Source organism: Neobacillus niacini (assembly GCF_048572935.1).
Taxonomy (GTDB): Bacteria; Bacillota; Bacilli; order Bacillales; family Cytobacillaceae; genus Neobacillus; species Neobacillus niacini.
Window position 1 is genome coordinate 4466928 of sequence record NZ_CP183883.1, and the last position, 57671, is coordinate 4524598.

At 37.0% G+C, this 57671-nt stretch carries 59 protein-coding genes (2 of these 59 cut by a window edge); 12 read left to right on the plus strand and 47 right to left on the minus strand.

Features of this window, described 5'->3' with window-relative positions; genetic code table 11:
• On the minus strand, nt 1-410 hold the 5' portion of the coding sequence (coaW, locus tag ACN6MT_RS22090) for a type II pantothenate kinase (protein WP_419888068.1). The gene continues 397 nt to the left of window position 1, outside the view; only the first 410 of its 807 coding nucleotides appear in the window; it begins with the start codon at nt 408-410; its stop codon lies beyond the left edge, outside the window.
• Between the two features lie 162 nt (nt 411-572).
• Here coaW and ACN6MT_RS22095 point away from each other — a divergent pair, with 162 nt between their 5' ends.
• Nucleotides 573-989, plus strand: a complete 417-nt coding sequence (locus tag ACN6MT_RS22095) for a hypothetical protein (protein ID WP_419888069.1) — start codon at nt 573-575, stop codon at nt 987-989.
• A gap of 23 nt (nt 990-1012) precedes the next feature.
• On the opposite strand, the gene ACN6MT_RS22100 is transcribed toward ACN6MT_RS22095, so the two are convergent.
• Nucleotides 1013-1498, minus strand: coding sequence for a hypothetical protein (locus ACN6MT_RS22100; protein WP_419888070.1), 486 nt, complete (start codon nt 1496-1498; stop codon nt 1013-1015).
• Between the two features lie 654 nt (nt 1499-2152).
• Between ACN6MT_RS22100 and ACN6MT_RS22105 the strand changes: the two genes are divergently transcribed.
• Entirely contained in the window at nt 2153-2470 is a 318-nt protein-coding gene (locus ACN6MT_RS22105; RefSeq protein WP_419888071.1) for an antibiotic biosynthesis monooxygenase, read from the plus strand.
• 410 nt (nt 2471-2880) lie between these two features.
• Here the strand turns inward: ACN6MT_RS22105 and ACN6MT_RS22110 are convergent, their stop codons facing one another.
• From ACN6MT_RS22110 to ACN6MT_RS22135, 6 genes are all read right to left on the minus strand, one after another.
• A complete protein-coding gene (locus tag ACN6MT_RS22110; protein ID WP_419888072.1) occupies nt 2881-6018 on the minus strand; it encodes an AAA family ATPase in 3138 nt (1045 codons plus the stop codon).
• Complete coding sequence (locus ACN6MT_RS22115) at nt 6015-7160, minus strand: exonuclease SbcCD subunit D (RefSeq protein WP_419888073.1); 1146 nt, start codon at nt 7158-7160, stop codon at nt 6015-6017. Before ACN6MT_RS22115 ends, ACN6MT_RS22110 begins: the two co-directional genes overlap by 4 nt.
• Before the next feature lie 246 nt (nt 7161-7406).
• The gene (locus ACN6MT_RS22120; protein ID WP_007083969.1) at nt 7407-7607 is read right to left on the minus strand and encodes a cold-shock protein; all 201 of its coding nucleotides are present in this window, start codon (nt 7605-7607) and stop codon (nt 7407-7409) included.
• A gap of 250 nt (nt 7608-7857) precedes the next feature.
• The gene (locus ACN6MT_RS22125; protein ID WP_419888074.1) at nt 7858-9672 is read right to left on the minus strand and encodes a TIGR04190 family B12-binding domain/radical SAM domain protein; all 1815 of its coding nucleotides are present in this window, start codon (nt 9670-9672) and stop codon (nt 7858-7860) included.
• Nucleotides 9673-9819: 147 nt separating this feature from the next.
• Nucleotides 9820-10176, minus strand: a complete 357-nt coding sequence (locus tag ACN6MT_RS22130) for an ArsR/SmtB family transcription factor (RefSeq protein ID WP_063253720.1) — start codon at nt 10174-10176, stop codon at nt 9820-9822.
• 22 nt (nt 10177-10198) lie between these two features.
• Nucleotides 10199-11947 (minus strand): SulP family inorganic anion transporter, encoded by a 1749-nt coding sequence (locus tag ACN6MT_RS22135; protein ID WP_082799546.1) that lies wholly within the window; start codon nt 11945-11947, stop codon nt 10199-10201.
• Between the two features lie 330 nt (nt 11948-12277).
• On the opposite strand from ACN6MT_RS22135, the gene ACN6MT_RS22140 reads away from it, so the two are divergent.
• Nucleotides 12278-13072 (plus strand): TIGR00266 family protein, encoded by a 795-nt coding sequence (locus tag ACN6MT_RS22140; RefSeq protein ID WP_419888075.1) that lies wholly within the window; start codon nt 12278-12280, stop codon nt 13070-13072.
• Nucleotides 13073-13124: 52 nt separating this feature from the next.
• Here ACN6MT_RS22140 and ACN6MT_RS22145 read toward each other — a convergent pair whose 3' ends face one another.
• The 6 genes from ACN6MT_RS22145 to ACN6MT_RS22170 form a co-directional block, all read right to left on the minus strand.
• Nucleotides 13125-14675 carry an ATP-binding protein gene (locus tag ACN6MT_RS22145; RefSeq protein ID WP_419888076.1) on the minus strand — a complete coding sequence of 517 codons (1551 nt, stop codon included), beginning with the start codon at nt 14673-14675 and terminating at the stop codon, nt 13125-13127.
• A 207-nt stretch (nt 14676-14882) separates the two neighbouring features.
• The gene (locus tag ACN6MT_RS22150; RefSeq protein ID WP_419888077.1) at nt 14883-15374 is read right to left on the minus strand and encodes a DinB family protein; all 492 of its coding nucleotides are present in this window, start codon (nt 15372-15374) and stop codon (nt 14883-14885) included.
• Between the two features lie 61 nt (nt 15375-15435).
• Nucleotides 15436-16896: a DUF4153 domain-containing protein gene (locus ACN6MT_RS22155; protein WP_419888078.1), complete on the minus strand. Its 1461-nt coding sequence runs from the start codon at nt 16894-16896 to the stop codon at nt 15436-15438.
• A 70-nt stretch (nt 16897-16966) separates the two neighbouring features.
• Nucleotides 16967-17605, minus strand: coding sequence for an HAAS signaling domain-containing protein (locus tag ACN6MT_RS22160; protein ID WP_419888079.1), 639 nt, complete (start codon nt 17603-17605; stop codon nt 16967-16969).
• Complete coding sequence (locus ACN6MT_RS22165; protein WP_419888080.1) at nt 17586-17933, minus strand: PadR family transcriptional regulator; 348 nt, start codon at nt 17931-17933, stop codon at nt 17586-17588. Before ACN6MT_RS22165 ends, ACN6MT_RS22160 begins: the two co-directional genes overlap by 20 nt.
• Before the next feature lie 108 nt (nt 17934-18041).
• A complete protein-coding gene (locus ACN6MT_RS22170) occupies nt 18042-18209 on the minus strand; it encodes a hypothetical protein (RefSeq protein ID WP_419888081.1) in 168 nt (55 codons plus the stop codon).
• A 119-nt stretch (nt 18210-18328) separates the two neighbouring features.
• Between ACN6MT_RS22170 and ACN6MT_RS22175 the strand changes: the two genes are divergently transcribed.
• From ACN6MT_RS22175 to ACN6MT_RS22185, 3 genes are all read left to right on the plus strand, one after another.
• On the plus strand, nt 18329-18535 hold the full coding sequence (locus ACN6MT_RS22175; protein ID WP_034673885.1) for a methionine aminopeptidase: 207 nt from the start codon (nt 18329-18331) through the stop codon (nt 18533-18535).
• A 169-nt stretch (nt 18536-18704) separates the two neighbouring features.
• Nucleotides 18705-19718: an aspartate--ammonia ligase gene (gene asnA / locus ACN6MT_RS22180; RefSeq protein WP_419888082.1), complete on the plus strand. Its 1014-nt coding sequence runs from the start codon at nt 18705-18707 to the stop codon at nt 19716-19718.
• A gap of 82 nt (nt 19719-19800) precedes the next feature.
• The gene (locus tag ACN6MT_RS22185) at nt 19801-20154 is read left to right on the plus strand and encodes a hypothetical protein (RefSeq protein WP_063253717.1); all 354 of its coding nucleotides are present in this window, start codon (nt 19801-19803) and stop codon (nt 20152-20154) included.
• A 58-nt stretch (nt 20155-20212) separates the two neighbouring features.
• On the opposite strand, the gene aspA is transcribed toward ACN6MT_RS22185, so the two are convergent.
• From aspA to ACN6MT_RS22270, 17 genes are all read right to left on the minus strand, one after another.
• Nucleotides 20213-21637 (minus strand): aspartate ammonia-lyase, encoded by a 1425-nt coding sequence (gene aspA, locus ACN6MT_RS22190; RefSeq protein WP_063253716.1) that lies wholly within the window; start codon nt 21635-21637, stop codon nt 20213-20215.
• 152 nt (nt 21638-21789) lie between these two features.
• On the minus strand, nt 21790-22401 hold the full coding sequence (locus tag ACN6MT_RS22195) for a nucleotidyltransferase family protein (RefSeq protein WP_419888083.1): 612 nt from the start codon (nt 22399-22401) through the stop codon (nt 21790-21792).
• Nucleotides 22394-23446: an XdhC family protein gene (locus ACN6MT_RS22200; RefSeq protein ID WP_419888084.1), complete on the minus strand. Its 1053-nt coding sequence runs from the start codon at nt 23444-23446 to the stop codon at nt 22394-22396. Before ACN6MT_RS22200 ends, ACN6MT_RS22195 begins: the two co-directional genes overlap by 8 nt.
• A gap of 252 nt (nt 23447-23698) precedes the next feature.
• On the minus strand, nt 23699-24583 hold the full coding sequence (locus ACN6MT_RS22205) for a YitT family protein (protein ID WP_419888085.1): 885 nt from the start codon (nt 24581-24583) through the stop codon (nt 23699-23701).
• 177 nt (nt 24584-24760) lie between these two features.
• The gene (locus tag ACN6MT_RS22210; protein WP_419888086.1) at nt 24761-25708 is read right to left on the minus strand and encodes a biotin-dependent carboxyltransferase family protein; all 948 of its coding nucleotides are present in this window, start codon (nt 25706-25708) and stop codon (nt 24761-24763) included.
• On the minus strand, nt 25705-26469 hold the full coding sequence (locus ACN6MT_RS22215) for a LamB/YcsF family protein (RefSeq protein WP_419888087.1): 765 nt from the start codon (nt 26467-26469) through the stop codon (nt 25705-25707). Before ACN6MT_RS22215 ends, ACN6MT_RS22210 begins: the two co-directional genes overlap by 4 nt.
• Complete coding sequence (gene pxpB, locus ACN6MT_RS22220; protein WP_419888088.1) at nt 26466-27200, minus strand: 5-oxoprolinase subunit PxpB; 735 nt, start codon at nt 27198-27200, stop codon at nt 26466-26468. Before pxpB ends, ACN6MT_RS22215 begins: the two co-directional genes overlap by 4 nt.
• Before the next feature lie 112 nt (nt 27201-27312).
• Nucleotides 27313-28647, minus strand: coding sequence for a Na+/H+ antiporter NhaC family protein (locus tag ACN6MT_RS22225; RefSeq protein WP_419888089.1), 1335 nt, complete (start codon nt 28645-28647; stop codon nt 27313-27315).
• A 144-nt stretch (nt 28648-28791) separates the two neighbouring features.
• Complete coding sequence (locus tag ACN6MT_RS22230) at nt 28792-29406, minus strand: TVP38/TMEM64 family protein (protein WP_419888090.1); 615 nt, start codon at nt 29404-29406, stop codon at nt 28792-28794.
• A 165-nt stretch (nt 29407-29571) separates the two neighbouring features.
• Complete coding sequence (pepF, locus tag ACN6MT_RS22235) at nt 29572-31359, minus strand: oligoendopeptidase F (RefSeq protein ID WP_419888091.1); 1788 nt, start codon at nt 31357-31359, stop codon at nt 29572-29574.
• A gap of 130 nt (nt 31360-31489) precedes the next feature.
• The gene (locus tag ACN6MT_RS22240; protein ID WP_419888092.1) at nt 31490-31774 is read right to left on the minus strand and encodes a hypothetical protein; all 285 of its coding nucleotides are present in this window, start codon (nt 31772-31774) and stop codon (nt 31490-31492) included.
• 156 nt (nt 31775-31930) lie between these two features.
• On the minus strand, nt 31931-33862 hold the full coding sequence (locus ACN6MT_RS22245; RefSeq protein WP_419888093.1) for an LTA synthase family protein: 1932 nt from the start codon (nt 33860-33862) through the stop codon (nt 31931-31933).
• 201 nt (nt 33863-34063) lie between these two features.
• Complete coding sequence (locus tag ACN6MT_RS22250; protein WP_419888094.1) at nt 34064-35944, minus strand: AlwI family type II restriction endonuclease; 1881 nt, start codon at nt 35942-35944, stop codon at nt 34064-34066.
• A gap of 83 nt (nt 35945-36027) precedes the next feature.
• Complete coding sequence (locus ACN6MT_RS22255) at nt 36028-36933, minus strand: DNA adenine methylase (RefSeq protein WP_419888095.1); 906 nt, start codon at nt 36931-36933, stop codon at nt 36028-36030.
• An 8-nt stretch (nt 36934-36941) separates the two neighbouring features.
• Nucleotides 36942-38021: a DNA adenine methylase gene (locus ACN6MT_RS22260; protein WP_419888096.1), complete on the minus strand. Its 1080-nt coding sequence runs from the start codon at nt 38019-38021 to the stop codon at nt 36942-36944.
• 86 nt (nt 38022-38107) lie between these two features.
• Entirely contained in the window at nt 38108-38737 is a 630-nt protein-coding gene (locus tag ACN6MT_RS22265; protein WP_034674318.1) for a LysE family transporter, read from the minus strand.
• A gap of 49 nt (nt 38738-38786) precedes the next feature.
• Nucleotides 38787-39011 (minus strand): hypothetical protein, encoded by a 225-nt coding sequence (locus tag ACN6MT_RS22270; protein WP_419888097.1) that lies wholly within the window; start codon nt 39009-39011, stop codon nt 38787-38789.
• A 227-nt stretch (nt 39012-39238) separates the two neighbouring features.
• On the opposite strand from ACN6MT_RS22270, the gene ACN6MT_RS22275 reads away from it, so the two are divergent.
• Complete coding sequence (locus ACN6MT_RS22275) at nt 39239-39751, plus strand: DUF3231 family protein (RefSeq protein ID WP_034674288.1); 513 nt, start codon at nt 39239-39241, stop codon at nt 39749-39751.
• Nucleotides 39752-39799: 48 nt separating this feature from the next.
• On the opposite strand, the gene ACN6MT_RS22280 is transcribed toward ACN6MT_RS22275, so the two are convergent.
• The 9 genes from ACN6MT_RS22280 to ACN6MT_RS22320 all read right to left on the minus strand — a co-directional run bounded on the left by ACN6MT_RS22280 (nt 39800) and on the right by ACN6MT_RS22320 (nt 47898).
• Nucleotides 39800-40657, minus strand: a complete 858-nt coding sequence (locus tag ACN6MT_RS22280; RefSeq protein ID WP_419888098.1) for a manganese catalase family protein — start codon at nt 40655-40657, stop codon at nt 39800-39802.
• A 56-nt stretch (nt 40658-40713) separates the two neighbouring features.
• Nucleotides 40714-40893 carry a hypothetical protein gene (locus tag ACN6MT_RS22285; protein ID WP_419888099.1) on the minus strand — a complete coding sequence of 60 codons (180 nt, stop codon included), beginning with the start codon at nt 40891-40893 and terminating at the stop codon, nt 40714-40716.
• A gap of 675 nt (nt 40894-41568) precedes the next feature.
• Nucleotides 41569-42780 (minus strand): GNAT family N-acetyltransferase, encoded by a 1212-nt coding sequence (locus ACN6MT_RS22290; RefSeq protein WP_419888100.1) that lies wholly within the window; start codon nt 42778-42780, stop codon nt 41569-41571.
• A 117-nt stretch (nt 42781-42897) separates the two neighbouring features.
• Nucleotides 42898-43707: an ABC transporter ATP-binding protein gene (locus tag ACN6MT_RS22295; protein WP_419888101.1), complete on the minus strand. Its 810-nt coding sequence runs from the start codon at nt 43705-43707 to the stop codon at nt 42898-42900.
• 12 nt (nt 43708-43719) lie between these two features.
• Nucleotides 43720-44487 (minus strand): ABC transporter permease, encoded by a 768-nt coding sequence (locus ACN6MT_RS22300; RefSeq protein ID WP_419888102.1) that lies wholly within the window; start codon nt 44485-44487, stop codon nt 43720-43722.
• Between the two features lie 35 nt (nt 44488-44522).
• Nucleotides 44523-45569: an ABC transporter substrate-binding protein gene (locus tag ACN6MT_RS22305; protein ID WP_419888103.1), complete on the minus strand. Its 1047-nt coding sequence runs from the start codon at nt 45567-45569 to the stop codon at nt 44523-44525.
• A 17-nt stretch (nt 45570-45586) separates the two neighbouring features.
• The gene (locus tag ACN6MT_RS22310) at nt 45587-45910 is read right to left on the minus strand and encodes a 4Fe-4S binding protein (protein ID WP_419888104.1); all 324 of its coding nucleotides are present in this window, start codon (nt 45908-45910) and stop codon (nt 45587-45589) included.
• A gap of 12 nt (nt 45911-45922) precedes the next feature.
• A complete protein-coding gene (locus tag ACN6MT_RS22315) occupies nt 45923-47548 on the minus strand; it encodes an FAD-binding protein (RefSeq protein WP_419888105.1) in 1626 nt (541 codons plus the stop codon).
• A gap of 134 nt (nt 47549-47682) precedes the next feature.
• The gene (locus ACN6MT_RS22320) at nt 47683-47898 is read right to left on the minus strand and encodes a Fur-regulated basic protein FbpA (RefSeq protein WP_419888106.1); all 216 of its coding nucleotides are present in this window, start codon (nt 47896-47898) and stop codon (nt 47683-47685) included.
• Between the two features lie 377 nt (nt 47899-48275).
• On the opposite strand from ACN6MT_RS22320, the gene ACN6MT_RS22325 reads away from it, so the two are divergent.
• Entirely contained in the window at nt 48276-49061 is a 786-nt protein-coding gene (locus tag ACN6MT_RS22325; protein ID WP_419888107.1) for an alpha/beta hydrolase, read from the plus strand.
• A 21-nt stretch (nt 49062-49082) separates the two neighbouring features.
• Here ACN6MT_RS22325 and ACN6MT_RS22330 read toward each other — a convergent pair whose 3' ends face one another.
• Nucleotides 49083-50045, minus strand: a complete 963-nt coding sequence (locus tag ACN6MT_RS22330; protein WP_419888108.1) for a 2-hydroxyacid dehydrogenase — start codon at nt 50043-50045, stop codon at nt 49083-49085.
• A 199-nt stretch (nt 50046-50244) separates the two neighbouring features.
• Between ACN6MT_RS22330 and ACN6MT_RS22335 the strand changes: the two genes are divergently transcribed.
• The 4 genes from ACN6MT_RS22335 to ACN6MT_RS22350 all read left to right on the plus strand — a co-directional run bounded on the left by ACN6MT_RS22335 (nt 50245) and on the right by ACN6MT_RS22350 (nt 53007).
• The gene (locus ACN6MT_RS22335; RefSeq protein WP_419888109.1) at nt 50245-50805 is read left to right on the plus strand and encodes a tyrosine-type recombinase/integrase; all 561 of its coding nucleotides are present in this window, start codon (nt 50245-50247) and stop codon (nt 50803-50805) included.
• Between the two features lie 47 nt (nt 50806-50852).
• Nucleotides 50853-51353 (plus strand): cation:proton antiporter regulatory subunit, encoded by a 501-nt coding sequence (locus tag ACN6MT_RS22340; RefSeq protein ID WP_034674274.1) that lies wholly within the window; start codon nt 50853-50855, stop codon nt 51351-51353.
• Nucleotides 51354-51357: 4 nt separating this feature from the next.
• Complete coding sequence (locus tag ACN6MT_RS22345; protein ID WP_419888110.1) at nt 51358-52620, plus strand: cation:proton antiporter; 1263 nt, start codon at nt 51358-51360, stop codon at nt 52618-52620.
• Nucleotides 52621-52713: 93 nt separating this feature from the next.
• Nucleotides 52714-53007 carry a hypothetical protein gene (locus tag ACN6MT_RS22350; protein ID WP_419888111.1) on the plus strand — a complete coding sequence of 98 codons (294 nt, stop codon included), beginning with the start codon at nt 52714-52716 and terminating at the stop codon, nt 53005-53007.
• 16 nt (nt 53008-53023) lie between these two features.
• Here ACN6MT_RS22350 and ACN6MT_RS22355 read toward each other — a convergent pair whose 3' ends face one another.
• The 6 genes from ACN6MT_RS22355 to ACN6MT_RS22380 all read right to left on the minus strand — a co-directional run.
• The gene (locus tag ACN6MT_RS22355; RefSeq protein ID WP_419888112.1) at nt 53024-53839 is read right to left on the minus strand and encodes an alpha/beta hydrolase; all 816 of its coding nucleotides are present in this window, start codon (nt 53837-53839) and stop codon (nt 53024-53026) included.
• Between the two features lie 156 nt (nt 53840-53995).
• Complete coding sequence (gene kynA, locus ACN6MT_RS22360) at nt 53996-54844, minus strand: tryptophan 2,3-dioxygenase (RefSeq protein ID WP_063253518.1); 849 nt, start codon at nt 54842-54844, stop codon at nt 53996-53998.
• A 98-nt stretch (nt 54845-54942) separates the two neighbouring features.
• Nucleotides 54943-56214 carry a kynureninase gene (gene kynU, locus ACN6MT_RS22365; RefSeq protein ID WP_419888113.1) on the minus strand — a complete coding sequence of 424 codons (1272 nt, stop codon included), beginning with the start codon at nt 56212-56214 and terminating at the stop codon, nt 54943-54945.
• Nucleotides 56215-56327: 113 nt separating this feature from the next.
• Nucleotides 56328-57110, minus strand: a complete 783-nt coding sequence (locus ACN6MT_RS22370) for a hypothetical protein (RefSeq protein ID WP_419888114.1) — start codon at nt 57108-57110, stop codon at nt 56328-56330.
• Nucleotides 57111-57354: 244 nt separating this feature from the next.
• Nucleotides 57355-57600, minus strand: coding sequence for a hypothetical protein (locus tag ACN6MT_RS22375; RefSeq protein WP_063253521.1), 246 nt, complete (start codon nt 57598-57600; stop codon nt 57355-57357).
• A 56-nt stretch (nt 57601-57656) separates the two neighbouring features.
• Nucleotides 57657-57671: the 3' portion of a hypothetical protein gene (locus ACN6MT_RS22380; protein ID WP_419888115.1), read on the minus strand. It continues 522 nt past the right edge of the window; the window shows 15 of its 537 coding nt (coding positions 523-537); its start codon lies beyond the right edge, outside the window; its stop codon occupies nt 57657-57659.

The following is a 57671-nucleotide window of genomic DNA, read 5'->3' on the forward strand; positions in this document are numbered from 1 at the left end:
GTAAGTAGTGATCCAAGACCTGTAAACGTACCGCCACCAATTCCACTGCCAAGGATTCGCTCTACCTTATCGCCTTTCACTACATGCCAAGAGGTTCCGGTTCCAATATTTACAATTAAATAGTTTTCTCCAAGACTCTTATTTTCAGCCGCTAGTAAAAAACGAGTACCCTCACAGGTTGCTTGGAACTCGGGAATGATTATACTCTTTGGAAAATACTTTTTCTGTATGACACTGGATTTACCGCCAGTTAATGCAACGTGTAAAGATGGCACAGATAGTTTCAACCATGAAATCGCTGCATCCTTTTCTTTAATGTGAAATTTTTTAAAATGCATTCTCTCATTTTCCTGATAAACTATTTTGATTAATGAACCGCCAGCATCAATTCCTGCCGTATTTCGATGCATTCCCTTCCACCTCTTTAATAACGACTAGTATACTTACTAATTTGACAATCATCGTTAATTTCCTGCTTTTCATTTCACCAATCCTCCACATTCATGCCGTTCCAAGAGTCAAGTAATATGCTATGTTGGAAAAAAGTACTTTTACAACAAAGGAAGATTCAAATGAAGAAAATATCTTGGCCAATTTTATTAGGACTTACCCTGTTAGTGGGATGTCAGAATGCCGAAACGAAGGAAGAAACAAAGCCATCGACCGTACAAATGGAGGAAAAAGCACAAACAGAATCAGAAATGAACACACCTTTCCCTTATCCCAATTTATTGGCTGATAGCGAAGAATCCTTTTCACTTTTAGTTATTGGGGATCAGAATACCCCCATTGAAAACAACCAAAAGATTACCCAAAAAGTAAAAGACATTTTAAGCTTACCTGAACTTGAAATGGTCCAGAATGCCTATCCGGAACTGAATATTAAAACAGAGCCAGCCTATATTCTCTTTGACCAGGCTGGAGTAATACACCAATCAAAGGATATAAATGAGCTGAAAACTTATCTAGAACAAAATAATCCAAAATAAAAACCAGAATTTTTCTGGTTTTTTTAGTGCTTTAATTCAACCATTCTATAATAGACAATCAGAATGGATTGAGTGATGAGGTAAAAACAAATTGAATATATGATTTGGTATCCATTCTTATAATGAAAGATCCCAATCTTATGAGTCACCCATTCAAAGCAAAAGGAAAGTATTGTTGCAACGGTTATAAAAAGAACTATATATTTATCTTTTATACAGAACTTTTTATAAATATAAAGAAAAATATAACCATAAGGTGGATATAGTAGATATAAAACTAGATCCATACCTGTATATTTCGGACCATCCATAATATCATAATAATCAAATGGAGCTATCCCGAACGAGTTATCAATAATGCTAGGAACAGTCAAACTGTATAAAAAGATTAACACTGTAAATTGTTTAGAAAAAATCTTTGGAAGATAGAAAAAAATGCCCCAAGTGACGATAATAAAAACCAGTAGACAATAATCATTAAAACCAAATCCAGACTCAGTCCACGACATTGTATTCACCCCTCGAACGGGATTCGAGACCTCTATACCATTTCAAGCTTAATAACAGAACCAACAAAAATAATGAAAAGTATAAAAAGGTATAAAAAGTATTCCAATGTTTAAAGGTGTACATACCGTTGTATACGTTTATTAAATCACTAAATACGATAATCAAGCTAAATAGAGAAAACAATTGTATTTTTTTGTTCAAATGGCTTCTATAAATTAGTAAGGTGAAGCAGCACATTAATAATGGAATAAAAACATTCTTAAAAATAAGAGCGGCAATATATAATTCTGTATCCGTCGTCGTTTTTATCCACTTAAACGCGTCGAACAATCCAATATAGGTATTAGTATTAATAAGACAGCTTAGTAAAAAAAGAAGGGTGACCTCATTAACAGAGGCTTGCTGGTGGATTCTATTAAATAAAAACAGACCTATAAGGATCCAGCTAATGAAAAAATAAAAGGTTACAATCATGAGTATGTCTCTCCTAATGTACCGCAGCCTCTTTTATCTACATAATTAGCTTTAACCTTAAGGGCTAAATCATTCATTATACCTTCATAATTTGATCAGTTTATTAATATTTAGGAAAACATTGAAGTCAATTAATATTTATCGTTATCCTGTAACTATAAAATTTAGGAGGCTATTTCATGTCTGCATTAGTATTTATGGCTTTGTATCGTCCGAAGCCCGGACAGGAGAATGAATTAAAAGATATCCTTAAAGTACATATCCCCGTCCTTCGGGAAGAAGGCTTGATAACCGAACGTGAATTATTAACGTTGCAAGCTGAGGACGGAACCATTATTGAAATTGCTGAATGGAAGTCTAGTGAGGCAATTGATCAAGCACATCAATCAGAAAAAGTAATGGCAATATGGAACAAAATTGGTGCTGTCGCTGAACTTACAAATCTATCATCCCTTGCAGAAGCACAATATCCTTTTCCAAACTTCAAAGCTATTTAGGTTGGGTTTTTGAGATATCTTTTTTTAATAATACGTCTTGTCATTCATCGAGTGACCAGCAAAAGTAAAATAAACGGAGATTTTCCGGTTAAATGCAGAATGGAGCTCGTTTCAGGGAATATAAGCGGAATTTTTCCGCTTATGCAAAGCAAAGTCTCTCATTTTCGAATTTTTTGAGCCAATAGGCGGAATCTCTCCGTCTATATTGGCCCTTTTTAATAATAATTTAGAAATAAGCGGAATTATTCCGTCTATTTAGCAACTCAGGAGCTGCATCGCCCATCAATAAATAAAGAAATAGACGTATGCCAATTCATACGTCCTTTCTTAACTATGAAGCACCCGAAAAACGTAACCCTTCTTTCCTAATGAACCTTCCGTTTTTCTAGTGTCCATACACTTTCTCTTTTTTAATTTGTAAATACAAATTCCGTCCGGCTTCCGGTTTGTCCTGCAATAACTTCTAATCTAATATCGATTCTTTCTTTCAGTTCCGGAACATGCGATATGATTCCAACTAAACGTCCGCTGCTTTGGATATCCATTAGCGCTTCAATGGCTTGATCAAGGGATTCAGGGTCAAGTGTGCCAAAACCTTCGTCAATAAACATCGTTTCGAGTGAAACACCGCCTGCATAGTTTTGCACCACATCCGCAAGCCCAAGCGCCAACGATAGAGAGGCTTTAAAGCTTTCCCCACCCGATAAAGTCTTTACATGACGCTCTTGCCCAGTATATTGGTCAAAGACAAGAAGCTCTAAACCACTTTGAACATTCCCTTTTGAACGATCCGTTTTCCTTAGAAGCTCGAACCTTCCCGCGGTCATTTTTCTTAATCGGACATTAGCTTCCCGTAAAATATCATCTAAGAATGCCGCAAGTACATAACGTTCAAATGTAATACGATACGTATTTTGGCCTTTAGCAATTTCGTGCAGATGTCCAATCAGCTGATACCGTTCCTCTAATACCTTCATTTCCTCATTAATTTTTTCAACTTTGTGAAAGATATCAAGGTTGTCCCGCCTCTTAACAAATAGATCTGTCCGTTGATTGTTTAGCTCTACAATTTCAAGTGCAAGCTTCTCTAATAATGCCTTTAACCCCTCAACATTAGGCGTCTTAACATCTTGTAAAAGCACAGTTAATTCAGTTAAACGGTCTGAAACAGAGCGTAACTCTTCACGATAACTGCGAATTTCACCTTCGAGAATCTGGATTTCCTTCTCAGTTTTCTTAGATGAATGATAGAGACTGTAATTTTCAAATCCTTGTTCTGCAAGTTTCGTAACAAAGATTTCTCTCTCAGCTTTAAGCTCATTTTCTTTACTAGAATGGTGTTTGACTGCGTCTCGCAATCTGGCAGTTTCAGCGGATTGTTTCTCTTTTACTGTTTGTAATTGCTTTTGAGCCTCTTCTAGTCTTTTCACTAACATTTCATGCCTATTTTTTGAAGTTATTAACGCCTCTTCGTATGCTGCCTGTGTTCGAAGGTTCTCTGGGATCACCTTCATCATCCTGGTTAGGTTCGTGTTCTTCTCCGTAAACTGTACAGTCATTTCGGTTACATGAACTGAAAGCTGTTGTATAGCACTTTTTAAACCTGATTTTTCAGAATCGCTTTTCTCTATGTGCTTGTTAATCTGATCAAGCATTTTGATTTGTTCATTCAGCACTTTTTGAGCATTCTGTAGATTTTTCTTGGCAACAAGAATCTCTGATTTTATTGCATGCAAATCGGTCTCATTAAAGTCAACCCGATTGGAACGAATTTCTTTTAAAAGCTCCTCACAATTTTCCCGTTGTGTCTTTTCAATCGATTGACTTTCAAAAAAGAGTGACTCTGCTGCAGCTTTTTCTTTTTCCAATAGAACCGCATGTTGTTTAGCGGCTTTAAGATCTTCTTCATTTGGGATTAGTGCCTCGTCCGCTGAAGCTGGTGCGGGATGGTGCTCCGAACCACATACTGGACATGCTTCACCATTTGAAAGTCGTGCTGCTAACAGTGACGCTTGTCCATGCAGCCATTTATTCTCCAATTCTTCCACCAGTGCCTTGGCATCCAAATACCTAGCACTTAAATTTTCATATTTTCCAGCTTTCACTTTTAGATCCTTTAATGCATATTGATGACGTCCAAGGTAGCTTTCGTATTTTTCCATACGTTCTAACTCAGTTTGCATTTTTTCTAGCTGACGTTCATTTTCTAAAAACTTAAGCTGGCCCTTTTCAATTTCTGCCTTTTTGTCAAGAAGTTTTTTCACCTTGTCATCCAGACCCTGAAGATTATTTTCAGCTTCTACTTGTTTTTTCTTTGCAGCTTCTAAAGAAGCTTCAACTGCCGTTGACTCCTTTACCAAAGCAGCAAAAGAATAAACATCGTCCTTCATATTGAGTAGTTGGTTAATCATTTCAAGTGCTTTTTGGCGCTCCCCTTCACGCTCGTATTCAGCTTGATACTGTTGTTCAAACTGTTTGGAGAGAACCTCAAGTTTCTCGATTTCACTTTGTATTGAAGTAACATTTCCCTTTAATTGGTCCAACTCTCGCTTTAACCGGTGGCATAGTTCCTCTTGTTGGGCCAATAGTGCTGCTTTATGCGCAAGCTGCACTTGTTTTTCTTTTTCTACAAAAGTATCTACTTGTGATTCAAGTTTACTTTTTTCCTCTTTTAAGGCTTCTCTTGTTTGGATTTGTTTTAGGATGGATTCTGCTTCAAATAGTTTGCCTTTTAAGATATCTTGTTCCTGTTCCTTTTCTTTCAAGGAGATGGTTAATTTTTCAAGCAGTTTTTCCATATCATTGATTTCTTCCTGTAAAAGAGGCATGAGGATTATATCATTTACACTGTCTGCTTCTAAATATCCTCTTAGCTCGTCATTGGTTACAGCTTGAATCCGGCGAAGATTTTCATTTCTCGTTTGAACCTGCATTTCAACCGAATTTTTTAACTCTGTAGATTCAGACTTCAGCTTTTCTTCGACCATCTTATAAATCTGTGTATGGAACAAGCGCTGTAAAATTACTTCTTTATCCTTACTATCAGATGTTAACAGTTTTCGAAATTCCCCTTGAGGAATCATTAAAATCTGACGGAACTGATTGCTGTCAATCAGCATAATTTCTTTAATTTTTTCTTCCACATCATTGATTTTTGTAGCGAGTAATTTCTTTTCTCCGTTCTCATCCCAGCTATATAATTCAGCCTTTGCTGGTAACGTTGTGTACCCTTCGCCCTTTTCTTTTTTCTTAGGCTGCTGCGGGAGTCGGGTGATTGAATAAACTTTGTTCCGGATAGCGAAATCGAGTGAGACCTCTGTGACCAAATCTGCTCGTGCAAATTGACTTCTTAGTTCGGGGCCGTTACGGTCCTCGCCACTTGCTTTTCCATATATCGCATAACTAATAGCGTCAAATATTGTAGTCTTACCCGCCCCTGTTTTACCAGAGATGACAAACATTGTGCGATTTCCCAGTTGCGTGAAATCAATAGTCTCTATATCCGCATATGGACCAAAAGCCTGCATGGTTAGTTTTAATGGTCTCACTTAACTGCCTCCTCTCGTAACACTTTTTCAATCACGTCTGTCATTACTTCCTTTTTATCGGAGGAAAATTCAGCTGTTGTCATTTCCGTATAAAATTGCTCAAATAAGTCTAGCTCAGATTTTTTCTCATTTCGTGTGATATTGATAGACTGTTTTTTCTTCATGTCCGTTATATCTATTTTCCGTTCCAGGTGTAAGACGTTCGGATACACTTGGCGTAATTTATTGATTGGGTCAAGCAATGCACCTTCATCTAACAAGGTGATTTTCAAATAATCATGCAAACGTTGTTTTTCATAATAGAAAGGATCTAATAACTCATCTAGATGTCCTTCTAGTTCACGCATGTCATGTGTAGGATTCAGTGACCGATAACGGTGCGAAAAATTCCCTTTTCCATCCATTTCGATTATAGAAATCGATTTATTTTGTTTGGCTTCTGAAAAGGAGTACTTTAAAAGGGAGCCTGAATATTTAACTTTGTCGTGTTTGATGGCATCAGGGCTGTGAAGATGTCCAAGGGCTGTATAGGAAAATGGTTCAAAAACTTCAGCTCCTACACAACCTGAACCTCCAACAGATAAAACTCGTTCGGAGTCAGATGTCTGCCCCCCTAGCACAAATGCATGTCCTACCAGGACGTTGGGTTCATTAGGATTTAGATTCTGCTCCATTTTTCCAATCAATGCCTTCATCGCGTCCTGATGGGAATGAATGGAATCATCCCCGAGCAGCTGCCGTACCACTCCAGGTTCTGCAAAAGGAACTAAATAAAAATTAACGCCGTTAACCTGTACCGGCTTAAAACTATTTGTTAGCTTACCGGATAGATAGAATTGGCTGTGCTTATACCATGAGCTGCCAAATGACAATCTTTCAGCACTGTCATGGTTTCCAGCAATCGCAACAACTGGGGTCTTCAGCTCAACATTGATTTTAAATAAGATTTCATCTAATAAATCAACGGCGTCGGTTGGCGGTACTGAACGGTCATATAAATCACCGGCAATGACGACGGCATCTGGCTTTTCATCGGCAACAATTTCAACAAATTGATTTAATGCTTCCCGCTGGTTTTCTGTCATGTATACACCATGCACTAACTTTCCTAAGTGCCAGTCAGCTGTATGGATAAATTTCATGTAATCACCCCATCTTTATTCACTCATAAATACTATTATAGCAAAATACCATCTTTTGTGAGATTGGAAAACGTAGAAATAACAGGTAATACTGGGTGGAGGATTTTAATTTTAGCTGTGTTAGACTAGGCTGTTGATTTCCGCTACAGGTTCTTTAATCAGTAGATTCCTTTAACACAGCCTAATTTATAACGCAAAAAACAGCCCGACTCTTTGGTCGGGCTGTTAAATCATTGGCTTCATAAATTACTTTTTAGTTACGTTAGCAGCTTGTGGTCCACGAGCACCTTCAACAACTTCGAAAGATACTTCTTGACCTTCTTCTAGAGTTTTGAAACCTTCTGTTTGGATAGCAGAATAGTGAACGAATACGTCGTTACCGTCTTCAGCTTCGATGAATCCGAAACCTTTTTCAGAGTTAAACCATTTTACTTTACCGTTTTTCATGTGAAAAAATCCTCCTATTGGCTTAGATCAAGCCATGTGTAAAATTCACCAAATTACAACGTGATAGCTTTACTTCCACTTTCTTATCCAAACTTCAGTTAAAACTTGAACAAGCTTTGTAACATAAATCTAATCTCGTGCAACGGCTGACTAAAATTTAACATTTTTTAGCTGTTCAGTCAATAAAGTATTATAGACAAAAGCCTACAAAATTCGGGGTTAGTAAGGCATTTACAACCAAATTCTCAGCTTACTTTTCGTGATGATTACCGCTCGAATTCGTGACCATAACTTGATTTCTATCAATCTTGCCAATTTTACATTTAATGTCTTTGGCGATGTCTTTAATGAGTAATTCTAAGCCAATGTAAGTTAGCGATGGGAAATTTGCAAACAGCTTTTTAACCTCCCATTTCAGTTCATTTTCACCGCAAATACTGTGACGGTTGATTTTTTCTACTTCATCCTTAATAATGGCAAGTTGTTTTTGTTTTTCAGCATTAGGTAACTGCTCAATCGCGTCAAGTCTGTTAAGAAACTCTACAGACTTTTCAATTTTCAGCCTCATTTCATCATGAACATCCTTTGAAATAATATGATTCTTGCATTTAAATTCATTTAACTTAAGGGCAGAATCATAGGTTGCTTTTACGATTTCCTCTCTCGTCATACTATTTGTTTCATAGCTAAGCATATTTTTCCAGGATGGCTGCTGCATAGCTGCACGGAAATCTTCAAGTTTATGGCAAAATTTCTTATAACCATATTTCTCTGGATTTTCAAAGGCAGGACTGCCCGGATCTAGGAATGGTGAAAGTGGCGCGACAAAATAGGATATTCGAGAATCCTCGCCGCATACTTTGTGAATATTTTCACAAAATTCGACATTTCTCATCGCACTTTCATAACTTTGATTAGGGATCCCTGTCATGAAAAACAAGTCAATTTTCGCACAGCCATGCTTTAATGCATATTGGAGCATTTCTATCACCTTAGCATTTGTACATGGCAGTTTTCCATTATATCTGCGAATGTCCTCATCCGCAGATTCAAGTGTAAGCTCAATACTATACTTAGGTATGGCCTTATTTAATCTTTCGAAAAATTTCTCATCCGCGTAATTAAACAATTCAAACACAATCTCATTCTTCAGCTTCATGTTTGCTAAACCATCGAGGAATTCATCAACGTACTCCTTACCACCCTGCCTTATATCGTTCAATAGAAAAATAGGTGCACGTGTAAACCTTTGAATCAAGGCAATATCTTCAAGCATTCTCTTTGGCGAACGCATTACCAGCTTTTTTCGATTACAGTTTAACTCATATGCGTCCTTAGCCCCCCCGCAGATTAAACAGTTATAGGTACATCCCTTTGAGGTTAAGATGGCTGTATTCGGATACTGAATCCACCCTTTATAAGGCAGTGGATCTAGTAGATTAAAGTACTTAAAGACAGAACCTATGATGTAGCGGTATCCGGGTAAATTAAACTCATCAAGACTGTCCGGTACATAGGTAAGCTCATTATAATAATATTGATTTTTCCGCTTCCAGGTTAGATTAGGTATACCTGCAAGTCCCGATATATCCTTTTTCTCGAGCTTATTGAGTAGCATGAGTATTATTTTTTCAGTGGTGTCACCACGAACCACAAAATCAATACAAGGATATTCAATTAATTCCTTATGGAAATAGGTGCTAGATAATCCCCCGAACATAACAGGTGTATCTGGGTGATATTTCTTAATGATTTTAGCTAATTCCACACTTCCATGTGCATGCGGAAGCCAATGTAGATCAATTCCAAATGCTTTTGCTTTAATATTTCGTATTTTCTTTTCAACATTAAAATTAGGATTTAACAACATCCGATTTGCAATATTGACGATCTTCACCTTCAATCCAAATCTTTCTAAATAATCACCAATACTAGTCAACCCAATTGGATACATTTCAAATACAGGTGATGATGGAACGACATCGCTGATTGGACCGGTAAATAGCATTTTTTTTCTGAAGTCATAAACGGTTGGCGGATGCAACAGTACCAAGTCGTAAATCATTTGATCACTTCCTAAATTTTCTTAAATTTGATTACACCTTTATCGTAATATAAGAAACAAGGAAAATGTTGGGTTAATTATTACAATTAATTGATAATTACGAAAACATCATTAATCTAGAGTTAAACGTAAAAAAGCCGAAGAATATTATTTCTTCGGCATAGTCATTACTTCTTCATCTTCGTCTCTAAACTTATCTAAAATCGTAATCGTGTCAACTAAATGATTATTAAAAATCTGACGAGCCACTGCTAGTAATTCAACGATCATGGGGTCTTTAAGCGTATAAATGACTTTATTCCCTTCCTTTGTGCCAGTGACAATGTTTTTGGCTCTTAAAACTGTTAACTGCTGAGAAACAGCAGAGCCTTCACTGCCAACCAAGGTTTGAATTTCATTCACATTTTTATCCCCTTCAGCTAACAGTTCTAATATGCGGATTCTCAAAGGATGTGCAAGGGCTTTGAAAAATTCCGCCTTAAATTGCTGCATTTCAAGATTCAATCGATTCACTTCCTCATTTCATCTAGTAAGTAGCCGAGAGCTTCTGTTTGCTGCTATCCATAACTTCGGAAGCCGAAAGCTTCTTACATTCTTTAAAGGCGAAGTGTTTACAACCAAGACATTTATTTTGCTCCAGCTGTGATAATGCAAATTGAATAGCGTCACCTGTGTGTGCAAAGAAATGTTCCTGACCAATAACTTCATATAAGCCGGTACTTACCAAAACATTTTTTGGTTGTTCATTAATTCCAGATATGATAACTATACCATTTTTTGAAAAATGGGACACAATACTAGCCAAATTGGCCTCTCCCGTTGTATCCATAAATGGAACCCTGCTCATCCGCAATAACAGAATCTTAGGCCGGTAGTTAATGGTATTCATAATGGATGTTTCAAACGTCTGGGCAGCTCCAAAAAATAATGGACCTTCTACATTATAGATACTTATCTGAGGACAATCATGTGATTCAGATACAATCTGCGGCTCGACCTTTGCATGTTTATGCTGCAAGTTTGGCAATGCCTTTGCAGTAGTCATTAGATTGCTCATTCTCATTGTAAATAGAACCGCAGCCATCACCAATCCGACTTCCACTGCCGTTGTTAAATTAACAAAAACTGTTAATAAAAAGGTAACAACTAATACCAATGAATCAGTAGATTTTGTTTTTAAAATATAGGCAAATACTTTCCGTTCACTCATATTCCATGCAACCACCATTAATATAGGTGCCATGCTTGCCAGCGGTATATATGAGGCAAATGGAGCAAAAAACAGTAACACGAGTAAAACGACTACCCCATGAATAATACCAGACAACGGTGAAACCGCGCCATTTTTTATATTAGTAGCGGTTCTAGCAATGGCACCTGTTGCTGGAATACCTCCAAACAGAGGAGTAACCATATTGGCAATCCCCTGACCAATTAGTTCCTTGTTACTGTTATGCTTGCTGTTTGTCATTCCATCTGCGACAACCGCTGACAGCAAAGATTCAATCCCACCGAGCATGGCAATGACAAACGCTGGCTTTATAAGGGTAATAATCATCTCTACGCTTAAATCAGGTATATGCAGTTTTGGCAAAGTACTAGGAATTTCCCCATAAGCTGTTCCAATCGTTGCTACCTGATTGGGAAAGAACAGAGTTGCGATCATTGTTGAAACCACTAAACCAATTAATGGTCCTGGAACCTTTGGAGCAATTTTTGGAGTCAAAATAATCGTTGCTAAACAAATGACTGCCGTTAAAATACTTAAAAGGTTAATACTGTCCAAGTGGATAATAATTTCTTTTAAATTATTAATAAATTCTTCATGTTTCTTAATACCTGTCAACCCTAGGAAACTAGCAATCTGCCCGGTAAAAATGGTGATAGCTATTCCTGTTGTAAATCCAATTGTTACTGGTCTTGGAATGAACTTAATTAACGATCCAAGTTTAAAGATTCCCATTAGGAGCAGCATGATCCCCGCTAAGAAACCTGCTATTAACAGATTTTCATATCCGTACGTCATGACAATTCCAAATAGGATAGGGATAAATGCACCTGTTGGACCGCCAATTTGATACTTTGATCCTCCAAAAAGGGATATGAGAATCCCGGCAACAATTGTGGTGTAGATTCCATATTCCGGTTTCACCCCTGAAGCAATTGCGAAAGCCATTCCAAGAGGTATCGCAATTACACCGACAATAAGTCCTGACAGGACATCTTTTGGTACATTACTTAAGGAATATTGATGGAATCTTTTGTCACTAAACATACGAACCCTTCTTATCATTTTAAATTTGTATATCTGATTATTTGAATATATAGTAATACAAAATAATAATCAAGACTTTTGTTTTAAATAATTTTCCAGTTGCGTTGTCCGCACCTTTTGTGCTATATTAATTGAGCGATGAGCTGAGTTGTGTAAGTCGAGAAACATTCCTTTATGGAGCGCACTATGTGGAGTGTGGTTTTTCGCCTCAATACGCAAAAAGACGTCTTGCTATATGCAGACGTCTTTTTTATTTGTTTTTGGTAAAATTAGCACTTTTTTCCTATTTCTATTAAAATAGATTTATAAAGAATTAGGAGGGATATTAGCATGAATAACCATGAAATTGATTACAAAATTTATGGCGATGATATGCAGTTCGTAGAAGTAGAACTCGATCCTCAAGAGACGGTTATTGCCGAAGCAGGAAGCTTCATGATGATGGAAGATGACATACATATGGAAACGATTTTTGGAGATGGATCTGGCAATTCTAGCGGCGGCGGCTTGATGGGTAAATTATTTAGTGCGGGTAAGCGGGTTATTACTGGAGAAAGCTTATTCATGACTGCCTTTACCAATCAAGGTCATGGTAAAAAACACGTATCCTTTGCCTCTCCGTATCCTGGTAAAATCATACCAATGGACCTAAGTGAACTCGGCGGCAAGATTATTTGCCAAAAGGACGCCTTTCTCGCGGCTGCCAAAGGGGTTACGGTTGGAATTGAATTTCAACGGAAAATTGGTGCTGGATTCTTCGGCGGTGAAGGCTTTATTATGCAAAAGCTTGAAGGCGATGGACTAGCTTTTGTTCATGCCGGTGGAACTATTACCAAAAAAGAACTCCTTCCTGGTCAGACCTTAAGAGTGGACACCGGCTGCTTAGTAGCTATGACCAGTGGAGTCGATTATAATATCGAAATGGTGAAAGGCGTTAAGACTGCGCTTTTCGGAGGCGAAGGTTTATTTTTCGCGACACTAAGAGGTCCTGGTTCAGTTTGGATTCAGTCCCTGCCATTTAGCAGATTAGCTAGTCGTGTCTTTGCAGCTGCCCCACACCGTGGCGGCGGGAAAGATGAAGGCAGCATCGCAAGAGGAATTTTTGATATTTTCAATGGTGATTAAATTTACAAGTACAAAAGGAAAAGGGCAGAATTCATTGCCCTTTTCCCACTTTTTAGAGGTTTTTTTCCCCAAGGTAATCAGAAATGGCCACCTGTAAGGTTCCCTTTAACTCAGCCACGTGCTCAAAAGAAATCCCGGAGTTAATAACGAGCTTTACAATTTCCGGCCGTAGTCCAGTTATAACCGTCTTACAGCCCATCATGGAGACACCATTAATAATGCGAACAAGATGCTGGATGACTTCAATTTCCATCACTACTGCACCGGAAAGATCTAATATTAACGTATGAATATGTGAATGACCTATATCCGCGATTAATTTATCTTCAATCGTACTAGCTCTAAACCCATCAATTGAACCGATTAACGGGAGAATGCTGATATCGCGTGAAATTGGAATAATCGGTACAGAAAGATTCTCTACAAGTTTTCTCTGAGCATCTAACAATTCATCCTTGTACCTGCTATATTGGATAAAAAATGAATTCAAAAATTGATCAAATTGTCGATTGATGTTTTTTTCCAATGTGAAATAAAACTCTGAAGAATGATCGTTATTTTTATTAATGTCAAAATTATAGAGAAAATCCCACACTGTTCGTCTGATCGCTTGTATCCATTCCAATTTAAAAGCAATGGTTAATGAATATTTAGCCCACGCCATTCCTTCCTGCTTTGCGAAAGAGATTAATTCATGTTCCCTTTCGTCTACAATCAATAACACGAGTTTATGGGCATTGCTTAATAGATTGATATTACCAATTCTATGTATTTCATCAATCTTATCCTTCACATTTATAGCTTCTTCTAGTAGTCTATCCTCAAAAATATCTTTATTTGCAAGAAAATATTCCTTTATAGATAAGGTTTCCTCATAGGTTAAATTCAACTTTTTTACACCTCTATTTTTAGAGTCATTTCTCACAGGTATTCTTAAGGTAAATTTTGTTCCTTGATTTACTTCACTTTCGACATTTATTCTGCCGCCATGCTGGTATATAGTAGAAAACACTTGGGTTAACCCCATCCCTGTACCGAGGTCCTTAGTTGAAAAAAACGGGGTACCCAATAAGGATAATTTTTCATTAGGGATTCCAACCCCCGTATCTTCTATACACACCACTACTTCATTTCCCTCAGCGAAATGGCTGATCATTAAGGAACCAGATTCATGCATGGATTCCAAAGCATTTTTTATTAGATTGAAGAATGCCTTTTTAAACTGATTTTTTTTACCATAAATCGGAGTATTTGTATCAAAATAACTGGAATTTATATGAATATCATATATTTTATCTTGAAATAAATTTAAGGTAGATTCCAATTCAACTGCAATTAGAAAAGATTGTGGCTGCTCGTCTTCCTGGTCTGGTTTAGCAACTTGAAGAAGATCATTCAGTGTTGTTAACGCATTTTCTAATTCAAACTGAGCTATGTTAATGTACTCAGGATTACTTTCATGCTCTAGTAATTGCAAAAACCCTTTAACAGCGGTTAATGGATTACGAACTTCATGGGCAATCCCTGCTGCAATTTGGCCAACCGAGGCCAATTGTGTTAAATGCTTTTCGCTTTGACATGGGGCTGGATATAAACCTTTCACCGGAACAATTCCTCTCCACAATAATTTTCTAGGAGTTGCTAGTTGAAACTATTATTTCGTCTCTCTAAGCACAAATATTACCAAAATATTCGAAAAATAAACAGGTTACAAACTCCTAGAAAATTCCCTTTAAATTGGAATTTATAAAGTATTATTTCATAAAAGTTTTACAATGATAAAAAGTGCAGCTAGTCAGGCTGCACAAAATTAACTTAATCCTTGTTCCTTGCTCCAAGAACCCTGCAACTTTCTAATAGTAACATTTTGGCCGATATGATAGGCGTTGTGAAGGGTGATACTAGAAATCGATTCCAACCATGTTTCATTCGATTGTCCACTAATATATTGATCAAACTGCTCATCTTCACTTTTCTCAATCGTCTCGTACCAATCGGTCATTACTTGATTAAATTGTTGTAAGACCTGCTCCCATTCAGACTCTTTTAGATAGGTAAAAGTGCTATCATTATTACCTTCCATCTTTGGAATTTCGCTGTTTTTAAAGCGGTCTAAGAACCGTTTATTCCAAAATACTAAATGACTAATAATTTCTCTGATAGAATTCTCCGAGTCGGATTGTTTCCAAATGGCCTGCTCCGGAGTTAATCCGGCAACTGCTTTTTCAAACGATACAAACCAGTGGCTTTTTTTATGACAACAAAGGATTTGTTCGAGTAATACATCTTTGCGATTCATCATGCATTTCTCCTCAAAAAAATTTTTATACTCTTTTAATTTCGACTAAATCAATTCATAACCTTTATTCCAAATGTAATTTTTTTAGTTCCTCATTTGCCTGGAGACTTTTCAGGTTATAGGATTGCCATTGGATATTGTTCAGATTTGCTTCGTTTTTCCTTTCAAACAAAATATTTTTTAAGTCCGGTAGCTGAGGATTTTTTTCATATAACTGAATTAACCCGAGGATGCCTGTGGAAGATAAACTATTTAGATAATGAATATCAATCTTCCCACTTTGTTCGTAGCGTTCAATGTTCTTTGTTACGATAATTTGCTCAACATTAATCACATTCATCAGGGTGTAATAAAGCAAGCCACTAATAAAATAAAAGTGAAACAAGGACAGTTTTTCGATCCAAATTTTAATGAATGTATACATGAATATGACAGCAAGAAAAATCATAAACGAGTGGGCCATAACCCTGATAAAAGTAAACCCATAGGCTTCTTCATACATGCCTAACCGCAAGAAAGCGGAACTCAACAGCACTGCACTGGCAAAAACAAGGGTAGTAAGCATAACTTGCATAAATCTCTTTATAAAACCGGCCGACCTATCGGTAAAGGTTAAAACGAGAATTGTAATCGTAAGGTTAATGAGCGTGACAAATAATAGTTCGAAAAAACCTTTTCTAGCATATTCCGCATAGGTGAAATCCCCCAGCAATGTTCCACTAAAGAAGTATTTAAATTGGACAACAGTAAAGAGAACATATACAGCATTTATTAATACGAGGAACGTAATCGTCATAATGGCATCAAGTTTGAACCATTGTGTATTAGCATTATCAATAACGGCATTAATTTGTTTTTGGATAAGAGTCTGTAAGAAACTAAAGAAGGCAAAAGTAAAGAACAAAACAACAAGTATTCTAACTAATATTTCACCGTCAAGCACCTTAAACCACTGTGGAATGTCCCCCATCATTCTTTCAAACTGTGTATCTGCTGACATTAGTAACATTAAAACTACAAACAAAACCGGGATGGAAATCAGAATGCCAATACCGACTTTTTTCCATACTTGAAACTTACTTTCCTCTATTCCTTGTTTTAAAAACCTCCCAATAAATGAAGCGAAAACGAAATTATATTTTATAGCAGCAGTCAACTTTGAGAAAATATAAGTAATAAAGGCTGGTTTGTTCCAATATATACTTTTTTGGCTTGTAATCACCACAAGATGAAACAATACAAGTCCTGGAATCACTAAGATATTCAAAGCATAAAAGTAAATATTATCGTTAATAAAATATCCTGCAGCTAGCAGCCAAATACAGATGAGAACAAGATATCCGAACCTCTGGTGAGAATAAGAAAATCGTCTAAATCGGTAAAAAAATAAAGCGTAAAAAGCGGTCAAAAACACCAAATAAGATATCCCAATCTCAGCTCGAAAAAATGATTCTTCCGCGATAATTCCCACCACAATACACATGAATAAAAAGATCCAATCAGTCTTACCAAATTTCAATTCCATTGACCTAATACCTCCTCATAGAAATTCTATATACATAGTTTTTCTATGTATATAGGTAAAAAAAAGCTGCTCATACCGAAGCCTTTCTCCCCCACCGATATCCTAACCAACTAATTGGATATAGCAGGATGGTAAAAATGATACAAGCAATTATAAATGTTTTTGTTAATAATGGTTCAAACCAAGCGTGGGGAATAATTTCAAATACAGTTAAGAACATTAATATCAGATTTGGTATTAATGAAAGTAAAAAAGTCTTTTTTAACAAGTTCCTTCCTCCGTGACCAAATCCTTTCCCAATTTCGTAACCAAGCAACGCCCAAAAAAACATATAAATCAAGGCAATTAAGGTGGGGATCGCTGTTAAATGACTCCAAACGACAGAAAGCCAATTCCATTGAAAAAGATTATGAAAAAGAGTTAATAGGCTGCCTCCCCCAAAAAAGAGAATATTCATAAAAATAAAAAGCCATTTCATATTACTCGGAGTGACAGAAAGTTCCTGTTTCCACATAACTGCAATCTCATCAGGACTACCCAACCTCGAAATAATACGTTCGCTCAGCTCATTTTCATCACTACATTCATAAGATTCAAGCAGTATTTCTTCAATATGTGTTTCATATTCCATTAGAATACTTTTCTTATCTTCATGGTTTCCAAGCTGGTTATCAAGTTCTTCTAGAAACTTATTCTTCGGCCGTTCCATGTTTTGGTCTCCCTATTACCTTGTTCATCACCTTTACAAAAGCCTGCCATTCACGGGTTTTTTCATTTAAGACTTCTCTTCCTGCTTCCGTAATCTTGTAATATTTACGTGCAGGCCCCTTCTCCTGCTCCTGCCAATAACATTCTATGTACTCTTGTTTTTCAAGCTTGTGTAATGCCGGATATAATGTACCCTCTTTAACGCTTAAGCCATTATCACTTCGCTGTTCTAATTCTTTAACCAATTCATAACCATACATATCTCTTTCATTTAGCAATTGTAGCAAAATTAAGGATGTACTTCCCTTTACCAATTCACGATTAAACATTTTCTCACCTACCTAGAATTATTAGGTACATAGAAATTCTACACTAACTAATTAAATTTGTAAAATAAAAAAGTGACGATTAATTCCTATCATCGCCACCACGCATTACTATTTCTTTATCTTTTTCTGTTTTTGGATAAATTCGTTACGTTCTCCGCCATCAGAAAGCTCTTCTGAAAACTCATGGTTGACACTTTGGTCACGGTGCTCAAAAGGTCTTACAACTCTTGCAGGGATATTATTATTAGGCGCAGCTTGTTCATTCCAATCACTCATATTATCTTATCACCTCTTACATATAGTTTTTGAATGATGATAAAAAACATACCGCTTCACATCTTGCATAAATATTCCATTTTTTCATCATACTAATTAAAAACAGCGAGGTGAAAAACATGGGTCTAATTAACTCCTTTAACCAATGGCGGGAAACAAGATATCAAAATCATGTTTCTCATATGAAGAATCAGGACAAATGTCCGGATTGTTATGGGAGAGGCTTTACTGTTTATCCATATAATGAATTTGCTTATTATAACTCAGTAGAGTGCCCTGGCTGCCAAGGCAGTGGAGCTTACTCAGATTGGGATCAATTAAGATAATGAAAAAATCTCTTCACCAAGTTAAACGGTGGAGAGATTTTTTTTTTCTAAACCAGTGGTAAGACAAACCTAACTTTGCTATAATTTCAGAATATTCGTTTCGTAAAACATTGAATGTATAAATACTCAACGTTCATTATTAAAGTTTTTCACCGGAGGTTTAAATTTTATGTCAAATTCATTATCTACACAAAATGCTTACTCTTCAATATTAAATCTATTGCAAACCGAAATTGCAATTAAACAAACGAAAGATTTCTTTGAAAGCACCTTAGCAAATGCACTAAATTTAACACGGGTATCAGCCCCTATTCTTCTGAAATCTGGAAAAGGTTTAAATGATGACTTAAATGGTGTGGAAAGAATGGTATCCTTTGAGGCGATAGATATTAAGAATACCAATATTGAAATCGTTCAATCATTAGCTAAATGGAAAAGGATGGCTTTAGCAAGATATGGGTTTGACTTAGGTGCTGGCCTTTATACAGATATGAATGCCATAAGAAGAGATGAAGTTTTAGATCATTTGCATTCCATTTATGTTGATCAATGGGATTGGGAAAAAATTATATCCAAAGAACAACGCAGCATCGAGACGTTAAAATCCGAAGTTCAAAAGATCTACCAAGTCTTTAAAAATACAGAAAAACATTTAAACGAACTTTATCCTGCACTGACGCCTGTCCTGCCTGAAGACATTCATTTTATTACCACACAGGAACTTGAAAACATGTACCCGGCGCTAACATCCAAAGAACGAGAAGACAGGATTGCCAAAGAGTATGGTGCCGTGTTTATCATGCAAATAGGCGGTCAGTTAATGTCAGGAGAAAAACACGATGGCCGTTCTCCAGATTATGATGATTGGTCATTAAACGGTGATATTATTTTCTGGTATCCTACTTTAGAGCAAGCAATCGAAGTTTCTTCAATGGGTATTCGTGTTGATGAAGAGGCGCTGAAAAAACAATTAAAGATTACTAACACTGAAGACAGAATGTCATTAGAATATCATCAAGCTGTTCTCAACCGTGAACTTCCCTATACCATTGGCGGAGGAATTGGACAGTCAAGAATATGTATGTTTTTTCTTAAAAAAGTTCATATAGGCGAGGTTCAAGTTTCAGTATGGAATGACCAAATCATTGAGGATTGCGCAAAAGCAAACATTACTTTATTATAACTTTTCTTGTCTCGAATAATAAACAGACTTTCTGGAGATTTATAAAGATAGTATGCTTGTATCTTTCTCTGGGGGTGCTTTAATGTCTGTTTTTGTATACCAGACGTTTATTATTAAACAAGAAAAATTTAAAGAGGCAATCGACAATTTAAGAGAGATAAAAAAGTTTAGAAATGATAATTATAACCATCATGTTGAAATACTCACACCGATCTCTGGTGAAGATCACACCTACGCACTACTATCTACCTACGATGGATTGGGAGAAATGGAATTAGAAAATAAAAGGCTTTTTGATGATGAAGAATACTTAGAGCTAATAGGTCCTTTTTTTCTAGAAAACATCAAAGAAGGCAGTATGTATACGCAAATATATAGAGGGCTAAGTGATAAAAAGAGTGACAAACAAGACGATAAAAAGAAGAATGAGAAATAACAATAATACCCGCACGGTGAAAATCACTGTGCGGGTATCTGTTTATTTTAACTTACAATTAATCCCTATCCAGTAGTTCTTCTCCAGCAATTCCTGGTTTAGTCATTTCATAGACATTCAAAATAATATCCAATTCTTCTTCTGTTAAAACATCATATTGTAAACATAATTCACGGACAGATTTCCCCGTAATGACAGCTTCACGAGCAATTCGTGCTGCCACTTCATAACCAAGATGCGGATTGACTGCTGTAATAATCCCCACACTCTTGTCTACATAATCTTTTAAGCGCTCTTCATTTGCTTCAATACCAGCTAAGCAATGATCTGTAAAGACACGGAATCCATTGTTCATAATACTAATGGATTGAAGCAGATTGAAGACTAATACAGGTTCCATAACATTTAATTCTAATTGACCAGCCTCGGAGGCAAGACAAATGGTGTGATCATTCCCAATGACTTGGAAAGCAATTTGATTAATTAGCTCAGGCATAACGGGGTTTACCTTACCTGGCATAATGGACGAACCTGGCTGCCGTGCAGGCAGACGAATTTCTCCAAGCCCCGCGCGTGGACCTGAAGCCATTAATCGTAGGTCATTGGCGATTTTCGACATATTCATCATACAAACTTTTAGTGCTGCTGAAACCTCGGTATAGGCATCCGTATTTTGTGTCGCGTCGACGAGATGCTCTGCATTTACAAGTGGGAAACCGCTAATTTCGGCGAGCTGTTTAACTACATCTTTAATATATTTTGGATCAGCATTTAATCCAGTTCCTACTGCAGTTGCTCCCATATTTACTTCCAATAAATGTTCTCGTGTATGCTTAATCCGGTTAATATCACGCGTAAGCACCCTTGAGTAGGCTTCAAACTCTTGTCCAAGACGAATAGGGACAGCGTCTTGAAGGTGCGTACGCCCCATTTTAATAACCTTCTCAAACTGGACAGCCTTTTGTTTAAAAACATTTCTCATATCATCCATGGTGACGAGAAGTTTCTCTAATAACGTTAAAGTAGAAATATGTATAGCCGTAGGAAATACATCATTTGTAGATTGTGACATATTTACATGTGTGTTTGGACTTAAATGGAAGTAATCACCTTTTGCGTGACCAAGTAATTCAAGTCCTCGGTTGGCAATGACTTCATTCATATTCATGTTCATCGATGTACCCGCCCCGCCTTGGATTGGATCAACGATAAATTGGTCATCCCACTTTCCTGCAATAATTTCATCGGCCGCTTTAATAATGACATTTGCAAGATCTTTGTACAACCGTGTTGTGTTCATATTCGCGATGGCTGCTGCCTTTTTTACCATTGCAAGCGCTTTAATTAGAGACCCATCAATGCGGTATCCTGTAATAGGAAAATTCTCTATTGCCCGAATGGTTTGAATCCCATAGTACACATCAAACGGTATTTCTTTTTCTCCTAGGAAATCCTTCTCGATTCTAATCTTGTTTGTTGACATCCCAATTCATCCTTTTCTTGTAAACTATCAGTTACATATCAAATGTAACATAAAACTGAGGTGAAATCCTATTAAAAAAACAAATCGTTGATATACATTAAGAACACGACCCAAGTAGAGGTTTACACTTGGGTCGTTCCACGAATTTACCTTTATAAATTAGGAATGTTAGCAGTCATTCTTTGTTCCCCTATCCGATATTCTTCAGGTGTATCAATATCCATTCCCCAAAATGGATGATCAAATGTAAGGATTTTTGTTTCGCTTTTATAATTATTTATTATTGCTTTACCACCTTGATCACCCTCTAATTTTAGAAATTCATCATATAAACTTTTATCAATCAATATGGGGTGACCGAAATTGCCCTGATATTGTGGTCGGACAATACGTGTATCTTTACCAAATTCTTCAATCATTGATTGGACGACCAAATTAGGAACAAAAGGCTGATCTGCTAAAAAAATGAAGGCAGCATCTGTACAATCCTTGATGTTTTCAATTCCTATTTTTAATGACGAGGACATTCCTTGTTCATAGCCCCTATTATAAATATATTCCACACTAACTAAATCCGAGGATGCAGTTTGAAACGCCTGCAAATGTTGACCTGCAATTAAACAAATTGGCTGCAGGTGGTTTCTAATGGCTTGTTCAAGCGGATATCGAAAAAGTGGTTTTCCGTTTAGGGGCAGTAAAAGTTTAGGATGCCCCATTCGTTTAGACAATCCAGCAGCAAGAATGATGGCTCCTATCCTAGGCATGAATCTTCAATTTCCCTTTTAGTGATTTCCCTTCACGATTGGACCGGACCGCCATCAATTCAGAAACAATACTTATTGCCACTTCCTCCATCGTTTCTGCACCTATATCCAGACCAACAGGTGAAAAAATGTCTTCTCCAATGGTTAAATCCGCTCCTATATTCACTAGCATTTCATGTGTTCGGGATACAGGCCCTAAAACACCAATGTATTTAGGGTTACTTTTTAGAGCTAGATTGAGGGCCTCTTCATCACGACTCTGCAAATGATTCATGATAACCCACCATGCATTTTTTACGTTTTCTGGATTTATATTTTCCGGCAGTTCAACTAGATGATGTGCAGCAGGGAAATACCGTTCTTTATTAAATTCACTGCGCGGATCTAGAACAGTTACCGAAAACCCTGCTTTTGCAGCAAATTCAACGACTGGCATTGCATCCTTTCCAGCGCCTGCTACGATTAATTTTTGGCTTGGGCGTATTGCATCAACCACGAATGTACGCCCTTCCCATTTAATAATTTCCGCTCGTTTTTGTGATTTAATGCTCTTTCTTGCACCTTCGTACACGACAGAAGGAAGGTATTCGCTGTCACCAATGACATCTCCATATTTTGTAACAATTGCTTTAACTCCTGTTTGTATTTCAATAATTAAGGAAAATTCCTCTTCTTCGTTTAACAATTCGTCAGTCGATTTCCAAAATGGGTCCTCTCTTTTTATAGGAAGGATGAGAATTTCTAATGAACCTTTACAGCCAATTCCCAAACCCCAGATCTCGTTATCACTTAGGTCATAGTTTAAGGTCGCTGGTGTCCCTTTTTGAAGAGCTTTTTCTGCATAACCATAAATATCACCTTCTAAGCACCCGCCGCTGATTGTTCCCACTATTTCAGCATCTTCTGCCATCATCATCTTAGTACCTGGCATTCTGTATGATGAGCCATTAACACCAATCAACATAACAATCGCAGCATTTTTATTCTTTTCCCATACAGCTTTAACCGAATTCATTATTGTACGAAATTCTTTTAATTGTGACATAAACGAGTTCCTCCCCTAATAAGGATTGCGTTATTGTAATGATATATTTTTTTAAGAATATTATCAATAATCTGTCAATTAATTAGATAATGTTTGTTAGTACTAACCAACTATCTCTCAATAAGAATGTTATATTAGTTACAAAAAACTGTCAATGTTTTTTGAATTAACCAAAAATTCAAGAAACATTAAATACTAATAAAAAAAACCCAGAGAATTTATCCCCGAGTTTTATTGTTACTAATACGAATTTTAATGAATGTCCCTCTTCTTAAAACGTCCACCCCGAACTTCGGATATGTCAGCAATCGCCAAGAAGGCATTTGGGTCAATTTCCTCAACAATCGTTGTCAATTTCGATTCTTCAAGTCGAGTGATGATAGAGAAAATGACCTTTTTATGGTCTCCGGTATAGGCTCCCTCACCCTTTAGATAAGTCACACCACGGCCTAAACGAGCATTTACAGCATTTCCGATTTCCTCTGCTAAATCACTGATAATCCAAACCGATTTGGATTCCTCGAAGCCATCAACCACTGTATCAATGGCTTTTGCAGCAATAACGTAAGCTAATACAGAGTACATTGCTCGATCAAAACTGAACACAAACCCGGCTGCACCTAAAATAAAAATATTGATAAACATAATGATTTGACCAACGGAGAATGGTACCTTTTTGGTTATAACGAGTGAAAGTATCTCAGTCCCATCTAAAGCACCGCCAAAGCGAATAACAATACCAACCCCGATTCCTAATATCATGCCCCCAAAAATGGTTGCAAGAAGAATATCATCAGTAAAAGCTGGTACTGGGTGGAATAAAGTTGTAAAAACCGATAAAACAATAATTCCATAAACGGTAGATATTGCAAAGGTTTTACCCATCTGCTTGTATCCTAAATAAACAAAGGGCAGGTTTAACACGAATAGGAAGATACCAAGTTCAAGACCCGTTAAATGAGATAACATGATTGATATACCTGTTACCCCTCCATCAATAACCTTATTAGGGACTAAAAAGATCTCTAGACCGACAGCCATTAATATTGCTCCGAGAGTAATGGATATCGCTCGAAAGATTTTTTTACTAAGTGGTAGCTTTCGATGTTGTACTTTTCCGTTTACTAGTTCTGTCACAAAATCACACCTTATAAAAAATTTATTAATAAAACCAAATTGGAGAATGAACGTTTCGAATAATTCTCTGACTAGGTTATTATTACCAATTCATGTAGCCTTCATGAATCAACTATTACTAATAATTATACCATAAAATCTATTAAACCTGAATTATAGTTCATCTTTATTAAGGAATTACCCCCTTGATAACCTATATAAGGTGGTCATCTTGTTCTTACCTTGAATTAGCAGTTTTTGAGCAGTTTGGAGTGATACCTGCTTAAATCTTATCCTGGTACCCGGCTGCGCTTGAGCAAGAAGCGGGATATCTGCAGAAATAACAGTTCCGATTCTAGAATAACCTCCCGTTGTTTGGTGTTCAGCCATAAGAATGATAGGCTGCCCGCTTGCAGGGACTTGGATTCCACCAAAAGGAATGGCGTCTGATATAATATCTGCGGCCCCGCTATGCTCTATTTGTGGACCTGTTAATTGATACCCCATTCGGTTGGACTGGGTGGTTACGGAATATTCTTTCGTTAGAAATGTTTCGATACCTTTGGAAGTAAATTTCTCAGTATGTGGACCAACTATTACTCTTACCGTTATTGGGTTCGTATATTTTGGAATTAGCTTGGTGTGCAGATTTCTATTTCTTCTGGTGAAGGGATTCCCATAAAGAATATCCCCCTTTTTTATTGCCCTTCCTTCCAAACCTCCAAATTTTCCTGTTAGATACGTTGATTTACTATTAAGTACAATAGGCACATGAATTCCACCTGCAATGCTTATATACGTTCTTGCTCCCTCTTTCAGCTCTCCAAATGAGAGAATTTGCCCTTTTTTTATCACAATGCTTTTCCAAAGCGGGATCTCCTGCTCATTAATTTGTGGAGATAAATTCCCTCCACAAATGGCAATAGAGACATCATATAAAGCCAGTAAGACAGGTCCAATTAGCGGTGCTTCAAGTGCTGCCTCCTCTAAGTCGTTACCAACTAATAAATTACCCATCTGCAATGAAAAAGGATCCATGGCACCTGAAATGCTAACCCCAAATTCACGAAATCCAAACCTTCCAACGTCTTGTACAGTTGTTTGCAAACCGGGTTTTAACACTTTAAAGATTGGGGTCCTCATCATCTAAGCCAACTCTTCCTAATTTCTATATTTTCTTTTGTTAAGGCATTTTTTAATTCTGTTATAAAATTTAAAGCAGCAGGTTCATCACCATGAACACAGACTGTATCTGCAGTGATAGCAATATCAGTTCCGTCCGTTGTCGCAACTTTCCCTTCTCTTATCATTCGGATAATTCTCTGGGCTGCAATGTTCATATCATGAATCATGCTGTTTTCATCATTTCTAGAAGTCAACGATCCATCAGGTTGATAGGTTCGGTCTGCAAACACTTCCTGTGCAGTATTTAGACCTTTTGCTTTTCCAGCTTGGATAAGTTCACTACCGGATAGCCCAAAAAGGATTAACGTAGAATCAAAATCTGCAACAGCCTGAGCGATGGAATCTGCAATCAATCTAGATTTAGCAGCCATATTATACAAGGCTCCATGGGGTTTAACATGGACCAGCTTTACTCCTTCGGCTTTGGCAAATGCACTTAAGGCACCCATTTGATAGAGTGTGAGATTGTAGATTTCCCTAGTGGATACATTCATCTCTCTCCGGCCAAACCCAAAAATATCCGAAAATCCAGGATGTGCACCAATATTTACATGATATTTTTTTGCCATTTGAATGGTCTCCATCATCACATTATGGTCCCCTGCATGATAGCCACAAGCAATATTTGCAGATGATATATGCTTCAAAACCTCTTTATCATTACCAATTTTAAAAAATCCATAGCTTTCTCCAAGATCACAATTGATGTCAATGTAACTCAAGTTATTTCCTCTCCCTTCATGTAAGTCAAAACTTTATAATTCTTTGAAGCAGCCATTTCTTTAATGGCAAGAAACTCGTCCCAATCCACAGGGAAAAAGGATACATAATTGCCTGCAGACAAGAGTGACGGATTGTTTTTTTCGATATCAAATAATGTTATTGGGATTATACCGATAATTCTCCAGCCTGAAGGGACCTCAGAAGGATAAATTCCTGTTTGTCCGCCGCCAATTCCCACTGAACCTGCTGCAACCTTCGCTCTTGGTATTTCTAAACGAGGCGTTGATATTTTTTTATCTAATCCACCAAGATATGGAAAACCTGGTACAAAACCAATCATATGGACTAAATATTCTTGGTTAGAATGTAAGTGAATAACTTCTTGTTCACTAATGCGATTGTACTCTGCAACGAATTGTAAATCTGGACCAGTATTTCCTCCATAATAAACAGGAATCCTATAGACAATAGGGCTATACAGTTTTAATTCCTTTGCTGATTCCATTACAGAATAAACGATTTTCTCTAATTGGCGATACCTTATTTTGGAGGAATCATAAAAAATTGCAATCGTGGTAAACGTTGGGACACACTCAATAACACCATCAATCTTAAAACTTGTAAAGTTATGTAAAAAGCGATTAATTTGGTGATGAGTACTCTCATCAATTTCATTACCAAATGAAATCCTGATCGCTGAATCTCCTAATGGTACGATTTCAACACTCATTTGTCTCACCTCTTTTCAAACTATTTGCTAAATTACTTTATACTTTATTTAATGCAATCAAATAAAGCAACAAAAAACGCTCTGATCATTAAAAGACCAGAGCGTAATCGTTTTAGCTTACCTTTTCACCAACACGGTTGGCGGCAGTTTTTTCATCCATTTTTGTTGTAAAACGTGGAAATCCCGTTAAAATTGCCAATACTCCACAAACACCTATTAATATTGGGTAATAAGAATAAGTTAATATACTGACTGGAGATATACTTGCAACACCTGCAGCAACAAGTATTTGAGCACCGTAAGGGATTAACCCTTGTATGCTGCAAGAAAAAACATCCAGCAAACTTGCCGACCTGCGAGGATCAATTCCGAACTTACCGGCAATATTTTTCGCAAGTGGTCCAGCAATAATGATTGAAATCGTATTATTTGCAGTTGATAGATCTGTTAAGCTTACAAGTCCAGCAATGCCAAATTCAGCACCTTTTTTCGATTTAATTTTTCTTGTTACGAGATGAAGTAAGTAGTCAATCCCGCCATTATGCTTAATGACTTCCACCATACCAGCAATTAAAATTGCCAGAAAGGAGATTTCGAACATACCTGCCATACCATCGCTCATTTTTTGAATAACTTCCATAATCGTATAGGTGCCATCGACAAACCCAATTAAACCAGCAAATACAATTCCTAATGTAAGGACAAAAAATACATTCACCCCTGCCAACGCAAAAATCAGCACACCCAGATAGGGCAGAATCTTGATCAAATCAAACGATTGCTGATTGATATTTGCTTGTTCGCCCATTGTTAATACCGAAAGGATGATACACGTAATAATGGCTGCTGGAAGGACAATAAGGAAATTCACCTTAAACTTATCTTTCATTTTTGTCCCCTGCGTCCTTACAGCTGCAATGGTCGTATCCGAAATAAATGACAAGTTATCACCAAACATTGCACCGCCGATAACGGCTGCCATGGATAGTGGAAGAGATATATCCGTTTGCCCGCTAATACCAACTCCTATTGGTGCCAGCGCTACAATTGTTCCCATACTAGTCCCCATTGACAAGGAAATAAAACATGCGATGACAAAAATTCCAACCATTAAGAGATTTTGAGGTACGATTGATAGCGCCAGATTGACAGTGGAATCAACTGCACCCATTCCCTTTGCAGTTTCGGAAAAAGCACCAGCTAGCAGGAAAATCATCACCATTAACATAATATTTGACTCTCCTGCACCTCTTGTGAAAATTTCCACCTTCTGATTAAATGATTCTTTCCTATTCATTGTTAGTGCTACTGCTGCTGCGATCACAATCGCTACAAGGACTGGAAATTTATAAAAATCGCCCGAGATGATTCCGGACCCGATAAATAATACTAAAAATACTGCAAAAGGAATAAGCGCCCATGGATTCCCTTTTCTGCTTGTACTCATGGAAAACACTCCTCTCTATTTCTTCAAATAAAAAAACCTCTTCTTTCAAAAAAGAAAAAGAGGTTTTACTATCTATTTTTGCACGCAATTATTAGGGTACAATAATTTTTATCATTGCGCAAGGTGTGAAATTGAATTGTACAGTTAATTTACTTGCTTTCTTGTTTTCTGTTTTTTCCTAATACGATAAAAGACAACGACTCCAACTAGGACCAGTACAATCCCAAGAAGGATATTTTGCTCAGTATTGCCCTGCATTAAACCAGCAGGTATCAGTGATAGCACAAAGAAGAAGATTAAATTACCCAATATAGTCCCCACCATAAAATGTTTAAATTTAATGGAACTTAAGCCACTGAGAATATTGATTAAGCTTGTTGGAACGAATGGGATAATACGGGCTTGGAAAACAAAGAGCAGCCCATTTTGCTCCATCTTTGATAATAATTCTGGATTCGTTTTTTTTTGCACCCAATCATTAAAAAAATACCTGCTTCCAAAAAACCAGATTCCTGCAGCAATAATACTTGTAAACCAACTCCAAATTAGACCATTAAAGAACCCAAACAATGCGTAGTTGATTGTGATGATGATAATGAGGGGAATAATTGTAAATGAGTTTTGGATCACCATAATGATAAAAGTAAAGAAGAATTTTGAAAATGTAGTATCTTTTAAAGACATGATAATGGAATCTAAATCCCCGTTTCGAAGCAGCCGGAAGGTTTCGGTATGATGAATAACTAAAAAAATGATCAATATTATTCCAATCATAGAAACTATTTTTTTCCAAATATTAATCACCTATTTTCATAGTAAGGTAATCTTGTAAGAGTAAAATATATTCCTATCCTTATCATACCATGCGAAAATAATCCGTGATAAAAAAAGATGTCACAAAAATCTGCGACATCTTTTTTAAGCTTATAGTAACGAAAATTCTTCTACGAGCTGGCTAAACTTTTTCATGGCATTTTCTATTGGCAGAGGTGTGGTTAAGTCGACTCCTGTCTTTTTTAACAGTTCAAGAGGATAATCGCTGCTTCCACTCTTTAAGAAGTTAAGGTAGGCTTGTAATGTTTCCTTATCTCCATCCAATATTTTGGTTGCCAAATGTATGGCCGAGGCAAAACCTGTTGCGTACTTATACACGTAAAATGGACGATAGAAATGAGGAATTCTCGACCAGCCAAATTTCACTTCTTCATCAAACACCACAACATCCCCATTGTATTCTCTAAACAATGATTCATAAGTTTGATTAAATACCTCGACATTTAAAGGTGTACCCTTTTCTACAAGCTCGTGTGTGATTTTCTCGAATTCCGCAAACATTACTTGTGTGAAGAAGGTACCCTTAAATTGATCGATAAAATGATTCAATAAATGTTTCCGTACCTGGAGGTCCTTTTCAGTATTCAACAAATAATTAATCAATAAAATTTCATTAACCGTAGACGCTACTTCCGCGACAAAAATACTGTACCGGGCAGTAATTTGAGGTTGGTGCTGTGAGCTTAATTTACTATGAACACCATGCCCGCACTCATGGGCGAGGGTAAATAAGCTATCTAAATCATCTTGATGATTTAATAAGATAAAGGGATGTACTCCGTATATTCCCAAATTATAGGCTCCAGACCTCTTGCCAGGAGTCTCACGGACATCGATATAACGCGCATCCTTGAATTCTTTGAGAATGGATATATATTCTTCCCCAAGTGGAGCCAGGGCTTTTACCATCGTCTCATAGGCTTCCTCGTACGGTATTACTTGTTTCACTCCCTCTACTAAAGGAACGGACATATCATACTGGCGCAATTCATCTAACTGTAGTTTTTCCTTGCGGATTTCAGAATACCTGTGCAGCGGAGCAATATTTTCTTTTGTGGCCTTAATTAAGTTCTCATAAACTTCCTTAGGCACCATATCACCGAATAATGCTTTTTCTAATGCAGAAGGATATTTTCTTATTTTTGCCATCGTAACGTTATTTTTTATAGCGGCTGACAGTGTGCTTGCAATGGAGTTTTTCAATTCAACATATGGTTTGTAATACGCTTTATATGCCTCTCTTCGTTTCTCACGATCTTCATCCTCGATTAATTTCGAGTACATTCCTCTTGTCAGCTGAACCTTGTCACCGTTGTTATTGGTGACATCGCCAAACTTAATATCCGCATTGTTGATCATTCCAAAGGTTGTACTTGGAGCAGACAGAGCTTCCCCTAATTGTGATAATACTTCTTCCTGGTCTTTACTAAGAACGTGTGTTTTGTAGCGAAAGGATTCATACAAATCCTCCTCAAAGTACTTAAGACCCTCTTCTTTTGCAATATAACTGCTTAAGGTTTCTTTATCTAATCCTAATAAATACGGCATAAAAAACGAAGTTGAAGAGCTTACCTTCACACTAAGTCCTTTAGCACGATCTAATAATGATTGTGAACTTGCATCCCTTGTATCCTCATCCACTCTAAGCATACTGTAGGCATAGACATGATTAAAGGTATAGGATAACTCTTCTCTTTGTTTTAAGTATTCATATAGACTTTTACCGTCCGATATCGCTCCATCAAATTGCTTAAGCTTTTCTGCCATGTTTTCAACAAGTTGAAGATCGTTTTCCCATTTGGAAATATCGGAATAAATATCGGCAAGATTCCATTTTTCATTACTAGGTACTTCTTGACGGGAATTATATGTAGTCATAGCGCCCTCCTTATTGGCTATCTTTATTAGTAAATATTCAATTCACTCTTGTTCTAGACCTCTCAAATCCAACAGCTTAGGAACGTCAAAAGCACCTTGGTCAGGTGCTTTTACTTTATCTTATTCACCCCTAAATTTCCAATGAAAGAAACTGATTAAATCGATGATTAGCATGACAATGTGGGCACTTGACAGTAATTTCGACATCAACAATTTGTAATGTTCCGTTGTTAGCCAAACTCTTTTTAAGGACAATGACTTGCTCCGTCACACTTTTACCTTTATAGTTTGTTGACAAATCTTCTTGATTCCTTTCTCCACTAACGATTGCAGCATATTCAAAGTCACTGTTACACAGAATACAAGTATTCTTCCCAATTACTACACTATTTGCAGCTGCTAATTGTAAGTTCAAATGCCTCATCTCCCATCTGTCCTACATAGTTTCGACATTCAAAATAGCGTTTCCTTCTTAAATTTATGTAAGCAAAAAAATTCACTTTTTGGACAATATTATAAAAATATCTAAAAAAGGCTGTTTAGGATTCCCTAAACAGCCTTTCAGATTATGCTATTTTTTATTGTAATTATATTGTGTTCGGTCAATTGGTGTAAAGTTTTCAGGATTATAGAAACGTAATAAGTCTCCATTTACTACCTTATCAGAAAGAGCCAGCTTATTTTCTACGATATTCTGAAGATTCTCTGCCTCTTCCAGCCTTGTTTCATCTATTTCCAAGCCGGTAGTGGAGTCATAGAACTTACCTCCGACTGCGGAAATAGTTGGGCTCATAAAGCTGCCATCACGGAAAGGTACAAGATCATCATGCTGTTCAGATAACAGGTCAGTACCGAACTGAACATAATCTTTTGTATCAATACCTAACAAGTGAAGAAGTGTAGGCAAGATGTCAATTTGTCCACCGTATTCGTGGTTAACTCCACCCTCCATACCAGGTACGCGAATAAAGAATGGTACACGTTGTAATCCTGCGCTGTCAAAATCAGTAATTTCTTTTCCTAAAACTTTTTCCATTGCTTTATTATGATTTTCTGAAATACCATAATGGTCACCATACATCACAATAATGGAGTTATCGTATAGTCCAGATTCTTTGAGATAATCAAAGAATTGCTTTAATGCCTCATCCGCATAACGAGCTGTCTGGAAGTAGGTATCAACAGATTTATCACCTGTAGTATGTGGAGCAATCGTTGCTTCTTCTTCAGCCAGCGGGTAAGGATAATGATTTGAAACAGTAATAAACTTAGTATAAAAAGGCTGTGGTAATGATTCCAACATTGGGATCGATTCTTTAAAAAATGGCTTATCCATCAATCCATACTCTGCAAGATCATCCGGATTCATATTATAGAAATTTTCATCAAAGAAGTGCTTATATCCAAATGATTTATAGATCTCATCGCGATTCCAGAAGCTTCCTGAGTTTCCATGGAAAACAGCAGACGTATAGCCATGAGTCGCTAGAATCGCTGGTGCTGCTTGATACGTATTTAATCCTTTTGTCGTAAAAGCAGAACCCTGCGGTAATCCATATAATGAATTTTCAAGGATAAATTCCGCATCAGCTGTCTTACCTTGCGCCGTTTGATGGAAAAAGTTATCAAAATACATTGTATTTTGGTCCTTTGTTAATGAATTAAGGAAAGGTGTTACTTCTTCCCCATTCAACTTATAATTAATAAGGAAATTCTGCATAGATTCTAGATGTAAATAAATCACGTTCATACCTTTTCCCGCCCCAAAGTATGCAGGGTTAGGCACAGCGTAATTAGATTTTGTATAGTTGATCACTTCAGTTATATCGTCACTATTAGCCATAACTCTCTGTGCTGATGCTTTCGTACTTTTTACCGCGTCATAGATTGTGTAGTTGTACATTCCTAAATATTTGACGATATAGTTACGGTCAAATCCTCTTGTTAACAGCTGTGGACGATCACTTTCAGCTAGTCCAAGATTTCCACATGAGATTGCCAATGATAACGAGAATACAGCAGCTACTTTCCTGCGGTTCATATCTTTATACTCAACCTTCACCAATCGGAAAGCAAGTAATACAACTAAAACAATGATATCGATAAAGAATAAGAAATCATAAGGTCTTAAAAGTGTTACCACACTTCCACTAACATCCCCAAAGTTTTGGGTCTGAGTTAAAGTTGGCAGCGTAATAAAGTCATTAAAGAATCTGTAATAAACCACATTTGCAAATAAAAGAAAAGATAAAAAGAAGTCAATCACAAGTAATGCAATATATTTTTTTCGTCCTTTAAATAGTAAAGCAAAGCCTAAAAATAGTAGTGATGATCCTAAAGGGTTCACAAATAAAAGAATTTTTTGTAATGTATTTTCGATTCCTAAGTCAAATTGAGTTAATTGCGCCAAATATGTTTTCATCCAAAGAAAGAAAACAGCTAAAAAGAAAAAGCCAATATATTTATTTAAAATACCCTGACTCCTTTGAATTAAGTTATTCATTTTGTTGCACCTGCCTTTTAGCAATATATCATTTATTTTTTTATGAGTTTAATAAATTTATAGTAACAAGTAAATATGAACAATCTATGAACATAATCTAAATAAAATAATTCAACACAAATGAGTATTATACGCACAATTTCTAAAAAGTCAAGTTTGATTGCATAGCAAAAAAGACATGTGATTAGCGCACATGTCTTCTTATTGATTACAAAAACTGTCTATATATTGATCAATGGTTGGTATCCATTGGGTTGAATCATCAATTTGCTGAACAGCGATATGGTGTAACGCTGAAAACAAATTCCATAAATCCTTTTGGGAAAATGAACTGCCAACATTTCTTATTTCAAAAATTTTATTGATGATTTTGGCATAGTTTTTTAGTGTTAAAGGAATAATCGCCAAGGTTTGACCCTCAAAAATAGGATATTTCACATTTCCAAAAAAAGTATTGATTGTATCTCTATGCAGTGAAGGCGCTAGAAATAGACCTATTGTCGGCTTTGTCGATTTCTTCGACAAATCTGCTACATGCCTCATGACTGGTTGGCCTTCGTTAATCCATTGATCACGACCTTGCATCATGGTCACTTCACCAACTAATTGAAAGTCCGGATAATCAGCCAATAAGTCTTCTACATTTCCTCTTGCTGTCCAAAGTGGTATTCCATCATCACCGACATTGTAATTAGGTTTGATAAAATTTGCATTTCCAATCGCAACTAAGCTTTCTGCAAATAACCATTCTAAACGTACAGATGGTTTTTGCACCTCTGGAAACTTACGAAAGCTTTGGGTTCTCCCGCTCATCTCTTCTATAGCAATCGAGATTTCTTTTAATTTTAAGAATTGGTCGTTCTTGAACATTTTTAAAGTTCTGGTTGACTGTCTAATCAATTGACGTAAAGATTGTACTGCGTCCGCTAACCTATTGATGTCGGTAAATTTTTCAATATAATCACTATTCCTGACAGCATCTGGCCTTATTTTTGCAATCGCATTTTGTATTCTTTCATGTTTTACATATAGATTATTATATTCAATCCCTAATTGACTAAACGTTTCCCATGGCAGATCTGGGGTTTGTGTGTCACTTAAGTAATTTATATAGTCATCCACATTTTTAAAATTATCAGCCTCTGCTGTGAATTCCTCTGAGATGAAGGCAGCTTCTCTTGTTCTACTAGGTGAGATATCAATATACCGGCCACCGCCACGCAAATAAAGGATCCCCGTTTCACGGAAGTACCTTATCGCAGAATCTGCATAATCACGAAGATTCGACTTTTTCGTTTTGAGGGATTCCTCGCTTTTTGTGTTGAATACCCTCTCAGTAAAATCATTAAAGAAACTTTGTTTGAATTCTTCTCTTTCCATCCCGCCCATACTTTTTACCTTAAGTCTATAATCAATAATTTGCTCAATGGTTTGAGCAATATTTTTCGCATCGACTAAAGTAGGAATATACATTTTCATTTCATCAAAGGAGATACCTACCGGACGCAAACCTAACTTTTCTGCTCTTTGATTGACCCCTGCAATGACTTTTACGGTTGCTACGAACGGCTTAATATTAAAGCCATTTATTTCCGTTGGGTTATCAAGCTGCCATTTTAAGAACATCCTAAGGAACATATTCTCCGTGTTAATCCCTTGTGAAAACGCTTCTCCTAATGGAGTCAACGAGACCTTACCAAATTCATCTCTATTTCGTACAAAACCAAAGTTTGTAAGAGGAGAGAATGCTGTTCTTCCACGAAAGGCATAAATTTTAAATTGATCATCTTGATAGGTTTTATTTTTATAAAAGACGGTTGACATTAAATCGTTAACTTCTTCTTCCGATAAGATATAACTAAAATCTTCTTTTGGTAAAAAACTGCTCACACGCTTTTTCCACACAGGATCCTTACTGTTTGGCTGGTATAAGCCTCGACGAATGGTTTCAAAAAAGAAGTCTTTCTCAAATTCCTCGTCCCTTGTCCTTCCTTGCATAATCCGAACTATTTCTATGTATCCCTGCAGCCGGTCAGGAGACCTCAATGTGGTATTGATACTCCAAACGCTATCCCTAACCATAAACACCCCTCCCTTACCCTTCCATTCTAATATAGCTTTTTACATCACAAGAAAAAAGATGTAAAAAAAAGAAGCGCTAATCCTCAATAATTCGTGATTAGCACTTCTCGCTCTAATGAGCCGGTCTGTTTTTTCTTTTGATAACTAGAATTACTGTAATTCATTTTTAGATCATGTATGTGATAATTGCGCGCCCAATTTTCTAGTATTGTATTTTTCCGATCACTTTTTTCAAGAACATTTGATAGTGCAAACTTTACTTTACGGTAATTTAATGAATCCAATAGCTCTAATAAACTTCTTTCATGTTCTTCTGTCCAGCCATTTTGTTCATTATATGTGGCAGTTGTAATCAGATAGGGAGGATCGGCATAAAGAAAATCACCAGAGCCTAACTGATGGATAGATACCTCACGAAAATCCTTCTCGTGAAATTCAATGTCTCGGATTTGCATGGCTTGCATAAACTGAAACAGATTTTCCCTAACATTGTTATTAAAATCTCTTTTTCCAACTGGTATATTGTATCCGCCCGATTTGTTAAATCTTATTTGATTATTAAATCCAAAGATAATCAACGTGAAGAATTGTAAATCCATGGGAAATTTATTTATCGATTCATTATAATCTTTTCTTAATTGAAGATATTTTTCCTTATTATATAAACCCACTCCGTCGGCACTGTTTGCCTGATAGAAATCATAGCCTTTATTCATCGTATCACTTAATTCATAGTGAGCAACGATTTCTTCGATTCCAGAAACAACGTTTTCATAGGAATGGTTTTTCAGATAATTAAACAGAGATATCAATCGTCCATTGATGTCAAAAGCAAATGTTTTTTGTGAATCGATATTTACTGCAACATTCGCCCCCCCCGTAAAGAGGTCAATAAAAATATTAACGTTAGGCGGAAACAGGTTTGTCAGCTGCGGCAGGAGCTTATGTTTACCACCTGTATAGTTTAAAGGTGATTTAATAAATGTCATTTTTTCACCTATTGTCCAACATGACACACAAAAAGGCGTTCTTGATAATTATCTATATCTTTCAGCCCTGTTGTAAAATGCTTGTAGTCTTGTTCATAGCTAATGGTTTTACCGCGTTTTTCTAGTGATGAAATCATCTCATGATCAGATATCTTGGCGTTTGAACGGCCATCGCCCTTCTCTGCCATATTACTATAAGATACCACGATGAGTTTAGCATTTACGTGTTGAATTAAATCATCAAATGCTTCTGGAGCAGACTTTAAACAATATTTACTTTTGCCATATTGACGGTCTTCAGAACTAATTTTCCTTGCCACTCCTTCAAGTTCCGGCTTTTCCCACATTGCTAAATTTTCTAAAAGATGATAGGAATCAACATATTGTCTTGAATTATAGGGAGTATCTATATAAAGTATGTCTGTATTTATTTCTCTTACCAATTCATTCGCGTCTCGTTGATAGATTTTATTTAATTGATTGGTTTCATTCTCAGTCAAAGCCGGCATGAGCAATGTAATGGGGTTAAACATATCAAGGTTCTTACGGTAGGCCTCGTAATGTCCCACCGTATTTGCAGCCTTGTCCAAAGCATACATAAGGGAGGTGAAAAGAATGGAGAATTCTCTGTTGTTCACTTTGCCTGTCTGCTTTAATTCTTCCATTTTGTCACGAACATATCCAACTTTCCGCGCGTTTTCTTTTGTGAAATATTTATCACCATAATTAATGGAAAAGTAGTTATCTTCCTTCACATCTGCTTCATTAAACGTTTGTAAGATAGAAGCTACTTTATTCTTATCAAATGGTTCCGGGGAGAAAAAGGTGTGATAACTGTGAATGTTAGAAAAAAGCAAATCATTTATAATAAGTTCCTTACCTGGTTTATTAAATCGATTTCCGACTACACCCGTTCCGCCAAATAAGTCTGTAAATGAGTGCCACTCTTGAATCGATTTATTGACCACATCTTCTATTAATGGAAGCAACTTTGTTTTCGCTCCTAAATATCTTCGACTGTGGATGGCAAACTCTTTTTTCTCTTCATTTTGCGTATTATTTACTTGGTTTTTGTTCTTTAAAATCATGTCAATCCCCTCTTGTTGTGTTTCCAATAAAGTTTTATTATATTCTATCACAGTACAGGGAGGAAGGTATTAATTTTATATTTTAACTAGAAGAGCGCATTTATCCCCTGATATCCAAAATATAAACCAAACAAAACGAGCGAAGCACCCGAAATGATTGAGATGGCAATTAAACTTTTAACAGTCAGTAACTTTCGAAACCCAGTTGTGAGTGCTGCAACAAATACGTCCCATATGGTCAATCCAAGGAAAATCATACTGCTATAAATTAACAATGATTCAGTCCCGGATGTTTGAGCTGTTTTGGCTAAGACAGACCCATATATCCCCAACCAAAATAAAACAGATAATGGACTTGTAATGGACATAATAAATCCTGTAAAGAAACACTTTATTAATGATTCTTTCTCCCTGCTATAGGTGAGGGTAATTGTATTTGCATTTTTCATACTTTCGACACCTGAATAGATTAGGATAAATCCGCCGAATAACCATAAGAAAATTTGAATAATCGGGACACCCAAAAATTGAACCATCCCTAAATAAACGAGCAGCATAAAGAATCCATCAGCAACCATTGAACCTGCACCAACTACCCACGCATGCCAAAAACCATTTTTTATCCCCTTATCTAATCGCGCAGAATTCACAGGACCTATTGGGGCTGCCAGCGTAAAGCCCAAAATAATGTAACTCACTAAAATGCTAATACTCAAAAAAAACACTCCACTCCGCCTATATCTCAACTTGTACATTTTATGTAAATTATTCAGACTCATGACCAAAAATTCTATATTCCTTTTTGACCCGATTACCGATTTTCATTTTTTCGGTCAAGTGGGTGCCTTCTATTTGACCCAATTTCAGATATTCACTTTTTTCGGTCAAGTGGAAGGCTTCTATTTGACCCAATTTCTGATTTTCACTTTTTTCGGTCAAGTGGGAGCCTTCTACTTGACCCAATTTCCGATTTTCACTTTTTTCGGTCAAGTGGGAGGCCTCCATTTGACCCAATTTCCGATTTTTACTTTTTTCGGTCAAGTGGGAGCTTGTCGCAGTTAGTCGACCTGCGTAAGGCATAGATTTTGGCAAACATAAAATAGACGACAATGATAAAAAATTAATGAGAAGGTCTCGAAATGGAAACCCTATTGATGTGCTTCAAGAAAGGTGGCACTTTGATGAATAAATTTTCATATACACTAAGGAGGGCAACGATGGGAATTTTAAGCGGCAACCCTAAAGAAGAGCCTTTACACTATGGCGAAGCATTTGATTTATGGTCTTCATTATTAGCAGGCAATGGGATGATTGCAGGATATCTAACCATGATAAACCATGCAGGTGATGATGACCTAAAGAAATTATTAATGGAAGCAACTGAACTTTGCCAACAAGAGAAAAAGCAATTGGAAGAGCTTTTAAAAGAAAATGGCATTGGTTTGCCACCTGCGCAGCCAGAACCACCTGAAGCTTGTTTAGAGGATATTCCAGTAGGTGCACGTATTCCGGACCCTGCTATTGCTGCCGGGTTATCTGCTGATATCGCTGCTGGATTAGTGTTATGCAGCCAAATAATCGGTAAATCAATTAGAGAAGACGTAGCGATGATGTATGGGCAAATCCATGCTCAAAAAGCTGCACTGGGAGCAAAAGTCCTTCGTTTAAATAAAGAAAAAGGCTGGCTGATTCCGCCGCCGTTACATTTAAATAAGCATGGCGATTGTTAATTTCACCACAAAAAAGGATGAACACATCTGTGTCTCATCCTTTTCACTTTATCTATTTAAATCACTGATCCCAGGGCTATGCTCATTCGGCATATCAGGCATTACCGGAACTGGATACCCTTGTGGCGGTGGCACTACTTGTAATGTTCCAGAATCTCTGCTTGGCGATTCACCTTGGAATATCGATCCTATCAATGTTTCATCAAGTCTGAAGTTAAATTGAGCATTATGGTAGCCCATCTCTACATATTTACGGCATTCTGGATACTTGTTTATGTCATAGTTCGGTACTGGGAAGATTTTCCCCCAATTCACACCTAATGTTTCAAGAGCCTTAGCGAAAGCGTTTTGGTGTGCATTATCGCGGACAATTAAGAAGGCTAAAGTTTCCCTAAACGTTTTATTAGAGCTCATTTCATAAATCCGTGTTTTTTGTAAGACACCGGTTGATTCTAATACAACATTATCCAATAAATCACTAATTAAGTTTCCATGACTATATACATAATTACCTGACCAAGGGTTTCCTCCAGCATCTACTGGAAGTGAACTTTGAGCTCCCATAATAAAATGATGAGGGTTAGCGTGTTCTTTTACCGCTTCTTCTAATGGAGCACCGTTACTACCTCCGGCTCCAACTGCCTCTTCACCGGACCCATTCAATAGTTGATTTATCGTTGTTTGAACAAGTTCAACATGGCTGATCTCCTCAAGGAAAATCCCTCTAATTAAATCACGGTATTGCTTTTGATTACCTCTAAAGTTTGAGCTTTGAAAGAAAAACTGCATCATTGTGCGCATTTCGCCGAATCTGCCGCCCAATGTTTCCTGTAGCACTTTGGCTGCAGCAGGGTCAGGTTTATCTGGAACTATCATATTAATTAGGTCTTCTCTATAGAAATACAAAGTATTACCTCCATGGTTTGAATTATACTAAATTAGCTTACCCGAAGGTCCTTCCCTTATTCGAACTCGCCCTCTTTAGGGTCTTCTTGATAATGTTCATTTAAATACGTATTTTCAGTTGTGGCGAAGTTGACTGATAGCAAACTCATTTCCGGGTCCATCCCGTATAAGCCTTTAAAATCCTTGTCAACATTTTTCCCGCTTTGAAATTGTGGTTCTATCTCTTTTTCTTTCACGTTCCAACACCCTTTCTTTTTTGATTGTTATTACATAGACCTTATGAAGGACAAATCTCATTGGGTTCTCTCCGGATTTGTCTTTCATCAACCTTATGAAGGATAAATCTCATTGGGTTCTCTCCGGATTTGTCTTTCATCAACCTTATGAAGGATAAATCTCATTCGCAACTTACCGGATTTGTCTTTCATCGACTTTATGAAGGACAAATCTCATTGGGTTCTCTCCGGATTTGTCTTTCATCAACCTTATGAAGGACAAATCTCATTCGCAGCTCTCCGGATTTGTCTTTCATCAACCTTATGAAGGACAAATCTCATTCGCAACTTACCGGATTAGTCTTTCATCGACCTTATGAAAGACTAATCTCATGGGAACTCTCCGGATTTGTCTTTCATTGACCTTATGAAGGACAAATCTCATTCGCAGCTCTCCGGATTTGTCTTTCATCAACCTTATGAAGGACAAATCTCATTCGGATCTCTCCTGATTTGTCTTTCACCGACCTTATGAAGGACAAATCTCACTCGGATCTCTCCTGATTTGTCCTTCACCGACCTTATGAAGGACAATGCTCACTCGGAACTTGCTTGATTTGTCCTTCATTGAACTTCATATCTTTGTAAATAACCAATAGTGAAATTTACAAAGCCCCCCACTCAGAATAACCAATCTTAGTAGTAGTCGGAAAAGTATGGTGTTTGCCGCCCAATTATATTCTCTAATACCTCAACAGCCTGTTCATCGCCCTTTATACGTAAAATAGAAGCAAGGTAAGCAGGTCTCTTATAACTTAGTAACATTGTTGTAAGTGTCTGTATATCAAATGAAAGAGCAGGTGTAGCATTACTTTCAATAAGATTACCCTGACCATCACCGGAAACACATAGCGTGAAGGTCCCTTGATTCCATTCCAGCATGGGATCCTCAAGCTTAAAGGTTATTTTTCTTTCTTTTCCTGTCGCTATAAATGGATATTGTTCTATAAACTGTTTGGCATCTACAATTCGTGCCATAAAATAAGGAGAAATCGTCTCTTTTATATCCCCCTCTTCCAGCCAAAAGGCTAACGGTTCATTCATAAAAATATTTCCGACAACCTTGGACACCATGGAAAAATGTGCACCAATAAAATTCCAGAGACCGATACGAGCCTCTTGATCTAAATAAACCATCTCTTTAATATGGAGAACATCCTCAGAAATCCAATACAGCAAGTATCCATTTGGCTGGTGTGTGTGGTCATAATAAACAGCAGCAGTTAACTCATCTACATCCCATCTCCAATATTCATCCCATGCTAAATCATTTCGTATCATGGCTGCATGCATGGTATCAGAAAAAAGTTTATATACGGTTCTTACATCTGAATGCTCAATATCCAACCTTTCTACATAACCAGGAACTTTCTTTATCTTTGGTAATTGGACATCTCTCACTTCAAAAGTCATTTTATCCGAAATGATTTCCCAGCCTCTGCGGCGATAGTATGGAATGGAATAGGGAAATAAATAGGAAATAGATTGTTTTCTTTGCTGCATATCAGCAAGAGCTTGCTTCATTAATTTATACATAAGTCCCATATTCGCGTATTCTGGATAGGTCCCTACCCCGGTCAACCCTCCCATTTCAAATGTCCTTCCAAAAATGTTAACTTGAAAAGGGTAAACAGCCAATTGTGAAACAAGCTTCTCTCCATCAAACCAGCCAATCACATCCGCCTGTTCAAGTACTGGTTTTTTTGCTAAAGCGATTTCGCGTTCTTCCCAGCCTACCATTTGTAAATCTTTCTTGGTCACTTGGAACACATACCGTAATAACTCATTAAACTGTTGGAAGTGCCTTGTTTCCACTGTCCCCATTTTGAGCCTGTCTAGTCGACTCATACTTCTACCTCCAAAAATCAACTTAATACATCTAAATTATAGTGTTTGCTTAACGGTGGATTAGAATTCCCAAAAAAAGAAGCTGCCCATCTTTGAGGCAACTTTGTTTAAAAAATTTTATATTGAATAGTCTTCAGGTATTTTTACTTTTTCATTTTCGAAGAATAGGTTAAATATTTGTTCACGAATTTTGATAAAATCATAACTATTTCGATCGCGTGGTCTTGGTAAATAAACCGGTATTGTCTTTTGAATGCGTCCTGGACTTTTTGACATGACAATGACTCTGTCACCTAATAATACAGCTTCGTCTATATCATGGGTAACGAGGATCATTGTAATATTCGATTGTTCTCTAATTCTCAGAATTTCATGTTGCATTTGAATCCTTGTAAGTGCATCGAGAGCACCAAACGGTTCATCCAGCAATATAATATCTGGTTTTTTTACTAAAGTACGTGCTATTGCAACACGCTGTGACATACCTCCAGATAGTTCTCCGGGCTTCGCTTTTTCAAAACCTTTTAATCCGACTAATTCAATATGCTCTTGGACTATTCTATTACGCTCCTTTGCAGTAAGGTGCTCCAGACCGAAACTGATATTTTGTTTAACATTCATCCACGGAAACAGACGATGATCCTGAAATACCATCCCTCTATCCCGGCCAATGCCTGAAATTAATTGATCATCAATTGTAATGGAGCCGTCGAATGACCCATCAAGACCGGCAATTATGCGCAGTAGAGTACTTTTTCCACAACCGCTTGAACCGACAATGGTCAAAAACTCTCCTTCCTGAATTTCTAAATTAACGTTATTTAATACGTCTAGTTTCATGTGTCTTTGAATGTACGATTTTGATAAATTAGATATTTTGATTTTTGGTTTATATGTTCCATATTGAACTCTAGCTTGGGTAAGCATTTACGTAACCTCCTAAGATTTAATCCCCGGCTGCCAGGAAAGGACACGCTTTTGAATCAACTTTATTAATGCATCCATTGATACTCCAATCAATCCAATCATCACCATTCCAATAACCATGACATCCGGCTGTGAAAGTTCTCGTCCTTGGGTTATCCTAAATCCCAATCCCGATTCAGAAGCAATTAACTCAGCTGCTACAACAGCCATCCATGCAGTACCAAGTCCTAATCTGAGACCAACAAATATGGAAGGCAGTGCAGCAGGTAAAATCACCTGAAATAACCCTTTCCTCTTACTTACCCCCATCAGCTTAGAAACTTCTAAATAACCTTTCGGCACCCCTTCAATGCCTTGAATCGTATTTAGAAGAATTGGAAAAAATGCTCCCTTAAAAATAATGATTACTTTAGAAGCCTCACCAATTCCAAACCAAAGGATAATGATTGGGATCCAAGCTAATGGCGGTATTACCCTTACGGCATTAAATACACCGGCAAAAAATTGGTCAATACGAGCGAACAATCCCATAATAATTCCGAATATTAGTCCAGTGACCACTGCCAAGAAATAACCTTGCAGCATCCTGCTAACACTGGTCCAAGTATCATCCAAAAGAGTCCCATCTCCTAAAAATTGAATAAATGTATCTATAACCACTATAGGTGACGGAATTAAATAGGCCGCAATGACTTCTTTTTCAGTTAAATAGATCCACATTAAAACAATCAATATAGGGAGAACAATTGGTAAAATATATCTTACAAATGTCTTGTTCATATTAACACCTCTTATCTCATGGCCATTGACGGCTATTATTCTCGTATTATCCACTCGTATAAATCAAAGTCTTTTTTAATTAATTTTTGTTCTACCAAAAATTTTTTCGTTCCCTCTAATAATTTGATCCCTTCATCAGGAAAACTCTCTTCCCTAATGTTATCTAATGGAATGCTTTCCTTCACAACATCTAAATCCTGCTTCGATACAACAGCAGCATATTGGAAATACTCTTCCGCATGTTCCTTTAAATCTTTTACTGCATTTGTACGTGTAGCATCCCAGACGGATAAGAATTTTGGATTTTCATCCAGATATTTTTCAGTCGCTACAATGACAGAAGTGCCTGTTAATTCTGGAGTTGTTTTGCTTGCCTGTAATACAAGTGGGAAACCGAGTTTCACATGTTTTGGACCCATATAAGTCGGGAATGCATAGGCTTGTATGTCACCACGTTCTAGTGAGGCCAGTGCTTCTGGCGGGAATAAAGAAACAAATTTGACCTCATCTAGTAAACCCTCCTCTTTTAATAATCCTTGAATATAGCGAAACATATAAGAACCATTAGATGTAGCAACTGTTTTTCCTTTTAAATCTTCCAGTTTAGAAATTCCATTTTTCTTATTGGTTACAAGCCAGATGTCCTGATATATATTTGCCAAGCCAATTAATCTTGTTTTTTGCCCTGCACCCCTAGCCAATAACGCTGGTGTGTCACCGAAAATGCCTAAATCTATTTCTCCAGAGGCCATGGCTTCATTTAAATTAGGTCCATTGGGAAAAGAGTAATATTCAATTTCGGTAATACCGATTTTTTTCAACTCATCTTCTAGAAATCCCTTTTCAATGGCCCAGCCTTCAGCACCTGATATTGCTGGTTTCCCTTCACTCGCCGATCCCGTGGAATTAATATAACCAAGCCGAAGCGTCTTTCCACCATTTACTTCTTTATTTGACTCTGTGCTATTCACTTTTTTAGTTTCCGCGCTAGTAGCAGCACCATTTGAGTTGCATGCCGTTAAAAGCAGGGTAAATAGTAAGACGACAAAAAATAAGTATTTTTTCTCAATAATCTTCTTCAACTCTCTCCACACTCCCATTATTTTAAATAAAATTTATATGCCAAGTCCTGTTTGGCTGTGGATTTTTGCCCCTTCTCCCAGCCAATACTAGAACGATAACTTCCTATTAAATCCGTTTCGTTTAAATCTTTCTCCGTTATCCCCATAACCTCATCGGCGTTTGGTGCCACATACAAAGCTTTAACAGGACAATAAAGTTCACACATATAGCAAGTCTGACAATCATCCTGTCGTGCAATTTCAGGTGCTTTTCCATCTCTTCTTTCAAAAACGTTCGTCGGACATACTTTTACACATAAATTACATTCTACACACTGGTCTTCAAGTAAAATTTCAATCAAGTTTTTTCCTCCTTACGTGTTTTGCAATATGGTAGTTGGTTTCACTTTTATCTCATCTAACCCACTAGTAATTAGACGATAATGTTGATTTTCATCCAAGACAGGGTAGTCTAGTCTTTTATGCATCCCACGTGTTTCTTTTCGTTCTAGTGCCGTTGTGTACATCCATCTTGATGTTGCTAACATAGCGGCTGATTCTCGAACCCGTAATAGATTCCCCTGATTTACCTGTAGACTCGTCTTAGTCTCATTCCATAAAGTGTTTAGCCTTAATAAGGCAGGTGTTAAAATTTCTTCTGTTCTGAACAGGTTTTTGTCAAAAGGTGTAACTTCTACTTGGACCCTCTTGGTCACTTCGGTGGCATCGAGAAAATCTTTACCACTAGAGTGTTCATTAATTCCGATTACCTGTTTTCTTGTTAGTGCTCTATCTCTTTTATCTTGGTTGAAACTAGTGGCATACTTTGCAGCTGCTTCCCCTGACCAGTATCCAGAAGAGATCGCCCATGCAGCGTTATAGCTTCCTCCTCCTGTAAAGCCGCCGCATATCAATTCCCGTGTTGCAGCGTCACCTGCTGCAAACAGACCTGGTATGGATGTGGCACATGTCTCATCCACAATACGAATGCCGCCTGTTCCGCGTACCGTCCCTTCAAGCCGTAACGTCACTTCGAATCGGTCCTCAAATGGATTAATCCCCATTCGATCAAATTGTACGAAGAAATTCGGCTGCGCTATTCTCATCCATTTTTGCAAGTCGAGATCATCTTTTGCCTTAACTAATTGGGCAAACACTTTTTGACCTTCCTGCAATTTTTTTGCAAGAACTGACCGGCCTCTTTGGGAGCCAGCACCTTCGATAATGGATCCGTCCTCATAGGTGAATGAAGCCCAATTATAAAAAGCTGTTTTTGTAATGGAAGAGAATTTTGGCGTAATCGCATATGCATTGGAAAACTCCATTCCCGAAAAATCAGCTCCAGCTTCAGCTGCCAGCAAATAACCATCTCCTGTTAAGACGTTGCATCCTAATGCCTTGCTAAGGAATGCGCAACCGCCAGAAGCAATAACAATTGAACTTGCCTGGACAGACCATGTTTGATCGGTTTGTTGGTTAATGCCAGCTGCACCTGCCACGCCATGACTATCGTACAAAAGCTCTAGCGCAGGACTATGGTCTAGGATCGTAATCTTTGCTTTATTCAATTTCCTTCGCATTAATCTCATGTATTCGGGTCCTTGCAGACTTCTTTTATGTGCTACCCCATTTTCATCTACTGGAAATGGATAGCCCCAATTTTCTAATTGATTCATATTTTCATAGGTACGATCAAGCACTCGTTTCATCCATTTTCGTTCTGAAAGAAACCCGCCTAAGGCTTCACGGCTTTTCATTGCCTCTTCTCTTTTCTCTTTATCAGGCTGTATGTACCAAACACCAGTGCCTGAAGGAGCAGTGGCTCCACTTGTGCCACAATAACCTTTATCAACTAAGATAGCGGAAGCACCATTTTGAGTTGCTGTTATGGCAGCCCATGCACCAGCTGGTCCCCCGCCAATGACAAGAACATCAGCTTTAAGACTCATATCATACAATTGATTTGCCAATTTATAAGATTGAGTTAACTCAATCGCCATTTACATCATCCCCTTAATATTTTTTGTTAAATGTAATCATGCAAAGATGTTCTATCGGTCCACCGATCGCACCACCTCCTTTCGTCAATAAAAAAGGAGACTCCCCTTAAATAAGGAAGTCTCCAGCTGTCTGGTCAACTTAAGGTATTATTTTTATTAATCCAATGTAAGGATTCTAATTCGCTATGCGGATGTTGATCTCCAATAAATTTCTTAAATTCGTTTTCTAGATCTGTTAGGGATAGCTCAAATAGATGTTGTTCCTCTTTTTTATAAATACCAAAGGCAATGAGTTTGTTAATTAATTCCAAACGCCGTTTCTCCACCGCTTGTCGTAGAATTTTTCCCATTTTCAACTCTCCTTTATGATTAGCATAAAAAGGAATAAAAAAAGCTCCTCTATTTTGCCCAATCAGCAAAATTTAGAGGAGCCATTGGTTGACCAATAGGCTTACTATTATACTATTCCTTTTCTTACATTACCCACTTGTTTACTTGGGATTAAAGCTATAGTCTAAAATATACTTTGTAACCAAGTTATTGTCAATGACTTTTTTAAATTTTTTGACTTTACTATAAAACCAACTTGACACATCGGAATTATAGGTATATCTTAAAGATACTTAATAGTAATTTGCCGATTTGACAGCAAAAGGCACCTCTCTTTAATCAGGAGGTGTTTTTTTAATATTTACTTATACTAATGTTAAAGGAAGGAGTTTTACAAATGATTGAACAATACCCCGTGTTACCAGGAGCTGAATCTTTTTTCTTTAAAGGAAATGAAATTGGGATCTTAATATCGCATGGTTTTGTTGGAACTCCACAAAGCGTCAAGTACTTGGGAGAATATCTTGCAAATAAAGGATTCACCGTCTACGGAATTAGATTAAAAGGTCACGGAACACATTTTGAGGATATGGAAAAGTGCAATTATCATGATTGGTTTAATAGTATAGAAGATGGTTTCACTTTTTTACAACAACATTGCTCCAACATCTTTGTCATAGGACAGTCGATGGGTGGTACTTTAACACTCAATCTCTCACAAAAGTATAACAATATTAAAGGAATCATGTTAATCAATGCGGCAATCAACTCTATTCCTCCAATGGAAAGGTATAAAAACAAACACATCCCCCGTTTTGTTGATGAAGGTGAACCAGATATAAAAGCAAAAAATGTTCGAGAAATTACTTATACGAAAGCACCCATTCGATCGATTAATCAGTTATTTGCATTAATGGCTGATACAAAGGATAAACTTCAAAGTGTGAATTGCCCTGTTCTGGCATTTCGTTCGGAAGAAGACCACGTGGTTTCGCCTGAAAACACGAATTATATTTTGTCATCGGTTCAATCAGAAATTAAAGAAGTGATTCCGTTATATCATTCTTACCATGTTGCCAGCTTGGACAATGATAAAGAGTTAATTGCTCAACAATGCAGCTTATTTATTCATAAACTTTCAAGTAATGTTTATAAAACAACAATAAAAACAACCTCGCCTTGAATATAGGCGAGGTTTACTTCCCTATTTCCTTATTAAATTTGGCGGTATTTCCCCTTGTAACCCTGACACTAAATTTTCTGCTGCTGTTAAGGCCATTTTGAATCGCGTTTCATTGGTGGCCGAGCCAATATGGGGCAGCGTAACAACATTCTTCATCGAAAGCAGCGGGTTATCCTTGTTCACTGGCTCTTGAACAAAAACATCTAGTCCTGCACCGTGTATTTGCCCCTTGTGTAACGCTTGAATCAACGCTTCTTCGTCGACTGTCTTCCCTCTTGAAGCATTTATGAAGATCGCCGACTCTTTCATAAGCTCGAATTCTCTTTTACCGATCAAATTTACGGTCTCTGGAGTTAAAGGTGTCATCAAGCAGACAAAATCTGACTTCCTTAACAATTCCTCCATTGAACAGTATGCAGCCCCATATTTTTCTTCCGCTCCATCGTTCCGGGAACGATTATGATATAAAATCTCCATATCAAATCCAAAATGTGCTCTTTTGGCCACAGCGGACCCAATGCCGCCCATCCCAATGATCCCCAACACTTTATGGTGCACATCGACCCCAAACCATTTTTCTCCAAGACCAGATTCCCACTGACCCGATTTAACCCATTGATCTAATTCAGGAATTCTTCTAGCAGTCGATAGGATTAATCCCATTATTGTATCTGCTACCGTATCATTTAGAACATCTGGGGTATTGGTTGCCATAATTCCTCTCTCTGTTATAGCGGCCATATCCAGATTGTCGTATCCTACAGATATATTGGAGACTATTTTCAAATGTGGTGCTTGATCCAATAGCTTATTGTCTACTTTTAGCCCTGAGCCCAATAAACCTTGAGCATCCTTTAATGCTTCAAGAAAAACAGGATAGGTTTCAGAATCAAGTTTTTCAAAATAAATAACCTCACAACTGTCTGCAATATCATCCAAAATTCTCTTATCCAATTTTTTATAAACAATTACTTTTGGCTTCATAGTAAAATCTCCATTTCGTAAAACGATCTTGTATTCGATTATATAGTAATAAAACCTTTCGATAAACAAAAACTGAAATGAATTCACCATTTTAGAATCTGATTTAAAGCAAAGACTTGTATAGTTATGCAGAAAATTTGAATGTTACATAATACCGTGTTACAATATTATTATGTAACATGGATAAAGGAGATCTTTTATGGAGTATGTTGAAGCTCTAAGGGACATCAAGCAAATCAATTTAATTAAAAAGTATTTAAAAAAGCATTCCGAGCGAGATTATTTACTTTTTGTTTTTGGAATTAACACGGGGTTGAAAATTACCGAAATGCTCGATATCAAGGTTGGCGATGTATTAGAAAAGGAAGACAGTGTAAAGAATTTTTATTCCTACCCACATCATGACACGATGAAGGAAATCTATTTGAATGCTAAAGTAAAGCAAGCTATTCTCCACTACGTCCAAAAGCAACAATTAACGTTTGAAAATTATTTGTTCAAGTCAGCCAAAACCGACAAACCGATTACTCGCCAGCAAGCCTATCGAATCATTCATCAAGCTGCAGAAGCGATTGGAATACAAGGTAAAATTGGAACCAATTCCATGCGTAAGACCTTTGGATTTCACGCCTATAAACGTGGAATCGCCATTTCCATTCTGCAAAAGCATTTCAACCACTCAACCCCTTCAGAGACGCTAAAGTACCTTGGAATTTCCAAAGATGAAAAAATCAAGACAGAAATTGATGTCAACTTATAGGAAGAAGCACTCTATCCGTGTACAAATTATTTGAGGAGGAAGTAAACATGAATATTCGCGAAATTGAGCTCCCAGGTATCGGGAAGAAATTTGAGGCCATCACCAATAGTAAGGATAAGCTTGTGATTATCATTCACGATGATGGCAGAAGAGACATTTATCATTTCGATCAGGAGGATTATGAGGAAGCAATCGCTAGCGCTACCTTCAATGATCAGGAAGCAAGACAAATTGCAGCAATCATTGGGGGAATGACTTACGCGCCAAAAGCATTAGAAACGATAGAAATGGCATTCGATGATTTAGTGATTGAATGGTTTAATGTAGAAACGAATGCTGCAGCTGTAAATCAAACCATCGGACAACTTAATATCCGTCAATCTTATGAAGTAAATATTATTGCGATTATTAAACGTCAGAATCATAAAAAAATTCATACTCCAGGTCCTGAAACTCTACTAGAAGAAGGCGATACCGTTATTGTGTCTGGTGAACGCAATCAAGTAAAAAAGATAGTTAAAGAAGTACTCTCAAGAAGGGACGGGTGATACGATGACGAATCATTTAGTTTTTGAAGTCGGAACCGCATTAGTACTAGTTGCTCTAACAGCAGTATTAGCAGGAAAGTTGAAATTTTCAATCATCCCGTTTCTAATCCTCTTAGGGATGGCAGTTGGTCCGCACGCTCCTCAAATTGGTATTATTGATCTTACCTTCATTGAAAGCTCAGAAATTATTGAGTTTTTCGGACGTATTGGAGTTTTATTTTTACTTTTTTATTTAGGTCTTGAATTCTCAGTTGGAAAATTAGTTCGTTCAGGACGTTCGATTGTAGTTGGCGGTTCTATTTACGTCGCACTTAATTTTATCTTAGGTTTAGCTTATGGCTTCGCTACAGGTTTTCCTATTATGGAAACCTTAATCATTGCAGGTCTCCTAAGTGTTTCCTCTAGTGCCATTGTGGCAAAAGTTCTTGTCGATTTAAAAAGAACGGCCAATTCTGAAACAGAATTAATCCTAGGAATTATTCTTTTTGATGATATTTTCCTAGCATTATTTCTCTCCATCATGTCTGGTCTATTGCTCGGCGGATCGACCACGATTGGAGGAACAATCCTTTCCGTCCTCATTTCACTGGGTTATATGATACTATTCTTTGTTATTGCTCGAAAAGGGGCACCTATTCTCAATAAACTATTAAACATTAAATCTAACGAAATATTTATCCTCGTCATTTTTGCTTCACTCTTTTTTATCGCAGGATTTTCAGAAAAACTACATGTTGCCGAGGCCATTGGCGCATTATTATTAGGTTTAGTTTTCTCTGAAACAGAACACCGCGAGCGCATAGAACATTTAGTCATTCCTTTTAGAGATTTCTTTGGAGCCATCTTTTTCTTTAGCTTCGGATTAAGCATTGACCCCTTTAGTTTAGGAGGAGCGGTTTGGCTTGCTGTCGGTGCAGTACTACTAACGATTATTAGTAACTTTGTAGCAGGAATGATTTCCGGGAGAAAAGCGGGATTGTCTTATAAAGCTTCCTCCAATATTGGATTAACAATCGTTTCTAGAGGTGAATTTTCAATCATTGTTGCTAACTTAGGACTTGCCGGAGGATTACTGCCAATTCTCAAACCATTTACAGCTGTATATGTATTGATATTGGCTATAATTGGGCCACTGTTAACTAAAGAATCCAAAAATATCTATCTATTCTTAAATAAAATTTTCAAATGGGAAAAAGGTAAATTAGCAAATAAGAAAATTCCAATCCCTGCACATCAAAATGAAAAAGAAGATAGTCCTGGTCTGTGAAATGTGAAAAAGCTAACAAAATGGACTAAAGTACCATTTTGTTAGCTTTTTCGACTAAATTTTTCAAGTAAAATACGTTAAGGAGGATCTCCATTGACCATTGAGTTGGGTATCATCCTATTAACCTATCTATTATTATTAGTCTTGTCCTATCAGATCATTTTTCTTATAAATAAAAAAGAAGATCATAAAGGATTCCTAATTATTAACACTTCCTACAAACATGCCTATACCATCCTGTTTTTTGGGATTCTAATCGTTTACACATTAATAAAACATCCAAATGTTCATTTGGAGTCACAAACCATTAGTTATCTGATTCTAGCTAGTAAGTATATATCCGTGATTACATTAGCAGTAAGTATTTTTCTCTTAAGCAGAAAATAACCTAAAACAAAAATTTTTAAAGTCCTTTTATCCAACGGGCTGCCATCTCAATCCAATTGGTAACTTCTGTCTGGATGTGCATGTCGTTATCTACTCTTTTCGTTTCCTCCGTTCCAAGGGATAATCCATGAACTCCATTCGGATATATGTGCATTTCCAAAGGAACTTTATTTTTTAAAAGTGCTTCTGCAAACATAAAGCTATTTTCAACAGGAACGGCTATATCCGTATAAGTGTGCCATAAGAATGTTGGAGGAGTATTAGCCGTAACCTGTTTCTCTAAAGATAACAAGTTTAGATTTTCTTCATCTTGACACTTGTCCCCTAATAAAGCTTCAAAACTGCCGCGATGTGCATTTTTTCCTGATGTTATGACTGGATAACAAAGGACTAAACCGTTTGGAGTAATTTTTTCCTTCGGGTATTCTAGCTTGTCTGTTAAAAACTTCTTGTCCCAGAACACGCCAAGACTTGCTGCCAAATGACCTCCAGCGGAAAAGCCAAGAACAATTATTTTATTAGTATCTACATTCCACTCGTCTGCATGGTCACGTACCTTACCTACTGCTTTTGCCAATTGACAAAGAGCTGATGGAAATACCGCTGGCTGCACACTGTATTTTAGGACACATGAATGAAATCCCATACCGTTCAACCTGATAGCAACCGGTTCTGCCTCTCTTTCAGATGTAAATTGATATCCTCCTCCCGGGCATATGACAATCATGGGCCTTTTTCGGTTTGGATCTATTTCTGGAGAATTATCTAATATGTAAGTATACAATGTTGCGGTATCCTGTTCATGTTTTATCTCTAATTTTTCATGTAGCATATGATCCCACCTTTTCCTATATTTTTACATTATTAATTTTATCTGAACTTACCGTATATTTGTATTATTTTCTAAATAATTAATAAAAATTGAACCAACACAAAAATGCACCAGTATCGGTGCTTTTTTTGCGTTAGTTTTTTTCTAAAACTTTTTCTATAATTTCGTTCTTAAGCTCCAAAGCTCAGGAAAAAAATGCTGGTCTAGGACTCTTTTTAAGTAGGTTACTCCTGATGATCCCCCTGTTCCCTGCTTATGTCCAATAATGCGTTCTACTGTACTCATATGATTGAACCGCCATAACTGCTGTTGATTTCCAATATCGACTAATTTCTCAGCCAGCTCGTATAAATCCCAATATTGGTCGACATTACGGTAAACTTTCAGCCATGCTTCTTCAACACTTTCATTCAGTTCATAGTTTTTAGATAAATCGCGATTTAGGACCTCGTCATCAACAGGTATTCCGCGGGCAACAAGTGCATGGATCGCTGCATCATAAATACTAGGTTTGTGAAGAGCCTCCTGCATTTTTTCATATAGTTCTGTTTGATGCTGATAGACTGCTAGGGTATGAGCATTTTTGCTGCCTAATGCAAATTCAATCATCCGATTCTGGTATGATTGGAACCCTGAGGATTGACCGAGTTTATCCCTAAACTCTAGATACTCTGAAGGAGTCAAAGTTGAAAGAACACTCCATGACTGAATCAACTGCTGCTGGATTCTCGAAACACGAGAAAGAATTTTAAAAGATGGTTCTAAATCATTCTGGCGAATATACGTAATCGCTTCTGATAATTCATGAATAATTAATTTCATCCATAGTTCACTAGTTTGATGGATTATGATAAATAACATTTCATCATGGTGGTCAGATAAGCGGTGCTGACTATCTAAAATCTTATCAAGACGCAGATAATCACCATATGACATTGCTTTTTGGAAATCTGTTTGAATTGATTTTTCTAATCCTTGGCTAGTATTTTTTTCTGGTGTATTCATGTAAAACTCTCCCCCACTATGTTCAATCCCCTTCCATATTCATTTCCTTTATTTAGGTGAGTAATTTTGTTCCACTTATTATCCTTCTATTCGTAATTTTATGCTACGACCTCTCGTTCATTTGCGAATTTCTCATATTGTCTTTCGTCCATAATTTTCTTTAGGATTTGTACTACTTCCCATACCTCACTATAAGAAGTGTATAGTGCTACTGGAGCGAGACGAATAATATTAGGTGCCCGGAAATCAGGAATAATACCATTTTCTTTTAATGCCTTGCAAATCCGTGCTGCTTCTTTATGCTCTAGGCTCACATGACCGCCTCGGCGAACATCGTCTACTGGGTTCCCTATGGTGACTCCCATTTCGGATAACTCTTGGTCCAACAAATCCATTAAGAACCGATTTATTTTCAATGACTTTTCCCGAATATTTTCAATTCCTGCTTCTGCAAAAATCTCTAAAGCACCAAGTAAAGGAGCAAGACTTAAAACATGAGGTGTGCCAATTTGATAGGCACCGGCTGATTCAGCAGGTGTTAAAATATGTTCCATATCAAATTGTTTCTCTTTTTTAGAACCAAACCAGCCCGCAAGACCAGGAGCTTTTCCAAAGTGCTTCTTATTTACATACAAACCTCCCACACTTCCTGGTCCGCCATTTAAATGTTTATAATTGCACCAATAGGCAAAGTCAACACCCCATTCACTAAACAAATGTGGTATGGCACCGATGGAATGGCAGCCGTCAAAACCGATTAATATTCCTTTTTTATTCGCTTCAGCCGTTAGACGCTTCATGTCCAAGATTTGGCCGCTTCTATAAAGTACCGTAGGTAAAATGATAAGCGCAATTTCATCGGTCATGGCGTCAATAATATCTTCTTCATCTAAGAAACGTCCATCCCGGCTTTTTACACGAATAAGGTGTGTATCTGATTCAAATCCATGAATGCGAAGCTGACTTTGAAGAGCATAAATATCAGATGGAAAGGTTAATTCATCCGCTAGAATTTTTGATTTCTCTCCTACCGGCTGATAAAAAGTAGCTACAAGCTGATGCAAATTTACCGTAGTTGAACCCGTGACAATTACCTCATCAGAGGAAGCTCCGACTAACGGAGCCATCATCTCTCCTAATTTTTCTGATAAAAAAAACCACGGGTGTTTTCCTTTTGTCCAGCCATCAATTCCATGTTCTTTCCAATCATTTAAGGATTCTAAAAGAGTTCGTTCTGCTCGTTTTGAAAGGAGTCCTAATGAATTTCCGTCCATATAAATGGAATTTGGTTTTATGTAAAATTCTTCTCTAAATTTGTTCAAGCTATCAGCTTGGTCTAATTGTTTGGCATACTCTAAGGTTAATTCCATATGTATCCTCTCCTCTACATTTATTTCTATTTATATTCAAATCTTTTATAAAAAGGTGCCTAACTTTGTTGTTAGGCACTAGAATGGTTAAGTGTGTACGATATCGATGTCAATTATTCTTTAATACTAGCTCTAAAATAATCGTAATCTGTTTTAATATAATGAAAGGCTGCTGCGTTGCCACCCTGATCTGGATGCGTGACTTTTAATAATTTTTTATACCCTGAAGAAACGTCTTTATGACTGGACGTTTTTGAGAGTCCTAATTTCCGACGGACATCATTCATTTTAGTAGGTATTGTTTCTGGAACCTTATCAGGTTCTTTTTTGTTTCCTTTAGAAAGTTCTTCCTTTAATTTTAACAATTGATTTCGTAATTCAATATTCTCTTTTAGCAGCTTCTTCATTTCCTTTTGTAGGTCACTATTTTCATGCTCTAGTTCGATGATTTCATTATTTAAATTTTCTCTTTGTTGAATTAAAGTATCGATAGATGACTTATGTAGTTGTTCCATTCCTTTTATAAGTTCATCCTGTGTATTAAGTTTTACTTTTAATTGAACTAAAATCTTTTCCTGATCTGTATCGTTAGTTAAATACACCTTTGAGAGAGTTTCATTTGGAAAATATTCACTTCTCCCATTCCCCACGTTTTGAATCTTTCCCTCCCTAAGCCATCGTCGTACAATTTGGATTCCAATACGTTCGGAAACACCTGCATCCTTTAACATGTTCAAGGCTTTGTCTGTATCATCAATTATGTATCTAGAATTTTGAGGAACTGTGCCCACGTATTTTATTTTTCTTTCACGCAGCCATCGTCTAACTGTTTGAATACTGAGTTCTTCATTTACTCCAGCGTCAGTTAACAATTCATAAGCTTGATCTGTGTTCACTATTTTCCACCTTCCCTCCATAAAAATCTATCAGATGTTGAAACATACTTTATCAGACGAACTCGGTACGTAATATAAATAATAATAAATAAGTTTAGAATTTATGTGAATGGATAAAAAAGACTATCCTTTTCACTTTAGTAAATTAGCACTAATCAGATTGTTTTACTAAACTTGAGCAAATGAAAACAGCCGCTTTTTTTAGGACTGAAGCGGCTGTTTATTTGGTCGAAAAGTGAAAACTTTATTCAAGGACCAAAAAGTATTGAATTTGATTTGGTGAAATAGCTGTAATAGCATGAATACGATAGCCGATACTTAATAATTGTGATAATGTTTCAGCACAGTTTTCGCGGGGAGGTTCAATTGGTGCGTGGTAGCTTTTATATAAATGTATAAGTTGATTATTCGTTGAACAATGAAGTAAGACCACGTGTCTCCCAGTCCAAGCCTGCCCAATCATTGGTTGTACTTGTCTCATCCATTTCATGGTTTGACACCCTTACAGTTTGATACAATAGTCTATGCTTCATTCATCAGTTCGTTCTATTTGAGGTAATA

What these genes read in the sequence shown, in the direction of transcription:
- ACN6MT_RS22095 (WP_419888069.1), top strand. Translation starts at nt 573, where the DNA reads ATGAAGAAAATATCTTGGCCAATTTTATTAGGACTTACCCTGTTAGTG.
- pepF (WP_419888091.1), bottom strand. Translation starts at nt 31,359, where the DNA reads ATGACTACATATAATTCCCGTCAAGAAGTACCTAGTAATGAAAAATGG.
- ACN6MT_RS22275 (WP_034674288.1), top strand. Translation starts at nt 39,239, where the DNA reads ATGGGAATTTTAAGCGGCAACCCTAAAGAAGAGCCTTTACACTATGGC.
- ACN6MT_RS22125 (WP_419888074.1), bottom strand. Translation starts at nt 9,672, where the DNA reads ATGATTTACGACTTGGTACTGTTGCATCCGCCAACCGTTTATGACTTC.
- ACN6MT_RS22320 (WP_419888106.1), bottom strand. Translation starts at nt 47,898, where the DNA reads ATGGGAAAAATTCTACGACAAGCGGTGGAGAAACGGCGTTTGGAATTA.
- ACN6MT_RS22315 (WP_419888105.1), bottom strand. Translation starts at nt 47,548, where the DNA reads ATGGCGATTGAGTTAACTCAATCTTATAAATTGGCAAATCAATTGTAT.
- kynA (WP_063253518.1), bottom strand. Translation starts at nt 54,844, where the DNA reads ATGAATACACCAGAAAAAAATACTAGCCAAGGATTAGAAAAATCAATT.
- ACN6MT_RS22165 (WP_419888080.1), bottom strand. Translation starts at nt 17,933, where the DNA reads ATGTTTAATCGTGAATTGGTAAAGGGAAGTACATCCTTAATTTTGCTA.
- ACN6MT_RS22250 (WP_419888094.1), bottom strand. Translation starts at nt 35,944, where the DNA reads ATGGTTAGGGATAGCGTTTGGAGTATCAATACCACATTGAGGTCTCCT.
- pxpB (WP_419888088.1), bottom strand. Translation starts at nt 27,200, where the DNA reads ATGAGTGTTGAAATCGTACCATTAGGAGATTCAGCGATCAGGATTTCA.
- ACN6MT_RS22225 (WP_419888089.1), bottom strand. Translation starts at nt 28,647, where the DNA reads ATGAGTACAAGCAGAAAAGGGAATCCATGGGCGCTTATTCCTTTTGCA.
- ACN6MT_RS22325 (WP_419888107.1), top strand. Translation starts at nt 48,276, where the DNA reads ATGATTGAACAATACCCCGTGTTACCAGGAGCTGAATCTTTTTTCTTT.
- ACN6MT_RS22335 (WP_419888109.1), top strand. Translation starts at nt 50,245, where the DNA reads ATGGAGTATGTTGAAGCTCTAAGGGACATCAAGCAAATCAATTTAATT.
- aspA (WP_063253716.1), bottom strand. Translation starts at nt 21,637, where the DNA reads ATGTCAACAAACAAGATTAGAATCGAGAAGGATTTCCTAGGAGAAAAA.
- ACN6MT_RS22195 (WP_419888083.1), bottom strand. Translation starts at nt 22,401, where the DNA reads ATGCCTAGGATAGGAGCCATCATTCTTGCTGCTGGATTGTCTAAACGA.
- ACN6MT_RS22340 (WP_034674274.1), top strand. Translation starts at nt 50,853, where the DNA reads ATGAATATTCGCGAAATTGAGCTCCCAGGTATCGGGAAGAAATTTGAG.
- ACN6MT_RS22345 (WP_419888110.1), top strand. Translation starts at nt 51,358, where the DNA reads ATGACGAATCATTTAGTTTTTGAAGTCGGAACCGCATTAGTACTAGTT.
- ACN6MT_RS22140 (WP_419888075.1), top strand. Translation starts at nt 12,278, where the DNA reads ATGAATAACCATGAAATTGATTACAAAATTTATGGCGATGATATGCAG.
- ACN6MT_RS22150 (WP_419888077.1), bottom strand. Translation starts at nt 15,374, where the DNA reads ATGATGAATCGCAAAGATGTATTACTCGAACAAATCCTTTGTTGTCAT.
- ACN6MT_RS22135 (WP_082799546.1), bottom strand. Translation starts at nt 11,947, where the DNA reads ATGTTTAGTGACAAAAGATTCCATCAATATTCCTTAAGTAATGTACCA.
- ACN6MT_RS22375 (WP_063253521.1), bottom strand. Translation starts at nt 57,600, where the DNA reads ATGAAATGGATGAGACAAGTACAACCAATGATTGGGCAGGCTTGGACT.
- ACN6MT_RS22295 (WP_419888101.1), bottom strand. Translation starts at nt 43,707, where the DNA reads ATGCTTACCCAAGCTAGAGTTCAATATGGAACATATAAACCAAAAATC.
- ACN6MT_RS22355 (WP_419888112.1), bottom strand. Translation starts at nt 53,839, where the DNA reads ATGCTACATGAAAAATTAGAGATAAAACATGAACAGGATACCGCAACA.
- ACN6MT_RS22245 (WP_419888093.1), bottom strand. Translation starts at nt 33,862, where the DNA reads ATGAATAACTTAATTCAAAGGAGTCAGGGTATTTTAAATAAATATATT.
- ACN6MT_RS22185 (WP_063253717.1), top strand. Translation starts at nt 19,801, where the DNA reads ATGTCTGTTTTTGTATACCAGACGTTTATTATTAAACAAGAAAAATTT.
- ACN6MT_RS22170 (WP_419888081.1), bottom strand. Translation starts at nt 18,209, where the DNA reads ATGAGTGATTGGAATGAACAAGCTGCGCCTAATAATAATATCCCTGCA.
- ACN6MT_RS22260 (WP_419888096.1), bottom strand. Translation starts at nt 38,021, where the DNA reads ATGATTTTAAAGAACAAAAACCAAGTAAATAATACGCAAAATGAAGAG.
- kynU (WP_419888113.1), bottom strand. Translation starts at nt 56,214, where the DNA reads ATGGAATTAACCTTAGAGTATGCCAAACAATTAGACCAAGCTGATAGC.
- ACN6MT_RS22200 (WP_419888084.1), bottom strand. Translation starts at nt 23,446, where the DNA reads ATGTCACAATTAAAAGAATTTCGTACAATAATGAATTCGGTTAAAGCT.
- asnA (WP_419888082.1), top strand. Translation starts at nt 18,705, where the DNA reads ATGTCAAATTCATTATCTACACAAAATGCTTACTCTTCAATATTAAAT.
- ACN6MT_RS22210 (WP_419888086.1), bottom strand. Translation starts at nt 25,708, where the DNA reads ATGATGAGGACCCCAATCTTTAAAGTGTTAAAACCCGGTTTGCAAACA.
- ACN6MT_RS22255 (WP_419888095.1), bottom strand. Translation starts at nt 36,933, where the DNA reads ATGACATTTATTAAATCACCTTTAAACTATACAGGTGGTAAACATAAG.
- ACN6MT_RS22175 (WP_034673885.1), top strand. Translation starts at nt 18,329, where the DNA reads ATGGGTCTAATTAACTCCTTTAACCAATGGCGGGAAACAAGATATCAA.
- ACN6MT_RS22105 (WP_419888071.1), top strand. Translation starts at nt 2,153, where the DNA reads ATGTCTGCATTAGTATTTATGGCTTTGTATCGTCCGAAGCCCGGACAG.
- ACN6MT_RS22155 (WP_419888078.1), bottom strand. Translation starts at nt 16,896, where the DNA reads ATGGAATTGAAATTTGGTAAGACTGATTGGATCTTTTTATTCATGTGT.
- ACN6MT_RS22300 (WP_419888102.1), bottom strand. Translation starts at nt 44,487, where the DNA reads ATGAACAAGACATTTGTAAGATATATTTTACCAATTGTTCTCCCTATA.
- ACN6MT_RS22100 (WP_419888070.1), bottom strand. Translation starts at nt 1,498, where the DNA reads ATGTCGTGGACTGAGTCTGGATTTGGTTTTAATGATTATTGTCTACTG.
- ACN6MT_RS22330 (WP_419888108.1), bottom strand. Translation starts at nt 50,045, where the DNA reads ATGAAGCCAAAAGTAATTGTTTATAAAAAATTGGATAAGAGAATTTTG.
- ACN6MT_RS22115 (WP_419888073.1), bottom strand. Translation starts at nt 7,160, where the DNA reads ATGAAATTTATCCATACAGCTGACTGGCACTTAGGAAAGTTAGTGCAT.
- ACN6MT_RS22290 (WP_419888100.1), bottom strand. Translation starts at nt 42,780, where the DNA reads ATGAGTCGACTAGACAGGCTCAAAATGGGGACAGTGGAAACAAGGCAC.
- ACN6MT_RS22160 (WP_419888079.1), bottom strand. Translation starts at nt 17,605, where the DNA reads ATGGAACGGCCGAAGAATAAGTTTCTAGAAGAACTTGATAACCAGCTT.
- ACN6MT_RS22120 (WP_007083969.1), bottom strand. Translation starts at nt 7,607, where the DNA reads ATGAAAAACGGTAAAGTAAAATGGTTTAACTCTGAAAAAGGTTTCGGA.